General features: G+C 74.4%; 55 protein-coding genes (2 of these 55 cut by a window edge). 34 read left to right on the top strand and 21 right to left on the bottom strand.

Going from position 1 to position 56,211, the window contains the following annotated elements; all coding sequences use genetic code 11:
* Window positions 1-192: the beginning of an ATP-binding protein gene (locus E4623_RS22790; protein WP_167736747.1), read on the bottom strand. Its footprint begins 1,260 nt before the window's first position; only the first 192 of its 1,452 coding nucleotides appear in the window; it begins with the start codon at window positions 190-192; the stop codon falls past the left edge of the window.
* 125 nt (window positions 193-317) lie between these two features.
* On the opposite strand from E4623_RS22790, the gene E4623_RS18245 reads away from it, so the two are divergent.
* Entirely contained in the window at window positions 318-626 is a 309-nt protein-coding gene (locus tag E4623_RS18245; protein ID WP_167736745.1) for an STAS domain-containing protein, read from the top strand.
* A 5-nt stretch (window positions 627-631) separates the two neighbouring features.
* Here E4623_RS18245 and E4623_RS18240 read toward each other — a convergent pair whose 3' ends face one another.
* Both E4623_RS18240 and E4623_RS18235 read right to left on the bottom strand, forming a co-directional pair.
* Window positions 632-1,789: a SpoIIE family protein phosphatase gene (locus tag E4623_RS18240; protein WP_134767979.1), complete on the bottom strand. Its 1,158-nt coding sequence runs from the start codon at window positions 1,787-1,789 to the stop codon at window positions 632-634.
* On the bottom strand, window positions 1,786-2,583 hold the full coding sequence (locus E4623_RS18235; RefSeq protein ID WP_209020748.1) for an alpha/beta hydrolase: 798 nt from the start codon (window positions 2,581-2,583) through the stop codon (window positions 1,786-1,788). The genes E4623_RS18240 and E4623_RS18235 overlap by 4 nt, the downstream gene beginning before the upstream one ends.
* A gap of 147 nt (window positions 2,584-2,730) precedes the next feature.
* Here E4623_RS18235 and E4623_RS18230 point away from each other — a divergent pair, with 147 nt between their 5' ends.
* On the top strand, window positions 2,731-3,159 hold the full coding sequence (locus E4623_RS18230; RefSeq protein WP_134767978.1) for a GAF domain-containing protein: 429 nt from the start codon (window positions 2,731-2,733) through the stop codon (window positions 3,157-3,159).
* 8 nt (window positions 3,160-3,167) lie between these two features.
* On the opposite strand, the gene E4623_RS18225 is transcribed toward E4623_RS18230, so the two are convergent.
* From E4623_RS18225 to E4623_RS18215, 3 genes are all read right to left on the bottom strand, one after another.
* Entirely contained in the window at window positions 3,168-4,322 is a 1,155-nt protein-coding gene (locus tag E4623_RS18225; RefSeq protein ID WP_134767977.1) for a CDP-glycerol glycerophosphotransferase family protein, read from the bottom strand.
* A 74-nt stretch (window positions 4,323-4,396) separates the two neighbouring features.
* On the bottom strand, window positions 4,397-5,473 hold the full coding sequence (locus E4623_RS18220; protein ID WP_134767976.1) for a hypothetical protein: 1,077 nt from the start codon (window positions 5,471-5,473) through the stop codon (window positions 4,397-4,399).
* Window positions 5,473-5,910, bottom strand: coding sequence for a hypothetical protein (locus tag E4623_RS18215; RefSeq protein WP_134767975.1), 438 nt, complete (start codon window positions 5,908-5,910; stop codon window positions 5,473-5,475). The genes E4623_RS18220 and E4623_RS18215 overlap by 1 nt, the downstream gene beginning before the upstream one ends.
* 128 nt (window positions 5,911-6,038) lie before the next feature.
* On the opposite strand from E4623_RS18215, the gene E4623_RS18210 reads away from it, so the two are divergent.
* Both E4623_RS18210 and E4623_RS18205 read left to right on the top strand, forming a co-directional pair.
* Window positions 6,039-6,923, top strand: a complete 885-nt coding sequence (locus E4623_RS18210) for an aldo/keto reductase (protein ID WP_134767974.1) — start codon at window positions 6,039-6,041, stop codon at window positions 6,921-6,923.
* 49 nt (window positions 6,924-6,972) lie between these two features.
* Window positions 6,973-7,353: a MerR family transcriptional regulator gene (locus tag E4623_RS18205; protein ID WP_134767973.1), complete on the top strand. Its 381-nt coding sequence runs from the start codon at window positions 6,973-6,975 to the stop codon at window positions 7,351-7,353.
* 15 nt (window positions 7,354-7,368) lie between these two features.
* On the opposite strand, the gene E4623_RS18200 is transcribed toward E4623_RS18205, so the two are convergent.
* Both E4623_RS18200 and E4623_RS18195 read right to left on the bottom strand, forming a co-directional pair.
* A complete protein-coding gene (locus tag E4623_RS18200) occupies window positions 7,369-7,833 on the bottom strand; it encodes a VOC family protein (protein WP_134767972.1) in 465 nt (154 codons plus the stop codon).
* Between the two features lie 51 nt (window positions 7,834-7,884).
* Window positions 7,885-8,235, bottom strand: a complete 351-nt coding sequence (locus tag E4623_RS18195) for an MmcQ/YjbR family DNA-binding protein (protein WP_245155165.1) — start codon at window positions 8,233-8,235, stop codon at window positions 7,885-7,887.
* 67 nt (window positions 8,236-8,302) lie between these two features.
* Here E4623_RS18195 and E4623_RS18190 point away from each other — a divergent pair, with 67 nt between their 5' ends.
* Window positions 8,303-9,103: an HAD-IIA family hydrolase gene (locus E4623_RS18190; RefSeq protein WP_134767970.1), complete on the top strand. Its 801-nt coding sequence runs from the start codon at window positions 8,303-8,305 to the stop codon at window positions 9,101-9,103.
* Between the two features lie 102 nt (window positions 9,104-9,205).
* A complete protein-coding gene (locus E4623_RS18185; RefSeq protein WP_134767969.1) occupies window positions 9,206-10,363 on the top strand; it encodes a cysteine desulfurase-like protein in 1,158 nt (385 codons plus the stop codon).
* A 70-nt stretch (window positions 10,364-10,433) separates the two neighbouring features.
* Here the strand turns inward: E4623_RS18185 and E4623_RS18180 are convergent, their stop codons facing one another.
* Entirely contained in the window at window positions 10,434-11,639 is a 1,206-nt protein-coding gene (locus E4623_RS18180) for an amino acid deaminase/aldolase (protein ID WP_134767968.1), read from the bottom strand.
* On the opposite strand from E4623_RS18180, the gene E4623_RS18175 reads away from it, so the two are divergent.
* On the top strand, window positions 11,638-12,957 hold the full coding sequence (locus E4623_RS18175; RefSeq protein WP_134767967.1) for a D-arabinono-1,4-lactone oxidase: 1,320 nt from the start codon (window positions 11,638-11,640) through the stop codon (window positions 12,955-12,957). The genes E4623_RS18180 and E4623_RS18175 overlap by 2 nt on opposite strands.
* 17 nt (window positions 12,958-12,974) lie before the next feature.
* On the opposite strand, the gene E4623_RS22785 is transcribed toward E4623_RS18175, so the two are convergent.
* A complete protein-coding gene (locus E4623_RS22785) occupies window positions 12,975-13,148 on the bottom strand; it encodes a hypothetical protein (RefSeq protein ID WP_167736743.1) in 174 nt (57 codons plus the stop codon).
* Between the two features lie 204 nt (window positions 13,149-13,352).
* Here E4623_RS22785 and E4623_RS23380 point away from each other — a divergent pair, with 204 nt between their 5' ends.
* Together E4623_RS23380 and tpx are read left to right on the top strand one after the other, a co-directional pair.
* Window positions 13,353-14,750: a lytic murein transglycosylase gene (locus E4623_RS23380; protein ID WP_209020747.1), complete on the top strand. Its 1,398-nt coding sequence runs from the start codon at window positions 13,353-13,355 to the stop codon at window positions 14,748-14,750.
* A 47-nt stretch (window positions 14,751-14,797) separates the two neighbouring features.
* Window positions 14,798-15,289: a thiol peroxidase gene (gene tpx, locus E4623_RS18165; protein ID WP_134767966.1), complete on the top strand. Its 492-nt coding sequence runs from the start codon at window positions 14,798-14,800 to the stop codon at window positions 15,287-15,289.
* Between the two features lie 125 nt (window positions 15,290-15,414).
* Here the strand turns inward: tpx and E4623_RS18160 are convergent, their stop codons facing one another.
* A complete protein-coding gene (locus E4623_RS18160) occupies window positions 15,415-16,308 on the bottom strand; it encodes a LysR substrate-binding domain-containing protein (protein WP_209020746.1) in 894 nt (297 codons plus the stop codon).
* Window positions 16,309-16,384: 76 nt separating this feature from the next.
* Here E4623_RS18160 and E4623_RS18155 point away from each other — a divergent pair, with 76 nt between their 5' ends.
* Entirely contained in the window at window positions 16,385-17,341 is a 957-nt protein-coding gene (locus E4623_RS18155; RefSeq protein WP_134767964.1) for a C4-dicarboxylate ABC transporter, read from the top strand.
* Here E4623_RS18155 and E4623_RS18150 read toward each other — a convergent pair.
* Window positions 17,324-18,913 (bottom strand): adenylate/guanylate cyclase domain-containing protein, encoded by a 1,590-nt coding sequence (locus tag E4623_RS18150; protein ID WP_245155164.1) that lies wholly within the window; start codon window positions 18,911-18,913, stop codon window positions 17,324-17,326. The genes E4623_RS18155 and E4623_RS18150 overlap by 18 nt on opposite strands.
* Window positions 18,914-19,014: 101 nt before the next feature.
* On the opposite strand from E4623_RS18150, the gene E4623_RS18145 reads away from it, so the two are divergent.
* The 3 genes from E4623_RS18145 to E4623_RS18135 all read left to right on the top strand — a co-directional run bounded on the left by E4623_RS18145 (window position 19,015) and on the right by E4623_RS18135 (window position 20,776).
* Window positions 19,015-19,773 carry a lytic murein transglycosylase gene (locus E4623_RS18145; protein ID WP_245155163.1) on the top strand — a complete coding sequence of 253 codons (759 nt, stop codon included), beginning with the start codon at window positions 19,015-19,017 and terminating at the stop codon, window positions 19,771-19,773.
* Window positions 19,774-19,844: 71 nt separating this feature from the next.
* Window positions 19,845-20,285 carry a PGPGW domain-containing protein gene (locus E4623_RS18140; protein WP_134767963.1) on the top strand — a complete coding sequence of 147 codons (441 nt, stop codon included), beginning with the start codon at window positions 19,845-19,847 and terminating at the stop codon, window positions 20,283-20,285.
* Window positions 20,282-20,776 (top strand): PGPGW domain-containing protein, encoded by a 495-nt coding sequence (locus E4623_RS18135; protein WP_134767962.1) that lies wholly within the window; start codon window positions 20,282-20,284, stop codon window positions 20,774-20,776. The genes E4623_RS18140 and E4623_RS18135 overlap by 4 nt, the downstream gene beginning before the upstream one ends.
* 24 nt (window positions 20,777-20,800) lie before the next feature.
* Here E4623_RS18135 and E4623_RS18130 read toward each other — a convergent pair whose 3' ends face one another.
* Window positions 20,801-21,904, bottom strand: coding sequence for a crosslink repair DNA glycosylase YcaQ family protein (locus E4623_RS18130; protein WP_134767961.1), 1,104 nt, complete (start codon window positions 21,902-21,904; stop codon window positions 20,801-20,803).
* A gap of 178 nt (window positions 21,905-22,082) precedes the next feature.
* Between E4623_RS18130 and recC the strand changes: the two genes are divergently transcribed.
* From recC to E4623_RS18110, 4 genes are read left to right on the top strand one after another with little or no spacing between them, the layout of a single operon-like run.
* Window positions 22,083-25,529, top strand: coding sequence for an exodeoxyribonuclease V subunit gamma (recC, locus tag E4623_RS18125; protein WP_134767960.1), 3,447 nt, complete (start codon window positions 22,083-22,085; stop codon window positions 25,527-25,529).
* The gene (locus tag E4623_RS18120; protein ID WP_245155162.1) at window positions 25,526-28,912 is read left to right on the top strand and encodes a UvrD-helicase domain-containing protein; all 3,387 of its coding nucleotides are present in this window, start codon (window positions 25,526-25,528) and stop codon (window positions 28,910-28,912) included. The genes recC and E4623_RS18120 overlap by 4 nt, the downstream gene beginning before the upstream one ends.
* Window positions 28,909-30,744 carry an exodeoxyribonuclease V subunit alpha gene (recD, locus tag E4623_RS18115; protein ID WP_134767959.1) on the top strand — a complete coding sequence of 612 codons (1,836 nt, stop codon included), beginning with the start codon at window positions 28,909-28,911 and terminating at the stop codon, window positions 30,742-30,744. The genes E4623_RS18120 and recD overlap by 4 nt, the downstream gene beginning before the upstream one ends.
* Window positions 30,745-30,786: 42 nt before the next feature.
* Entirely contained in the window at window positions 30,787-31,398 is a 612-nt protein-coding gene (locus tag E4623_RS18110; RefSeq protein WP_134767958.1) for an amino acid-binding protein, read from the top strand.
* Between the two features lie 25 nt (window positions 31,399-31,423).
* Here E4623_RS18110 and E4623_RS18105 read toward each other — a convergent pair whose 3' ends face one another.
* Window positions 31,424-31,867 carry a nitroreductase family deazaflavin-dependent oxidoreductase gene (locus E4623_RS18105; protein ID WP_134767957.1) on the bottom strand — a complete coding sequence of 148 codons (444 nt, stop codon included), beginning with the start codon at window positions 31,865-31,867 and terminating at the stop codon, window positions 31,424-31,426.
* A gap of 57 nt (window positions 31,868-31,924) precedes the next feature.
* Here E4623_RS18105 and E4623_RS18100 point away from each other — a divergent pair, with 57 nt between their 5' ends.
* From E4623_RS18100 to E4623_RS18080, 5 genes are all read left to right on the top strand, one after another.
* Window positions 31,925-32,863 carry a 1,4-dihydroxy-2-naphthoyl-CoA synthase gene (locus E4623_RS18100; RefSeq protein WP_134767956.1) on the top strand — a complete coding sequence of 313 codons (939 nt, stop codon included), beginning with the start codon at window positions 31,925-31,927 and terminating at the stop codon, window positions 32,861-32,863.
* 111 nt (window positions 32,864-32,974) lie between these two features.
* Window positions 32,975-33,538 carry a hypothetical protein gene (locus E4623_RS18095; RefSeq protein ID WP_134767955.1) on the top strand — a complete coding sequence of 188 codons (564 nt, stop codon included), beginning with the start codon at window positions 32,975-32,977 and terminating at the stop codon, window positions 33,536-33,538.
* Window positions 33,535-33,933: a hypothetical protein gene (locus E4623_RS18090; RefSeq protein ID WP_134767954.1), complete on the top strand. Its 399-nt coding sequence runs from the start codon at window positions 33,535-33,537 to the stop codon at window positions 33,931-33,933. The genes E4623_RS18095 and E4623_RS18090 overlap by 4 nt, the downstream gene beginning before the upstream one ends.
* The gene (locus E4623_RS18085; RefSeq protein WP_245155161.1) at window positions 33,930-34,553 is read left to right on the top strand and encodes a class I SAM-dependent methyltransferase; all 624 of its coding nucleotides are present in this window, start codon (window positions 33,930-33,932) and stop codon (window positions 34,551-34,553) included. The genes E4623_RS18090 and E4623_RS18085 overlap by 4 nt, the downstream gene beginning before the upstream one ends.
* Window positions 34,554-34,598: 45 nt before the next feature.
* Entirely contained in the window at window positions 34,599-35,300 is a 702-nt protein-coding gene (locus tag E4623_RS18080) for an NAD-dependent deacylase (RefSeq protein WP_209020745.1), read from the top strand.
* Between the two features lie 57 nt (window positions 35,301-35,357).
* On the opposite strand, the gene E4623_RS18075 is transcribed toward E4623_RS18080, so the two are convergent.
* The 4 genes from E4623_RS18075 to glgX form a co-directional block, all read right to left on the bottom strand.
* Window positions 35,358-36,896, bottom strand: a complete 1,539-nt coding sequence (locus tag E4623_RS18075; RefSeq protein WP_134767952.1) for a sulfatase-like hydrolase/transferase — start codon at window positions 36,894-36,896, stop codon at window positions 35,358-35,360.
* Window positions 36,897-36,978: 82 nt separating this feature from the next.
* On the bottom strand, window positions 36,979-38,745 hold the full coding sequence (treZ, locus tag E4623_RS18070) for a malto-oligosyltrehalose trehalohydrolase (RefSeq protein WP_134767951.1): 1,767 nt from the start codon (window positions 38,743-38,745) through the stop codon (window positions 36,979-36,981).
* On the bottom strand, window positions 38,742-41,021 hold the full coding sequence (gene treY / locus E4623_RS18065) for a malto-oligosyltrehalose synthase (protein ID WP_134767950.1): 2,280 nt from the start codon (window positions 41,019-41,021) through the stop codon (window positions 38,742-38,744). Before treY ends, treZ begins: the two co-directional genes overlap by 4 nt.
* Window position 41,022: 1 nt before the next feature.
* Window positions 41,023-43,245, bottom strand: coding sequence for a glycogen debranching protein GlgX (gene glgX / locus E4623_RS18060; RefSeq protein ID WP_167736741.1), 2,223 nt, complete (start codon window positions 43,243-43,245; stop codon window positions 41,023-41,025).
* A gap of 93 nt (window positions 43,246-43,338) precedes the next feature.
* On the opposite strand from glgX, the gene E4623_RS18055 reads away from it, so the two are divergent.
* The 9 genes from E4623_RS18055 (at window position 43,339) to E4623_RS18015 (ending at window position 52,223) form a co-directional block, all read left to right on the top strand.
* Window positions 43,339-45,273 carry a serine/threonine-protein kinase gene (locus tag E4623_RS18055; protein WP_167736739.1) on the top strand — a complete coding sequence of 645 codons (1,935 nt, stop codon included), beginning with the start codon at window positions 43,339-43,341 and terminating at the stop codon, window positions 45,271-45,273.
* Window positions 45,274-45,315: 42 nt separating this feature from the next.
* Window positions 45,316-46,470 carry an acyl-CoA dehydrogenase family protein gene (locus E4623_RS18050; RefSeq protein ID WP_134767948.1) on the top strand — a complete coding sequence of 385 codons (1,155 nt, stop codon included), beginning with the start codon at window positions 45,316-45,318 and terminating at the stop codon, window positions 46,468-46,470.
* Between the two features lie 8 nt (window positions 46,471-46,478).
* Window positions 46,479-47,183 carry a hypothetical protein gene (locus E4623_RS18045; protein ID WP_167736737.1) on the top strand — a complete coding sequence of 235 codons (705 nt, stop codon included), beginning with the start codon at window positions 46,479-46,481 and terminating at the stop codon, window positions 47,181-47,183.
* 40 nt (window positions 47,184-47,223) lie between these two features.
* Window positions 47,224-47,961: a VIT family protein gene (locus E4623_RS18040; protein WP_134767946.1), complete on the top strand. Its 738-nt coding sequence runs from the start codon at window positions 47,224-47,226 to the stop codon at window positions 47,959-47,961.
* A 16-nt stretch (window positions 47,962-47,977) separates the two neighbouring features.
* Window positions 47,978-48,535, top strand: a complete 558-nt coding sequence (gene thpR, locus E4623_RS18035) for an RNA 2',3'-cyclic phosphodiesterase (RefSeq protein ID WP_134768080.1) — start codon at window positions 47,978-47,980, stop codon at window positions 48,533-48,535.
* 132 nt (window positions 48,536-48,667) lie between these two features.
* Window positions 48,668-49,813, top strand: a complete 1,146-nt coding sequence (locus E4623_RS18030) for an NAD(P) transhydrogenase subunit alpha (RefSeq protein ID WP_245155160.1) — start codon at window positions 48,668-48,670, stop codon at window positions 49,811-49,813.
* A 206-nt stretch (window positions 49,814-50,019) separates the two neighbouring features.
* A complete protein-coding gene (locus tag E4623_RS18025) occupies window positions 50,020-50,331 on the top strand; it encodes an NAD(P) transhydrogenase subunit alpha (RefSeq protein WP_134767944.1) in 312 nt (103 codons plus the stop codon).
* Entirely contained in the window at window positions 50,331-51,719 is a 1,389-nt protein-coding gene (locus tag E4623_RS18020; protein WP_134767943.1) for an NAD(P)(+) transhydrogenase (Re/Si-specific) subunit beta, read from the top strand. The genes E4623_RS18025 and E4623_RS18020 overlap by 1 nt, the downstream gene beginning before the upstream one ends.
* A gap of 72 nt (window positions 51,720-51,791) precedes the next feature.
* Window positions 51,792-52,223: an organic hydroperoxide resistance protein gene (locus E4623_RS18015; protein ID WP_134767942.1), complete on the top strand. Its 432-nt coding sequence runs from the start codon at window positions 51,792-51,794 to the stop codon at window positions 52,221-52,223.
* 30 nt (window positions 52,224-52,253) lie between these two features.
* Here the strand turns inward: E4623_RS18015 and E4623_RS18010 are convergent, their stop codons facing one another.
* From E4623_RS18010 to upp, 3 genes are read right to left on the bottom strand one after another with little or no spacing between them, the layout of a single operon-like run.
* Window positions 52,254-53,435, bottom strand: a complete 1,182-nt coding sequence (locus tag E4623_RS18010) for an ABC transporter permease (protein WP_134767941.1) — start codon at window positions 53,433-53,435, stop codon at window positions 52,254-52,256.
* Window positions 53,432-54,310, bottom strand: a complete 879-nt coding sequence (locus E4623_RS18005; protein WP_134767940.1) for an ATP-binding cassette domain-containing protein — start codon at window positions 54,308-54,310, stop codon at window positions 53,432-53,434. The genes E4623_RS18010 and E4623_RS18005 overlap by 4 nt, the downstream gene beginning before the upstream one ends.
* A gap of 51 nt (window positions 54,311-54,361) precedes the next feature.
* Window positions 54,362-55,003 (bottom strand): uracil phosphoribosyltransferase, encoded by a 642-nt coding sequence (gene upp, locus E4623_RS18000; protein WP_134767939.1) that lies wholly within the window; start codon window positions 55,001-55,003, stop codon window positions 54,362-54,364.
* A gap of 111 nt (window positions 55,004-55,114) precedes the next feature.
* On the opposite strand from upp, the gene E4623_RS17995 reads away from it, so the two are divergent.
* The 3 genes from E4623_RS17995 to E4623_RS17985 form a co-directional block, all read left to right on the top strand.
* Window positions 55,115-55,600 (top strand): tRNA adenosine deaminase-associated protein, encoded by a 486-nt coding sequence (locus E4623_RS17995; RefSeq protein ID WP_134767938.1) that lies wholly within the window; start codon window positions 55,115-55,117, stop codon window positions 55,598-55,600.
* Window positions 55,601-55,693: 93 nt separating this feature from the next.
* Window positions 55,694-56,125, top strand: coding sequence for a nucleoside deaminase (locus tag E4623_RS17990; protein WP_134768079.1), 432 nt, complete (start codon window positions 55,694-55,696; stop codon window positions 56,123-56,125).
* A gap of 48 nt (window positions 56,126-56,173) precedes the next feature.
* Window positions 56,174-56,211, top strand: partial view of a TIGR03086 family metal-binding protein gene (locus E4623_RS17985; protein ID WP_134767937.1) — the 5' end (the start) only. Its footprint extends 559 nt past the window's final position; 38 of the gene's 597 nt are visible here — the first part of the coding sequence; its start codon is at window positions 56,174-56,176; the stop codon falls past the right edge of the window.

Raw genomic sequence — 56,211 nt, 5'->3', positions numbered from 1 at the left:
CTGGCCGATCGACAGCGCCACCCGACCGGAGCGGAGCACGGTCACGTCGAACCAGGCGCCGGTCGCCTCACCGGTGTCGGCGCCCACCGAGAAGTGGGCTGCGACGTCGAGCGTCGGCAGCACCGGGACGCCGGTCGGCAGAACGACGTCCTGGAGCGCGGCGATGAAGTCGTCGAGGTCGTCCTCGTTCACAGAGCCCCTTCCGGTGAGGTGGCCAGGTGGGCTCTCTCGCGAAGATGCACCTCGGTCACGGTGCCAGAGGTGCGGTGAGGGAGGTTCACCCCCTGGGTTGGTCGTGGGCCGCGTATCCTCGTCCCGTGCTGACCGGTCCCTTTGCAGTCGAGTTCGACGAGTCCACGCGGACCCTGACGGTCAGCGGCGAGGTCGACGAGGCCACGGCCGTCGCCCTGCGCGACGCCATCGACGCCGCCACCGCGACCTACCAGCGCTCGGTCGTGGTCGACCTGAGCGCGGTCGGCTTCCTGCCGAGCGTCGCGGTCGGCGTGCTGGCCCAGGCCGTGCAGCGGGCCACCGGGGCCGGCCACCCGATCGAGCTCCGCGCCGAGGCGGGCTCGATCGCGCAGCGCGTGCTCGAGGTGTGCGCGTTGCCGCACCGCGTGGGCTGACCGGCTCACCGGACCGCCCCGTCCGGCGCCGACGGGTGCAGCGTCAGCACCGCGATGTCGTCGTGGGGCAAGCCCGCCTGGTAGTCGACGACGGCCGCGACGACGGCCGCACTGACCCCGTCCGGGTCGCTCGCCCGGGACCGGACGACGTCGCGGACGGCGTCCTCCCCGAACAGCTCGCGGCCCCGGCGCGCCTCGGTGACGCCGTCGGTGAGGAGGGTGACGAACTCGTCGGGTGCGAGCCGGTGGGTGAACGTCGTGAAGAGCGGGTCGTCGAGGAGCCCGACCAGCGACCCGGGCCTGCCGAGGTCGACCAGGGTCCCGTCGCGCCGGCCGAGGATCGGGAGCGGGTGCCCGCCCGCCGCGCCGGCGATCGACCAGCCGGCGTCGTCCTCGGTGAGACGGAGCAGGACGGCGGAGCAGAACCTCTCGGTCGGCCGGGCGTGCAGGGCGCGGTCGAGGGCGTGCAGCAGGTCGGCCGGGTCGGCGACCTGCATCGCGAGGTCGCGCACCGCGTGCCGGATGAACGCGGTGACGGCCGCGGCGCGGACGCCCTTGCCGGCGACGTCGCCGAGCACCACCACCCAGGTGGACGGGCCGACGTTGAAGACGTCGTAGAAGTCGCCGCCGACCTCGTCGCCGTCGCCGGCGGGTCGGTAGACGGCCGACACCTCGAGGCGCGGGATGGCCGGCGGGACCGGCGGGATGAGCGTCTGCTGCAGGGTGCGGGCGAGCTCGTCGGCCTGCTGCCGCGCCTCCTGGGCCTCACGGGTCGCCCGCAGCAGCTCGGTCTCGTAGCGGCGGCGCGCGGACGCCCCGAACAGCACCACCCGGATCGACGCGCGCTCGCCGGTGCGGTCGAGCACGGCGTTCAGCAGCACCGGGATCCGTCCGCCGTCGGCGACGACGTCGAGCGCGACCTCCTCGACGCGGCCGTTGAGGTCGAGCATCGGCATCAGGTGCGTCTCGCTGTAGATCCGACCGGCGACGGTGAGCAGGTCCGACCAGGAGCCGGCCAGGAGGGTCTCGCGAGGGCGGCCCAGGAGCGTCACGAACGCCTCGTTGACCTCGAGGACCCGACCGTCGAGCCGGTCGAGGACGGCGTAGGCCGCCGGTACCCGGTCGTGCCGGCTCCCGCCGGCCACGTCGCTGGCGACGGTCACGGGCTCACGAACCCTCGGATGGCGGCGATGGTCTCGGCCGGCGCGCTCAGGTGGGCGCAGTGCCCGCTGGTCTCGATGATCTCCAGCCGCGCACCCGGGATCCGGTCCCGGACGAACGCGCCGGCCGACAACGGGGCGATCGTGTCGTGGCGGTTCTGGAGCACCAGCGTCGGCGCGGAGACCCGGGCCAGGTCGTCCCGGTTGTCGCCGAGGAACGTCGCCGTCGCGAAGTCGTGCGCGATGTCGGGTCGCAGCCGGCAGAAGCTCGCGTCGAGCACGCCGCGGTCCTCGACCAGCTCCGGGCCGGGCATCACCAGTCCGGCCAGCGGCTGCTGCCAACCGAAGGTGTTGCTGTCCATCAGGTCCAGGAGCTCGTCGATGTCGGACGCGGCGAACCCGCCGACGTAGTCGTCGTCGTCGACGTAGCGCGCCGAGGGACCGAGGAGCACCAGGCGGGCGAACCGGCCGGGGTCGGCCACCTGGGCGAGGACGCCGATCATCGCCGACACGGAGTGGCCGACGAAGACGACGTCGCGCAGGTCGAGCTCCTCGCAGATCTCGAGCACGTCGGCGGCGTAGCGGTCGAGGGTGGCGTAGGCCCGAGGGTCGTACGCCGTCAGGTCCGAGCCGCCCGCGCCGACGTGGTCGAACAGCACCACGCGGAACTCGTCGGTGAACGCCGGCGCCACCCGGCTCCAGACGGCCTGGTCGCACCCGAACCCGTGCGCGAAGAGCATCGGGGCGGCGCCGTCCGGCCCGGTGACCGAGACCTGGTGGCGCGCGACGACTGACACCGCCGCAGCGTAGCGGCGACAGGCGGGGCAGCGCCCGGCCGCGGTGCCGGACCTCGACCGCGAGCCGGCACGCGAGGGGCTCCGGGCGGGGTGCGACACCAGCGGGACGGCGGTGACCCGTGCGGCGGGAGGTGGTAGGACGTGGTCATGGGTGCCGGCGGGGTCTATCGCGCGCCGATGCGCTCGCGCGTCGTCCCGGACGACGGGCGCCGGGCCGTGGGTCGGGCGCTGGCCCTCGACGTCGTCGGCGTCGGCGGCCGACTGGGTGCCCCGCCCGACGGCCTCGGCAGCGCGGTCGCGGCGGTGGCGCTCCGCCACGACGAGCGGACGGCGGCGCGGCTGGAGCGGTTCGCCGCCGTCCCCGACGGCGCGGAGGTCTGGACCGTGGACGTCGACGGGGTCTTCCACCGCGGCGTCCTCACGGGCGGCTGGCGCCACGACCCGGACCCGGCCGCGTGGGACGTCGACCTGACCCACGTGCGCCCGTGCGCGTGGCAGGCGCAGGCGCCCCCGGAGGCCGTCCTGGCGGCGTTCGCCCGCGGCGGTCGCAACTTCCAGCGGGTGCGCCGCGCCTGAGCCCGGGGTCAGGCGATGATCGCGTCGCCGTCGCTCTCGTCGCGACCGGGGACCGCGCCGAGGAGCCGGTCGCGGCGCGCCGCGAGCCCGGCGACGGCGTCGAGGAACCGGGTGGTGCTGTCGCCCACCTGGAGGTCGTCGAAGTAGTGGTGGCGCATCGCGACGCGGGCCAGGTGGTGCTCGTCGTGCTCGAGCCGCGCGGCGACGAGCGCCGCGAGCCCGCCCACCTCGTCGTCGTCGACGACGTCGGCGCAGCGGCTGACCGGCACGTCCTGGCGCAGCCGGTCGGCGTCGCGGTGGCGGTCGGTGAGGAAGAGCGGCCTGTCGGTGCACAGGTAGAGCCAGTCGAGGCCCACCGACGACACGTCGGTCACCATCGCGTCGCAGTCGGGCATGATCGCGAGGATGTCGCCCCGTTCCACCGCGACGTGGCCGGCCGCCGGGTCGGCGGCGTTCGCGGCGGCCACGATCCGCAGGATCTCGCGGTGCGCGGCCCACACCGACGTCGTCGGGGTCGTGACGACCTTCGGGTGCGGCTTGTAGACGAAGCGAGAGTCGGGGACCGCGAGCAGGCCGCGTGCGATGTCGGGACCGATCGTGTCGACCGAGGTGTAGTCGTTGTAGTCGGCGTCGCCCTCCCACGTCGGGGCGTAGAGCAGGGTGCGCCGCGTCGACGGCGCCAGCACCGGCTCGGGACGCAGGTCGAGCTGCGGCCGCCCGATCCGCACCAGACGGCGGGTGTCGAACTCGAGCAGCCCGGCGACGTGTCGCTGCACCGCGGCCTCGCCGGCGACGAAGACCCGGTCGTAGGCCTTCGCGTTGTTGCTGGCCATCGACTGCTTGTCGCTCTCGCCATGGTTGACGTGCGCGTGCAGCCGGCGGCCGTCGATGAGCGACTGGAAGTTGAGGATCGAGTTGTTGCAGTAGAGGACGACCTTGGCGTTGAGCTCCTCGTAGAGCGCGGTGAGCTCGGGGAACGTCGGCGCGCACAGCACCGGCAGGCTGGTGCGCGGCGCCAGCACGTCGGCGGAGTCGGGGTCGCGCAGCACGATCGTCACCGGGTGCGTGCGGTGCAGCACCTCGAGCACGGGCAGCCACTGCACGAGCTGGTAGGTGCGCGTCGGGTCGTCGGCGTAGTAGGCGATGACGGCGACCTGTTTCACCCCGGGATTCTACGGCCTCGGGTCCGCAGGCGCGGCGAGCCGTCCGTGGGGACGGTGCCCGGGCACCCTCGAGATCACCTCAGGACGTCGGGCGCGGACTCGTCGTCGAGCCAGTCGCGGCCGTCGTCGTGCAGGTCGCGGTCGCGCGAGCCCGGCTTGCGGTCCTTGCCGCGGCCGCGGCCGCCGGCGCCGGCGGCGCCGGCACCGGTCCCGGAGCCACCGCTGCGACCGAGCGTGCCGGCCGAGCCCATCGGGCCGCCCGCACCGATCGGACGGACCCCACCGGCGGCGCCGGCCGTGCCCGCGACGGGTGCAGCGGCCACCCCGGAGCCGGACGTCGGCGCCATCGCCCCGAACGCGACGGGGGCGACGGGTGCGGCCGCGCCGGCGGCACCGCCGACGACGCCGGGGGAGACCCCCGACCCGAGCGGCGCCGCCGGGGCGGACGGGGCGGCGGGGGACAGGGACGACGGCCCCTGGGCGGTGCCGGGGGTGGTGAAGTCGGCGGGGTCGTCCCAGTCGGGGCAGTCCGGGTGGACCGGGGTGACCGGGGTGACGACGTGCGGGCCGTCGACACAGACGCACGGGCTCGCGCCGCAGCGCGGGCAGCCACTGACCGCCTGGCACTGGCACGGGTCGGACCCGCAGCGCGGGCAGCGCCGGGTCGGCGGCGGCGGGGGAGGCGTGGTCGGGGCCTGGATCGGCACCGAGCCGCGCGGCTCGTCGGCCCGGATCGACTTCATCACCGCGATGCCGTGGCGCAGCGCGGCCTCCTGCGAGTCGGAGGTGCTGGCGGCGGCCTGGTCGCGCTCCGCGACGTGGGCGCCGTTGTCGGGAAGCCTGCCGTCGATGTCCTTCTTGCGGTTCTTGGCCGACTTGGTCTCCTCGGCGAGCTCCCCGAGCGCCCGCGAGCCGCGACGCAGGTCCTGGGCGCCCTCCTCGAGCACGTCGGCGAGGTCGAGGAACGCGGCCTGCAGCGCCGGGCCGGTCTGCCCGCCGACGTCGACGTTCTGGATCCCACGCCGCACGTCGGACGACGCGGTGCGGAGCACCTCCGCGCAGCGGGCCCAGTCGTCGGCGTGCCGCTCGATGCGGAACGGGTGGGGTCGCTCGACCAGCTCGTGGAACCGGCCCTCGTTCGCCCCGGCCATCAGACCGCTCCGTCGATCGTCGCGACCCGACCGTTGATCTGGTCGAGGTAACCCTGGATGGTGTCCTCGACCCGGTTCAGCTCGTCGCGGTAGGACTGGAGCGACCCCGCGTGCTCCTCGAGCGCCTGGACCGAGGACAGCAGGGTCCGCAGGATCCGCTCGTGGGCGCCCAGCGTGTGGCGCGCCATCCGCTCCGGGAGGTGGCCACCGCCGAACAGGTCGCCCTCGACCTGTCGGGGGATGGACCCGCCGACGTTGCGCACGGTCTCGTCGACCAGGGCGATCAGGTAGCGGACGTCCTCCTCCTCGAGCCGGATCTCGTGCTGGCTCTGCTCGTACGGCTCCGTCGACGACCCCGCGGTGGACGCGGTGGTCGACGGGTCGGACGGCGGGGACGTCGGGGTCACCGCGACGGTCGGCGGGGTGGGACTGGTCATGGGCTGCTCCTCCTCGGGGCGTGCGAGGGCGACCTACCCCCGCCGGCGGTCCCACAAACGACGCGGACGCCGTCATCGGCGCCGGGCACCGGGACCCCGCCTGGGTCCGGTCCGGTAGACCTGGACCCGTGAAGACACGACAGATCGGCAACGACACCGTCGGGCGCCTGGAGGTCGGGGCCGTCGGCCTCGGCCTGATGACCTTCGACCAGACCGGGACACAGCCGCGCGAGCAGCTCCTCGACACCGTGCGGGCCGCGCTCGACGCGGGAGTCACCCTCTTCGACACCGCCGACGCCTACGGGCCGGCCGACGAGCTCGGGGCCGACGCGATGGGCGCCAACGAGCGCCTGGTCGCGGGCATCCTCGACGAGCTCGGCGTCCGCGACCAGGTGGTGCTCGCCACCAAGGGCGGGCACACGCGCACCGAGGACGGCGGCTGGGACCTCGACTCGTCGGCGTCCCACCTGCACGCCGCGGTCGACGCGAGCCTCGACCGTCTCGGGGTCGAGCAGATCGCGCTGTGGCAGCACCACCGGCCCGACCCGAAGGTCGACTACGCCGACGTCATGAGCACCCTCAAGGACATCGCCGACACGGGCAAGGTCGCGCGGATCGGGCTCTCGAACGCGAACCCCGAGCAGATCCGGCTCGCCCACTCGGTGCTCGGCGGGGCCCTGGTGAGCGTGCAGAACCAGTTCTCGCCGGCCTTCCGGTCCAGCCGTCCCGAGATCGACGTGTGCGAGGAGCTCGGCCTGGCCTTCCTGCCGTGGAGCCCGCTCGGCGGGCTGCGCAGCGCGAAGGGCCTGGCCGAGGAGCACCCGGCGTTCGCGCGCGTCGCCGCGGCTCGCGGGGTCAGCGCCCAGCAGGTGGCGCTCGCCTGGGAGCTGGCCCAGTCGCCGGTCGTGATCCCCATCCCGGGGGCGAAGCGACCGTCCTCGGTCCAGGACTCCGCCGAGGCCGTGCACCTCGAGCTCACCGCCGACGAGCTCGCCGCGCTCGACGCCGGCTGAGCGTCCGCGACCGGCTCCCGGTCCCGGGAGCCGGTCGTAGGCTCGCCCCGTGCGGATCGGTGAGCTCGCGGAGGCGACGGGGGTCAGCGCGCGGTCCCTGCGCTACTACGAGGACGTCGGGCTGATCGGGTCGACCCGCGCCCCCAACGGCTGGCGGCACTACGAGGCCGACTCGGTGGCCCGGGTGATCGAGATCCAGCACCTCTTCGCGGCGGGGTTGTGCAGCACGACCATCGCCACGCTGCTGCCGTGCCTGACCGCGCCGGACGCCGAGCGCACCGGCTTCCTCGAGGCGGCCCTCGAGGTCGAGATCGACCGGCTCGAGCAGCGTCGGCGCGACGTCGAGCGCGAGCTCGAGGTGCTCCGCGCGCTGCGGGAGCAGGCGGTCGAGCGCCCCGGCCCCGGCCCCGCCGCCCGACCGACCGGCTGACCCGGCCGGCTCCGGTCAGTCGCGGACGGCGTCGGTGGCGAAGCCGGCGCGACCGGTGCGCTCCTCGGGGGTCTCGGTCTCCTCGAACACGGTGATCTGCTGGTCGGCCGGGGCGTCGAGGCGGGCGTTCAGCGACCGCCACGGCGTCAGGACCGGACCGGCGACGTGACGCGCGCCGGCCGCGACCAGGCGGGCCGTCGTGGCACCGGCGTCGTCGACCTCGAACGCGAGCCGGATCGCGGCGGTGCCGCCGTCGGCGACGTCCTCGACGGCGTCGATCGCCCGGCGGTGCGCCGGCGACGCCAGCTCCAGCGTCGCCCGCCCGGCCTCGAGGATCGCCACCCGGTCCTCGCCGCCGGTGGCGAACGCCGCCGACTCCGGCAGGCCGAGGGCGTCGCGGAAGAACGCCACGGCCTCGTCGAAGTCGGGGACCTCGAGGACCACCCGGAGCTGTCGTACCTGTCCCTCGTCGGTCGTCATGACGCCAGGATCGCCCCTGACACCGGTGTGAGGTTCCAGTCCGCCGCCCGCTCAGACCGGCAGCCGGTCCGACCGCTCGGCCACCAGCGCGGCCGCGGCCGTGAGCCGCCACGCCTCGAAGGTCAGCTCGGCCAGCTCGTCGCGCTCGACGCCGTCCAGGTGGACGACGACCCAGCCGAACGCGCCGGCGGTGAACTGCACCTCGAACACGTCGGGCCGCTCGGCGACCAGGGCCAGCTGCTCCGACAGCTCCTGCTTGAGACCGACGGTCCGGGTGGGCTCCCACAGGTAGCCGAACGTGTACCCCGACACCTGGAGCCGGTGGTAGCGCGCGTGGTCGGTGCGGACGACCTCCGGCAGCTGGTGCACCAGGTCGAGGAAGTCGGCGATCCGGGACGGCACCCGCCCATGATGACGCCCACACCGGCGCCGACGTGCCGTTCGGGGGGACGGGGACCAGACTGGGGGCATGACGACGCGGGACATCACGACCTGGCTGACCGACATGGACGGCGTCCTCGTGCACGAGGAGGTGCCGATCCCCGGTGCGACCGAGTTCATCGACGCGCTGAAGGCGTCGGGGCTGTCGTTCCTGGTGCTGACCAACAACTCGATCTACACCCCGCGCGACCTCCGGGCGCGACTCCTCGGCAGCGGCATCGACGTGCCCGAGGACGCGATCTGGACCTCGGCGCTGGCGACGGCGCAGTTCCTGGCCGAGCAGCGCCCGCACGGCACGGCCTACGTCGTGGGAGAGGCGGGACTGACCACGGCGATGCACGACGTCGGCTACGTGATGACCGACCGCGATCCCGACTACGTGGTGCTCGGCGAGACCCGCACCTACTCGTTCGAGGCGATCACCAAGGCGATCCGGCTGATCGCCGCCGGCGCCCGCTTCATCGCCACCAACCCCGACCCGAGCGGACCGAGCCAGCACGGCCTGCTGCCCGCGACCGGGTCGGTGGCCGCCCTGATCAGCACCGCGACCGGCCGGACGCCGTACTTCATCGGCAAGCCGAACCCGCTGATGATGCGCAGCGCCCTCAACCGGCTCGACGCGCACTCCGAGTCGACGGTGATGGTCGGCGACCGGATGGACACCGACATCATCAGCGGCCTCGAGGCCGGCCTGCGCACCGTGCTCGTCACCACCGGCTCGACCCGCCCCGAGCAGATCGAGACCTTCCCCTACCGCCCGACCCAGGTCGTCGACTCGATCGCCGACCTGGTCGCGCTCGTCGGCACCGACGTCGAGCCGCCCGCCTGACCTGGACGACGCCGAGTCGGCGTTCGGATCGAGCACGAACGCCGACTCGGCGCCACCCGAGTTGCACCGAACGCCGACTCGGCGTTCTGGCAGGCTGCGCGCATGACGACGTACGACGTGGTGCAGGTGCGGAGCGCGTTCCCCGCGCTGGCCGACGGGCTGGCGCGCTTCGACGGTCCGGGCGGGTCGCTGGTGCCGCGGGAGGTGGCCGAGGCGATCGCGACCGCGATGTCGTGGGGGATGTGCCAGCGCGGTCAGCTGACCGAGCCCGAGCGACGGGCCGAGGAGACCACGGCCGGGGCGCGCGCGTCGATGGCGGCGCACGTCGGCGCCGACCCGCGCGGCATCGTCTTCGGTCGCTCGATGACGGCCCTCACCTTCGACCTGGCGCGCACCCTCGCGCAGGGCTGGGGTCCCGGCGACGAGGTGGTGGTGACCCGGCTCGACCACGACGGCGACATCCGGCCCTGGGTGACCGCGGCCGAGCGGGTCGGCGCGACGGTGCGGTGGCTCGGGTTCGACCCCGTCACCGCCGAGCTGGACGACGTCGCCACCGTGCTCACCGAGCGCACCAGGCTGGTCGCGGTCACCGGCGCGTCCAACCTGTTCGGCACCCGGCCGCCGGTGCGGGCGGTCGCGGAGGCCGCGCACACCGTCGGCGCGCTGGTCCACGTGGACGCCGTCCACCTGGCCGCGCACGCCCCGGTCGACCTGACCGCCCTCGGCGCCGACTTCCTCACCTGCTCGCCGTACAAGTTCTTCGGGCCGCACCTCGGCGTGCTGGCCGCCGACCCGGCGCTGCTCGAGACGCTGCACCCCGACAAGCTGCTTCCCTCGAGCGACGCCGTGCCCGAGCGCTTCGAGCTCGGCACCCTGCCCTACGAGCTGCTCGCCGGCGTGAGCGCCGCGGTGGCCTTCATCGACTCCGTCGGCGGGATGGCCGCGATCGAGGCCCACGAGGACGGCGTGCTCGGCCGGCTCCTGGACGCGTTGGCGGCGCTGCCGCACGTGCGGGTGCACGGCAGCCCCGCCCACCGGACCCCGACCCTGCTGCTCCACGTCGACGGCCGCACCGGCGACGAGGTGCGCGTGCGCCTGGCGGGTGAGGGCATCGTGGCGCCGAGCGGCAGCTTCTACGCCCTCGAGGCCTCCCGGCACGCCGGCCTGGGCGACGACGGCGGCGTCCGGGTCGGGCTGGCGCCGTACACGACCGACGGCGAGGTCGACCGGCTGGTCACCGCCCTCGCCGCCCTCGCCTGATCGGGACCCCACGGGGTCGACCCGTCCGCGATCGGCGACGGGTCGACGGTGTGCCGGGGGACGGGGACGGCTAGAGGAAGGTGCGGCCCTCGCCCCGGTAGGTCGGGACGACGTCGACCACCGCGGCGTCCGCGTCGCCGGCCACCAGGTGCAGGACGTCGACCCGCTCGCACAGCTCGCCGGCCTTCGCGTGCCGGAACCACACCCGGTCGCCGAGGCGGAGGCGCCCGGCGGTGGAGCCGCGCAGCGGGGTCTGGACCTCGCCGGCGCCCTCGGAGCCGAGCATCACCAGCCCCCCGGGGTACGTCGGCACCGGGAGCCGGTCGCGCCCGACCGGCCCGGAGGCGATCCAGCCGCCGCCGGCGACCGTGACGAGACCGGGGCCCGGGCGGCGGGTCACCGCGAGCCCGAACAACGCCGCCGGCACGGGGTCGAAGGAGTCGTAGCCGTCGAACAGGGCCGGCGCGAACAGCCCCGACCCGGCCGCGACCTCGGTCACCGACGGGTCGGCGACGGTCGTCTCGATGGAGCCGGTGCCGCCGCCGTTCACGAACGACAGGTCGGCGACCTCCCGGACGGCGGCGACGACCGCGCCGCGCCGCTCGGTCAGCTCGGGCACCGAGGCCCGCTTGAGGCCGCGCACCGCGAGGCCGCGCAGCCGGTTGGCGGGCCGGTCGGCGAGCCCGGCGACCTGGCCCTCGTAGGCCATCAGCCCGACCAGCGCGAACGCCGGGTCCTCGGCCACCGCACGGGCCAGCGCGACGGCGTCGGCGACGGAGTGCACCGGCGAGCGGCGCGGGCCGAGGTGCACCCGGCTGCCGGTCAGCCGCTCGGCCAGGCGCAGCGACGCGTCCAGGTCGAGGCAGACCCGGATCGGCACCTCGACCTGCCGGACGGCCGCGCGCACCAGGTCGAGCGACTCGACCGAGTCGACCATCAGCGTGACCCGCTCGAGCAGCACCGGGTCGGCGGCCAGCTCGCGCAGGGCGGCGCGCTCCGCGGTCGGATAGCCGACGACGACGTCCTCGTGCTCCTCGGCGAGCCACAGCGCCTCGGCCAGGGTGAAGGCCAGGATGCCGGCGTACCCCTCGAGGCCCAGCACGCGGTCGAGCAGCGCCCGGCAGCGCACCGACTTCGAGGCCACCCGGATCGGCGTCCCGGCGGCCCGGCGGGCCAGGTCGGCGGCGTTCGCGTCGAAGGCGTCGAGGTCGACCACCGCCACCGGCGCGTCGAGGTGCTGCGTCGCGCGCTCGATGCGGGCATGCTGGCTCGTCATGAGGGCGAGTCAAACGGTGGGCACGAGCTGGCGCAACTGGGCCGGCAACCAGACGGCGTCCGGGATCGAGGTCGTCGCCCCCCGCAGCGTGGAGGAGCTGACCCGGTACCTGGCCGGGGCGACCGCCGCCGGACGGCGGGTGCGTCCGATCGGCACCGGTCACTCCTTCACCGCCATCGGCCGCCCCGACGACGTCCAGCTCCGCCTGGACCACCTCGACCGGGTGCTGCGGGCCGACGCCGCCACCGGGCTGGTCACGGTGCAGGCCGGGATCCGGCTCAGCGCCCTCAACCGGGCGCTCGACACCCTCGGGTTGGCGCTGACGAACCTCGGTGACATCGAGGAGCAGACCCTCGCCGGCGCGATCTCGACCGGCACCCACGGCACCGGTGCGCGCTTCGGCGGCATCGCCACCCAGGTGCGAGGGTTGGTGCTCGCGCTCCCGGACGGCTCGACGCTGACCTGCACGCCGACCGAGAACGCCGAGGTCCTCGCGGCCGCGCGGGTCGGGCTCGGCGCCCTCGGGGTGCTGACCGAGATCACGCTGCAGGCGGTGCCGGCGTTCGGGCTGCGCGCCCGCGAGGGTGGTGGCCGGGTCGAGGAGATGATGGAGCGCTTCGACGCGGACGCCGACGTCACCGACCACGTCGAGTTCTACTGGTTCCCGCACACCGACCGCGTGCTCACCAAGCACAACACCCGGGTGCCGCTCGACGACCTCGAGCCGCTCCCACGGCTGCGCGGCTGGTGGGACGACGAGCTGCTCAGCAACACCGTCTTCGGGGCGCTCGTCGGCGCCGGCAGCCGGGTGCCGGCGCTGGTGCGGCCGTTGGCGAAGGTGTCGGCGGCCGCGCTGTCGCCGCGCGAGTTCAGCGACGTCTCGCACCGGGTCTTCACCTCGCCGAGGCGGGTGCGCTTCGAGGAGATGGAGTACGCCGTGCCGCGCGAGCACGGGATGGACGTGCTCCGCGAGCTGGTCCGGGTCGTCGGGCGCAGCGACTGGCGGGTCGCGGTCCCGGTGGAGGTGCGGGTGGCCGCGGCCGACGACGTCACGCTCTCGACGGCCAGCGGTCGCGACACCGTGTACGTCGCCGTCCACACCGCTCCGGGCAGCCCCGACCGGGCGGCGTACTTCGCGGCGCTGGAGGCGATCGCCGCCGGGGTCGGCGGGCGGCCGCACTGGGGCAAGCTGCACACGCTCGGTGCCGACGAGCTCCGGGCGCGCTACCCGCGCTTCGAGGAGTTCCTCGCCCTGCGCGACCGCCTCGACCCGACCCGCACGCTCGGCAACCCGCACCTCGCCCAGGTGCTCGGCTGACGCTGCCCGCGGCCAGGTCAGTCGCGGGTGGACGCCGTCGCCCGGCCGGCGTCGCCGCCGTCGGGCGGCGACGGCAGGAGCAGGGTGCCGAAGACGAGGGCGGCGACCGCGGCCGCCGTCACCACGACGTCGCGCACGGGGGAGGGCCGGTCCGGCGGACGTCGACCGAGCGGCTGCTGGAGGGTGCTCACGTGGAGAAGGACGCGGTGGGCGGCCGTGAGGTTGCCTCTGCGGGGGCACACGGCCGGCCACGGGCGTCCCACAACTCGGTGAACTGTCGGGGCAACCGGGGACTTCCGGTGAAACCGTCAGGCATCCGGTGGTCTAATGATCTGTGTCGTGAGGCACACTCACGACACCCCCCACCCTGACCACCATCCAGAGGACCACGCGAGATGACACGCAGGACGACGCGAACTCGGCGCGTCGCGACGGCAGTCCCCCTCGCCCTCGTCTCGGCGGCGTGGACCACGCACCTCGCCGGCGCCGGCCCGACCGGCGTCAGCGCCGCCGTCTCCACGACCCCGTCGTCGACGACCGGCCAGCTCCCCGACGGCTCCTCGATGCCCGGTGCCCCGGTCGAGTACCCCGCCAGCCTCTCGCAGCCCGACTCCGCCACCGACTCCGCCACCGACGCCGGCGGCGACTTCGCCGGCGTCGTGCCCGCCGTCTCGACCGGTGAGATCCCCTCGTCGGCGCTCGCCGCCTACCAGCGGGCCGAGACCGTCATCAACGCCGCCGACCCCGGTTGCCGGCTCACCTGGCAGCTCGTCGCCGCCGTCGGCCGCGTCGAGTCCGACCACGGCCGCTTCGGTGGCAGCGCGCTCGGCGCCGACGGGGTCGCGACGCCCGCGATCGTCGGCCCGCCGCTGAACGGCCGCAACGGCACCGCGCTGATCGCCGACACCGACGCCGGGCAGTACGACGGTGACCCGACCTTCGACCGGGCCGTCGGGCCGATGCAGTTCATCCCGTCGACCTGGGCCGTGGTCGGGGTCGACGCCGACAACGACGGGATCCGGGACCCGCAGGACCTCGACGACGCGTCGCTGGCCGCCGCGGTCTACCTCTGCTCGGGCACCGAGGACCTCTCGCAGACCGCGGGCCAGCGCGGCGCGGTCCACCGCTACAACCACAGCGACTCCTACGTCGACCTCGTGCTGTCGATCATGGACGGCTACCTCGCCGGCAACTTCGGCACCGGCCCGTCGCCGTCGGTCTCGGCCGGCTACGTCGACACCTCGAGCACCGCGCCGGCCGTCGTCGGTCCGCCGCTGCCCGAGACCACGCTCACCCTCAGCCTCGACGGCGCAGGCGCCGGCGAGGGCGACGACCCCCAGGCCGTCGGCGAGCTCGCGCCGCTCCCGACCACCGTCGGCGAGCCGACCGACGTCGGCGGCGGCACCGGCCAGCCGGCCGACCCGGAGCCCGAGGCACCGACCGACCAGCCCGACGCGCAGCCCACCGACGAGCCGCCCTCGGACGGACCGACCGACGGGCCGACGGACGGACCCACCGACGGACCGACCGACGGGCCCACCGACGGACCGACCGACGAGCCGACCGACGGACCGACGGAGGAGGCGCCCGAGGCGCCGGACCCGACGCCGCTCCAGCCGATGACCTACGAGGACGCGGTCGACGTCTGCGGCCTGGACCCCGAGCTGGTCGACGACCCCGACCTGGCCGACGACGACTTCGACGTGTGCGTCCTCGAGCTCGTCGGACCGACCCCGGCCCCGGACGCTCCCGCAGGAGAGACCACCCTCGACGCCGGTCGCCAGGACCGCTGAGCGGTCCGGCCCGAGCGGCCGGTGGGTCGGCTGCTAGACATGGGGCCATGGCCTCTACTGCCCTCGGCGGCAACCCCGTCCACACCATCGGCGAGCTCCCCGCGGTCGGCTCGAGCGCTCCGGCGTTCACCCTCACCGCCTCCGACTTCAGCGAGGTGACCCTGACCTCGGGCACCCGCACCGTGCTGAACATCTTCCCGAGCGTCGACACCGGCGTCTGCGCGGCGAGCGTCCGGAGGTTCAACGAGCTCGCGGCCGGTCTCGCCGACACCACCGTCGTCTGCGTCTCGGCCGACCTGCCGTTCGCCCAGGCCCGGTTCTGCGGCGCCGAGGGCATCGAGCGGGTCACCGCCGCCTCGTCGTTCAAGTCCTCCTTCGGCACCGACTACGGCGTCCTGCTCACCGACGGCGGGTTCCAGGGCCTCCTGGCCCGCGCCGTCGTGGTGATCGCTGCCGACGGCTCCGTGCTCCACACCGAGCTGGTCCCCGAGATCGGCACCGAGCCCGACTACGACGCCGCCGTCGCCGCCCTGGGCTGAGTCGCCGCGGCGGGCTGGGCCTGCGTGGTCGGGTGGCGGCTCCGTCCGTGCGATTGCCGCAGCTCGCTCGATCCTACGACCGGGAACTGCCCAGCTCGCGGCAATTGCACGGATCGGGCAGGCACCTAGCCACGAGCCGCGATCGCCAGTAGGTCGCGGACCGGACCGGCCGGCGGACGACGTCCGCCGACCCAGATCGCGGTGAACGACCGACCCAGGGCGAGTCCCGTCGTCGGCACCTCCACCAGCACGCCCGCCTCGACGTCGCGGGCGGCCGCGCGCCGGCTGACGAACGCCGGCGGGCCGCCGGCGGCGACCGTGGCCAGCACGGCGGCGGTGGTGGTGAGTGCCGAGTCGGGCTCGACCAGGTCGGCGCCCCCGGCCCTCAGCGCCTGCTCCCAGACCAGGCGGGTGCCGGAGCCCTGCTCGCGGCTGGTGAGCGGGCGCGCGGCGACCTGCGCGGCGTCCAGCGGACGGCGGCGCCGGGCCCACGCGTCGAGCGGTGAGGCCACCAGGGCGAGCTCGTCGGACCCGACGACGGCGGTCGCGAGGCCGGCCAGGTCGCCGGCGCCCTCGACGAAGCCGACGTCGGCCTCGCCGGAGCGGACGGCGGCGACGACGGCCTCCGAGTTGGTCGCCCGCAGCGACGCCGAGATCGCGCGCTCGAGCCGCAGCCGCACCAGCCACCGCGGCAGCAGGTGCTCCGCGACGGTCATCGAGGCGTGCACGTGCAGCTCGCGGGACCGCTCGTCGCGCAGGGTCCGCAGCGCGCCCTCGACCTCCTCGGCCCGCTCCAGCAGGTCGGCGCTCCACTCCACGAGCAGCCGGCCCGCGGCGGTGACCGTCGACCCGGACGTCGCCCGCTGCACCAGCGTCAGCCCGGTGAGGGTCTCCATCGAGCGCAGCCGCTCGGACGCCGACTGCTGGGAGATGCCGGCCTCGCGGCCCGCGGCGCCGATGGAGCCGAGCCGGGCCACGTCGGCGAGCAGGCGCAGGGACGGCAGGTCGGGCAGGGCCACGTCCACAGGCTAGCCCTGTGGGTGCACAACGACGTGGTCCCTACCGCCGGTGGACGGCGCCGACGAACCTGGAGGTGTGCTCCTCCTCGCCTCCCGTCCCGTCCGGTCACCCCGCCGGTCCCGACCGGTCCCCCGTCGCGCCGTCGTGGGCCCGGCGTGGTTCACCACGGTGATGGGCACCGGTGCGGTCGCCCTGGCGCTCGACGCCCGCCCGCTCTGGGACGCCGCCGCGGCGCTGCTCGTCGCACTCGTCGTGCTGACGGCCGGGCGCGCCCGCTCGTTCCTGGACCACCCCGTGCAGCGGCACTTCCTCGGGGCGGCCGCGATGGCGCCGATGGTGGTCGGCGCGGGGGCGCCGAGCGCGCCGCTGGCCGCGCTGCTCTGGACGGCGGGCACCACCCTGGGCGTGTGGACGGCGGTCGTCGTGCCGCGGCGCAGCGCCGGCACGCCGCTGGCGGACGTCGGGCCGTGGTGGCTGCTCCCGGTCGTGCCGCCGGTGGTCTCCGCGGCGACCGGGGCGGCACTGGTGCCCCCCGGGCCCGGCCCCGGGCGGACCGCGCTGCTGCTGCTCTGCCACGCCCTGCTGGTCCTCGGGGTCGCCGGCGCCGTGCGGGTGCTGGTCGTGCTCGCGCGGCGCGTCGTCCGGCACGGGTTCGGCCCGGCCGCGACCGCGCCGGCCTGGCTGGTGGTGCTCGGTCCGCTCGGCCAGTCCGTGACCGCCCTGCACCACCTCGGGGAGCGCTCCGGGCTCCCGTGGCTCGCCGCCCTGACGCCGTACGTCGGGGTGCCGGTCCTCGGCGCCGCGCTGCTCTGGCTGGCGGTGGTGGCCGTCGTCGTGGTGCGCGCCCGGCCGTCGTTTGGACTGGCGTGGTGGTCGGCGACGTTCCCGGTGGCGACCGTCGTCACCGGCGCCGCCGCGCTCGGCTGGGGGGAGGTGGCCGGCGTCCTGACCGTCGTCCTCACCACGGGGTGGGTCGTCGCGGCGGCGGGCACCCTCGGCGGCCTCCGCGACGGGTCACTCCTGCGCGGCTGACAGCACCGACACCGCGGTCTCCTCCGACCGTCCGCGGAGGGTGACGGCGCCGTGGTCGCGCCAGTGCCCGGCCTCGTCGCCGTGCGCGGCTTCGACCGAGCCGCGGGCCACCAGCACCCGGCCGGGCTCGTCCTTGGCGAGGTCGGTGAGGCGGGCGGCGGAGTTCACGGCGTCGCCGACCACGGTGTACTCGAAGCGGCTGCGGTGCCCGACGTTGCCGGCCACGACCTCGCCGGTGGCCACCCCGATCCCGGCGCCGACCTCGGGCACCTCCTCGGCCAGCCGGCGCGCCATCGCACGGGCGGCGGCGAGCGCGGCGCCGGCGTCGTCGTCGAGCTCGACCGGGGCGCCGAAGACCGCGAGCACGGCGTCGCCCATGAACTTGTTGACCAGCCCGTGGTGCCGGTCGACCTCGTCGACGACGACGCCGAAGAACCTGTTGAGCACCTCGACGACCTCGGCGGGCGAGTGCCCGGCGGCGTACGTCGTCGAGCCGACCAGGTCGACGAACAGCACGGTCGCGGTCCGGGTCTCGCCGCCGAGCTCGACCTGGCCGTCCGTGCCGGCCGCCGCCGCGGCGGCCGCGACGTCGCGGCCGACGTGGCGCCCGAACAGGTCGCGCAGGTGCTCGCGCTCGCGCAGGCCCGCCACCATCTGGTTGAACCCCGACTGGAGGAGGCCGAGCTCGGTGCCGTCGTAGATCGGGACGGCGCGGTCGAGGTCGCCCCGCTCGACGTCGAGCAGCGCGTCGCGCACCGAGAGCACCGGCGCGACCACGGAGCGGGCGTTGAGCACGGTGATGAAGAGGCCGAAGACCAGCACGACGCTGCTGATGACGATCGTGGTGACGGCTAGCCGGGTCAGCGAGGTCTCCGATCCGGTGAGCGTGAGGAGCGCCAGGATGATCAGCCCCAGCACCGGGACGCCGGTGCCCAGGCACCAGAAGATGACCATCCGGGCGCCGACGCCCACCCCGCGAGGGCCCGAGCTGATCGGCGCCGTCGCCAGCGCGCGGGCCGCCAGCGGCCGCATCGCGAACTGGGTGAGCAGGTAGGCCACGGCGCACACGACGGCGGTCGCGATGCTGACGGTCGCGGCGGTCGTCAGGGCCCGCCCGGGCTGGAGCAGCACCGCGAGCGCGGTGAAGAGGAGCACCGCGCCGCACCACAGCGCGGCCTGCATCGCGGTCAGGCGCACGGGCACCTCGAGCGTGCGCTCCCGGTCGCCGGCACCCGGCGTCGCGCCGGCCATCGCCCAGCGGGTCGCGCGGAGGGTGGTCGTGGTGCCGACCGCGACGCCGACGACGACCGCGAGCGCGACGTACACCGGCACGCCGATCACCAGCGACAGGACCGTGCCGCGGTTCGGGGGCGGCGCCGGGATCACCACGCTCGAGATGACCACCACGACAGCGGCGCCGATCAGGTGCGTCGTGACGAGCATGGCGGTGAGCAGCAGCTGCACCCGCACGCGCAGCGCGCGAGCCGACTGGTCGACGGGACCGAGCAGGCGCGAGCCGAACGGGCTGACCCGTCCGCCACGACTCCCGCGGCCCCCCTGTCCGTGCGTCACGTCGGCGAGCCTAGGGCGCCGGGTCCGGATCGGTGGTGGGAGAATGCACCTGCTCCCCTCCCCAGCCTCCAGAGACGTGCCGACCCGATGACTCCCCGCTCGTGATCGACCGCTCCCTGCGGACGACGGTCCTCCTCCTCGTGGCGCTCGTCGCCCTGACCGGCGGCGCGTACGTCGCCCACCAGCGCCTCTACGCGAGCCCGGAGGTGCGCGACCTGACGCCGCCGCCGAAGGCGCTCGAGGCGGCGCCGGTCGACCCACCGGTGCCGGCGGTGACGGGCACGGCGCAGGCCGACGTCCCGCGGGTGGACCCGGCGTGGCTGGCGCGGGTCGCGGGCGCCACCGGGATCGAGCCGTTCGCGCTGGAGGCCTACGCCCGGGCCGAGCTCGCCGCGCCGGACGGCTGCGGGGTCGGCTGGACGACGCTCGCCGGCATCGGCTGGGTGGAGTCGCACCACGGCACCATCGGCGGCCGCACGCTGGGCGCCGACGGGCGCTCGTCGTCCCGGATCCTGGGGCCGGCGCTCGACGGGTCGGGTGCGTTCGCCGCGATCCCGGCGACGGCGACGTCGACCCAGTGGCACGACGACCCCCTCTGGGACCACGCTGTCGGGCCGATGCAGTTCATCCCGACGACCTGGGAGACCTGGGAGGCCGACGGCGACGGTGACGGTGTCCGCGACCCCAACGACCTCGACGACGCGGCGCTGGCCGCCGCCGAGTACCTCTGCGCGGGCGGTCGCGACCTCACCGACGGGTCAGGGTGGACCGACGCCCTGCTCAGCTACAACAACGCGCGGGTCTACGCCGTCGACGTGCACGCGGCCGCGACCCGGTACGCCGGCAGCGCGGGCTCCTGACGCTCGACCGGTCACCCGGCGTTCTCGCGGGCGTCGTCCGGGGTTCGTGCGGGTCGGGCACCCTCGCGCCCATGCGGACGCGGCTGGGACGCGCGGGCTGGTCCGTGCTGGGCTGGACGCTGCTCGTGGTCGGTGTCGTGCTGTTCCCGCTGCCGGGGCCGGGCCTGCTGCTGATGGCGGCGGGGCTCGCCGTGCTCGCCGAGCAGCACGCGTGGGCGGCGCGGCGGGTCGACGCGTTGCGGGACCGGGCGCTCGCCGGGGCCCGGCGTGGAGTCGCGACCCACGCCCGGGCCGCGCTGTCGCTCGCGGTCTGCGCCGCGCTGGCGGCGTCCGGGCTGCTGTGGGTCTGGGCGCCCGACCAGCCGTCGTGGTGGGTGCTGCCGGCGTGGACCTGGCTGCCGGGCGGGCTGTGGACCGGGATCGGCCAGGTGGTGTCGGGACTGCTCACCCTGGCCCTCGTCGGCTGGGCCTACGCGTGCCGCTTGACCCGCTCTGGGATGCTCGGGTCATGAAGGCGGCCAAGCGCATCGGAGTCGAGGCTATCGGCTGGCTGCTGCTGGTCGCCGGCGTGGCCGCCCTGATCCTCCCCGGACCGGGGCTCCTCATGGTCTTCGGCGGGCTCGCGATCCTCTCCCAGCAGTACGAGTGGGCCGAGCGCCGCCTCGACCCGATCAAGTACCGCGCGCTCAAAGGCGCGGCCGAGTCGGTCGAGACCCCGCTGCGGATCGCGTTCTCGTGCCTCGGGGTCCTCTTCATCACCGCGTGCGGCGTCCTGTGGATCGTCGGCCCCGAGCAGCCCGCCTGGTGGCCGCTGCCCGACTGGCTCTGGCTCACCGGCGGCGTCGGCACCGGCAGCACCCTGCTCGCCTCCGCGGTCATCGCGGTCGCGCTGCTGATCTACTCCTACCGCCGCTTCCACGGCAAGCCCGACGCCGTCGCCGAGCTCGAGCGCGACATCGACGAGGCCGACCGCGACTACCGGGAGATCCAGCACCGCGACTGACGGCGGCTGGTCCTCGGCCCGGCGTCACGGCAGCTCGAGCGCCAGCCCCAGCCAGTCCGCCAGCGCGGCGATCTCGTCCTGGACGGCGGCGCGGGTCCGGGGGTCGAACGGGTCGTCCTCGTGCACCGCGGTCACCCGCAGGACGCCGGCGTCGCGGTCGGCCGTGGCGTCGAGCTTGCCCACGAGCCGGTCGCCGTGGAGGACCGGCATCGCCCAGAAGCCCCAGATCCGCTGGGCGACGGGCTTGTACATCTCCAGCACGTAGTCGAACTCGAAGACCTCCGCGAGCCGTCTCCGGTCCGCCACCAGCCGGTCGAGCGGCGACAGCAGCGCGGTGCGGGCGGTGAAGGCGAGGTCGAGCAGCGACGGCTCGACCCGCCAGGCGCCCTTGACGCCGTCGACGACCGCGGGGACGCCGGCCGCGCCGACGCCGTTCGGCTCGATCGGCATCTTCGGCGAGCGGGCGCGGGCTATGCCGAGCGAACGGAGCCGCTTCTCGTCGCGCAGCCGCTCGGCCTCGGCGACGTCGGGGACCGGGTCGTCGGGGTAGATCCGCTCGGCGAGGTCCCAGAGCGGGTCGCGGCCGTCCTGACCGGCGCGGGCGACCTCGCCCCGCTCGACCATCTGGGCGAGCAGCATCTTCACGTTCTTGTCGTTGTTCCACCCGCTGGAGGGCCACGGCACCTCGCAGGTGTCCTCGAACGCCGACGCCGGCAGCGGTCCGTCGCCGCGCAGCACGGCGAGGACCTCGCGGCGGCACGCGTCGTTGGCCGCGACCCAGTCGCGCACGCTCTCCTGCCACGGCCGCAGCGGTTCGGGCCCCGGCCACTGCGCCATGTCCGCGCGGTAGAGCGCGAGGTCCTCGGCGGGCCGCGCGAGCATGTGGTGCACGACGAGCACCTGCTGGTCGACGAGGTCGCGCAGCTCGGCCGGGTCGTAGTCGGCCCCGATCCGGCCCCACAGCACCAGGTCGGCGCTGGGCGCGACGGCGTTCGTCGGGTCGAGCTGCACGAACGTGAGGTGGCGGACGACGTCCAGGACGTCGCTCGGACGGTCGGCCGTCAGCAGCTGGGCGCGCACCGCGACGCGTCGCGCGTCGGTCCGGGAGAGCTCCACCGGGGTGACCATGCGCAGCAGCCTAGGTCGGGCGGTGGCGTTCGGCGGGGTGCCCCATCCGCGCAATTGCCCACGTGTGGCCAGTTCCTGGCCCGCGAGTCGAGCAATCCGCGGCAATTGCGCGGATCGGGCACCCCCCGGCCGACTGCCGGCGGTGCCTGTCCCCGCCGGGCTCTAGGCTCGCCGCACGATGACCCTCCACGTGCACCGCGCCGCGCGCACCGACCAGCTCGCCGACGCCGTCGGTGAGCTGCTGGCGACGGAGCCGCTGGCCGACCCGTTCGCGCAGGAGGTCGTCGTGGTGCCCGAGAAGGGCGTCGAGCGGTGGCTCGCCCAGCGCATCTCGCACCGGGTCGGGGTGGGGCCACGGGGCGGCGACGGCGTGTGCGCGGGCGTGCGGTTCCTGCGGCCGGGGTCGCTGGTGGCGATGCTGCTCGGTCGCGACCACGACGACCCGTGGTCACCCGACCGGCTCGTCTGGCCGCTGCTCGCGACCATCGACGCCTCGCTCGACGAGCCGTGGTGCGCCACCCTCGCGCGACACCTCGGTCACGGCCTGGAGGGGCGCGACGCCGAGCTGCGCCGCGACCGTCGCTACTCCGTCGCCCGCCGCCTCGCCGGACTGATGGCGTCGTACGCCGTCCAGCGGCCGCAGCTGGTCACCGACTGGCGCGAGGGCCGCGACACCGACGGCGCCGGCGGCCCGCTCGCCGCCGACCTGCGCTGGCAGGCCGAGCTCTGGCGCCGGCTGGTGGCCCGGGTCGGGGTCGAGGCACCCGACCAGCGGCACGCCCGCACGGTGGCGCGGCTCGCGTCCGGCGCCCCGGTCGACCTCGGTGGGCTCGACCTGCCCGGCCGGCTCTCCCTCTTCGGGCACACCCGGCTGCCGGTCACCGAGGTCGCGCTGCTGCAGGCGCTCGCGACCACCCGCGACGTCCACCTGTGGCTGCCGCAGCCGTCCCCGGCCCTGTGGCGCGACCTGGGCCGGCTCGCGGGGCCCGCTGGCGTCGTCCCGCGCGACGACGACCGCTCGGCCGACGTGGTCGGGCACCCGCTGCTCGCCTCGCTCGGCCGCGACACCCGCGAGCTGCGCCGCACGCTCGACCTGCCGGCCGACGACGTCGTCGTCGCCGACGACGCGGCCACGCCGACGACCCTGCTCGGCCTCCTCCAGCACGACCTCCGGGCCAACCACGCCCCCACGCCCGCCGAGCGCGCGGTGCGCCCCTTCGACCCCGCCGACCGCAGCCTCCAGGTGCACGCCTGCCACGGGCCGGCCCGCCAGGTCGACGTCCTGCGGGAGGTGCTCGTCGGCCTGCTCGCCGACGACCCGACCCTGCAGCCGCGCGACATCCTGGTGATGTGCCCCGACATCGAGACCTTCGCGCCGCTGGTCTCCGCAGGGTTCGGGCTCGCCGACGTCGTCGCCGACGCGGCGGGCAGCGGGACGGGCGGCGGGACGGGCAGCGGGACGGGCAGCGGGACGGGCGGCGGGCATCCCGCCCACACGCTGCGGGTCCGGCTCGCCGACCGCGCGCTCACCAGCACCAACCCGCTCCTCGCCGTCGCCGCCACCCTGGTCGAGCTCGCGGGCGGGCGGGTCACCGCGTCCGCCGTCCTCGACCTCGTCGCGACACCCGCGGTGCGGCACCGGTTCGGCTTCTCCGACGACGACCTCGACCGGATCACCCGCTGGGTCGGCCAGGCCGGCATCCGGTGGGGCCTCGACGCCGCCCAGCGCTCCCGCTACGCCATGGGCCGCTTCGAGCACAACACCTGGCGCGCCGGGATCGACCGGATCCTGCTCGGCGTGGCGCTCAGCGGCGACGACCACCGTCACCTCGGCCGCGGGCTGCCCGTCGACGACGTCGGCAGCTCCGACATCGACCTCGCGGGCTCGCTGGCCGAGCTCGTCGACCGGCTGGCCCGCTGCCTCGACGCGCTGGCCGCCGCCACCGGCGTCTCGGAGTGGATGGCCGCACTCACCACCGGCGTCCGCGGCCTCGCCGACGTGGCGCTCGACGACGCCTGGCAGGTGCCGCAGCTCGAGCGGGAGCTCGCGCGCGCCGCCGGCGACGCAGGCGACGCAGGCGAGGTGGGCGGCGGGGTCGACGAGGACGGCCCGGGCGTGCCGCTGCGCCTGGCCGACGTCCGCGCGATGCTCGACTCCCGGCTCGGTGGCCGGCCCACCCGCGCCAACTTCCGCACCGGCTCCCTCACCGTCGCCACCCTGGTGCCGATGCGCTCGGTGCCGCACCGGGTCGTCTGCGTCGTCGGCCTCGACGACGGCGCCTTCCCGCGCCTGGTCACCCCCGACGGCGACGACGTGCTGGCGCGGCGGCCGCTCACCGGCGAGCGCGACGTCCGCAGCGAGGACCGCCAGCTGCTCCTCGACGCGCTGATGGCCGCCACCGAGAAGGTCGTGCTCACCTACACCGGCGCCAACGAGCACTCCGGTGCGAGCCGGCCGCCGGCGGTGCCGCTCGGCGAGATCCTCGACGCCGCCGACCGCACGACGTCCGCTGCGGTGCGCGAGCACGTCCTCGTCCGTCACCCGCTGCAGCCGCACGACCCCAGGAACCTCCTGCCGGGTGCCCTCGTCGCGGGCGACACGAGCCGGCCGTTCAGCTTCGACGTCGCCTCGCTGGCCGGCGCCCGGGCCGCGGTCGCCGAGCGCACCCCGCCGGCCCGGCTCTTCGCCGAGCAGCTCGCCCCGGCCGCGCCCGTCGACGTGTCGCTTGCCGACCTCAAGGCGTTCTTCGCCCACCCGGTGCGCTCGTTCCTGCGCCAGCGCCTCGACGTCTCCACGCCGCTCGCACCCGACGACGTCGCCGACGCGATCCCGATCGAGCTCGACGCCCTCGAGAAGTGGGGGATCGGCGACCACCTCCTGCGCGAGCTGCTCGCCGGGCAGGACGCCGACGCGGTCATGCTCGCCGAGCAGCTGCGCGGTTCGCTGCCGCCCGGGCGGCTCGGTGTCGCGTCCCTCGGCGACACCGTCGCCGAGTGCGGACGGTTGCTGACCAGCACCGCCGACCTGCGGGCCGGCGGCGCGCGCACGATCGACGTCGACGTCGACCTCGGCGGGGGGCGGCGCCTCTCCGGCACCGTCAACGGCGTCCACGGCTCCAAGCTGGTCAGCCTCGGGTTCTCGCGGCTCAAGCCGCGCCAGCGGCTGCACTCCTGGATCGAACTGCTCGCCCTGAGCGCCTCGCGCCCCGACGAGTCGTTCACCGCGCACGCCGTCGGCCGCGAGAAGGCCGGTCCCCGACGGGCCCTGGCCGGGCCGCTCGACCACCGCGCGACCGGCTGGCTGCGCACCCTGGTCGAGCTGCGCGACCTCGGGCTCCGGTCGCCGCTCCCGGTGCCGATCGCGACCGCGGCCGCCTGGGCCGAGGGACACGTCCGGGAGTCGATGGGCGAGGACGTCTCGGCCCTCGCCCTCGCACGCCGGGCCTGGGAGACCGACCCCTACCACCCGTTCGGCATCGAGGGCGAGGACGCCGACGCCCACCACCGCCGCGCCTACGGCGACGACACCCCGGTCGAGGTGCTGATGGAGGCCGGGCTCGCGACGTACGCCTGGCAGGTCTGGGAGCCGCTGCTGACCGGGGCAGAGAAGGTCGGTCCGCTGTGAGCACCCCTGCGTCCGACCAGCCCGGCACCGGCGTCGAGGACATGCGTCCCTTCGACATCACCGAGCCGCTGCCGGGTGCCGGCACCACCCTGCTCGAGGCGAGCGCCGGCACCGGCAAGACCTGGACCATCGGCGCGCTGGTCACCCGCTACGTCGCCGAGGGCGTGGCCCGGCTCGACGAGATGCTCGTGGTCACCTTCGGTCGCGCGGCGAGCCAGGAGCTCCGTGAGCGGGTGCGTGCCCAGCTGGTCGAGGCCGAGCGGCTGCTGGCCGGTGACCCCGACGTCCCGGCCGAGGGGTCGGCGTTCCTGCAGCAGCTCGTCGACGTCGACGCCGCCGAGCGCGGCCGCCGGCACCGGCGGGTCGTCGAGGCGCTCGCCGGGTTCGACGCCGCCACGATCGCCACGACGCACCAGTTCTGCTCGCTGGTGCTCGGCTCGCTCGGCGTGGCCGGCGACACCGACGCGCGCGCCCGCCTCGTCGAGGACCTCGACGACCTCGTCGAGGAGGTCGTCGACGACCTCTACCTGCGCGCCTTCGCCTTCGCCGACACCGCGCCGGTCTTCAGCCACGCCGAGGCGATGGCGATCGCCCGCGCGGCCGTGGGCGACCCGCAGGCCCGGCTCGAGCCGGCCGACGCCGACCGCAGCACCACGGTGGGCCGCCGGGTCGCGTTCGCCGAGAAGGTGCGCGAGGAGGTCGAGCTGCGCAAGCGGCAGCTCGGCGTGCTGTCCTACGACGACCTGCTCAGCCAGCTCGCCGAGGCCCTGGAGAGCGACGACTCCCCGGCCCGGGTGCGGATGCGCGAGCGCTGGTCGATCGTGCTCGTCGACGAGTTCCAGGACACCGACCCGGTGCAGTGGCAGGTCCTCGACCGGGCCTTCAGCGGTCTCGACGGCGGCGCCACGATGGTGCTGATCGGCGACCCGAAGCAGGCCATCTACGCCTTCCGCGGCGGCGACGTCACCACCTACCTCCAGGCGGCGGAGACGGCCACGACCCAGCAGACCCTCGCCGTCAACTGGCGCAGCGACTCCGCCCTGCTCGCCGGCTTCCAGGAGCTCCTCGTGGGCGCGCGCCTGGGCCACGAGCGGATCGTGGTGCGCCCCGTCACCGCCCACCACACCGAGTCGCGGCTCGCCGGCGCGCCGTCGCCGTCGCCGTTCCGCCTGCGCGTGGTGCGCCGCGACGCGTTCGGCAAGGGGCCGCGAGCCTCGCTGCCCGTCGCCGACGTCCGCGCGCACGTCGCGCGCGACCTCGCCCTCGACGTGCGCCGCCTGCTCGCGGCGAGGCCGACCTTCGCGGGCGAGCCGCTCGAGCCCCACCACGTCGCGGTGATCTGCTACCGCCACGCCGACCTGGCCGCCTCGCAGCGGGCGCTGCACGAGGTCGGCGTCCCCGCCGTGATCGCCGGCGGGGGGAGCGTGTTCGCCACCCCGGCCGCCGTGGAGTGGCTCACCCTGCTCGAGGCGCTCGAGCAGCCCCACCGCAGCGCCCGGGTGCGTGCCGCCGCGCTGACCTGCTTCTTCGGCAGGACGGTCGGGCAGCTCGCCACCGAGGGTGACCGGCTCACCGACGACGTCGCCGAGACGCTGCGGCGCTGGGTCGAGGTGGTCGACCGGCGCGGCGTGGCCGCCGTCCTCGAGGCGGCCTCGGCCGGCGGGCTGCCGCGGCGGGTGCTCCGGGAGATCGGCGGGGAGCGGCGCCTCACCGACCTGCGTCACATCGGCGAGGCGCTGCACGAGGTCGCCCAGTCCGAGCACCTCGGCCTGGTGTCGCTGCTCGCCTGGCTGCGCGCCCAGGTGGCCGAGGGCCGGGCCGGGCGCGGCACCCAGCGCACCCGCCGCCTCGACTCCGACGCGGCCGCCGTCCAGCTCGTCACGATCCACGCGAGCAAGGGCCTCCAGTACCCCGTCGTCTACCTCCCGGCCCTCGCCGACCGCTTCGTGCCGAAACCGACCCGACCGCTGTTCCACGACGCCGACGGCGCCCGCTGCCTCGACGTCGGCGGCGGCGGGCCCGCCTGGGGTGACCACGTCGGCCGCTGGACCGACGAGGAGGCGGGCGAGTGGCTGCGGCTGCTCTACGTCGCGCTCACCCGCGCCCAGTCACAGGTGGTGGCCTGGTGGGCGCCCACCAAGAACGCCGTCGCCTCGCCGCTGCACCGCCTCCTGCTGCGCGCGTCGGGCGAGACCGACGTCCCCGACCTGCCGCCGGTGCCGGCCGACGACGCCGTCGTGGCGCTCTTCGGGGCGTGGCGCGACCGCGGCGGACCGGCTCCCGAGGCCTCGGTGTGGGCCGACCCGGGCCCCGACCCCGACCGCGACCCGGTGGGGGCGCTCGCGGTCCGCCGGTTCGGGCGCGAGGTCGACACGACGTGGCGCCGCACGTCGTACTCCGCGCTGAGCAACGTCGAGGCCGCCGCGGCTCCCGGCGTCGGCAGCGAGCCCGAGCAGACGCCCAAGGACGACGAGGACGTCGAGGCGCTGGCCGAGGCCGCGCTCGACGCGGGCGCCGACCACGACACCGCGGGCGTCCCGTCGCCGATGGCCGACCTTCCCGTCGGCGCGACCTTCGGGTCGCTGGTGCACGCCGTCCTCGAGCACGCCGACCCCGACGCACCCGACCTGCGCGCCGAGCTGCTCGCCCACGTCGACGAGCAGCTCCTGCGCTGGCCGGTCGACCTCGACCGCGACCGGCTCGCCGACGCCCTCGTCACCGTCTGCGAGACCCCGCTCGGCCCGGCCGTCGGCGGCCGGAGCCTGCGGCAGGTCGCCCTGCGCGACCGGCTCCGCGAGCTCGACTTCGAGCTGCCGCTCTCCGGCGGCGACCGCGACGGCGGCGGATCCGGCCGGCCCGTCCTCCTCGGCGACCTCGCGCCGCTGCTGCGCGAGCACCTGCCCGAGGGAGACCCGGTCCGCGGCTACGCCGACGCGCTGGCCGTGCCGGCCCTCGGCGAGCAGGCGCTGCGGGGCTACCTCACCGGCTCGGTCGACGTCGTCCTCCGCACGAGCGGGCCGGGCGGGGACGACGAGCCGACCTACGTCATCGTCGACTACAAGACCAACTGGCTCGGCCCCCGCGACGAGCCGCTGACGGCCCACTCCTACCGGCCCGAGGCGCTCGACGCCGCGATGGGCCACTCCGACTACCCGCTGCAGGCGCTCCTCTACGCCGTGGTGCTGCACCGCTTCCTGCGCTGGCGGCAGCCGGGCTACGACCCCGAGCGCCACCTCGGCGGCGTCCTCTACCTCTACCTGCGCGGGCTCTGCGGCCCCGAGACACCCCTCGTCGACGGCGCCCCGTGCGGGGTGTTCGTGTGGCGCCCGCCGGTGGCGCTGCTGGAGGCCACCTCCGACCTGCTCGACGGAGGGCCCCGATGACCGCCGTGCCGACCGCGGGGACGACCCAGCCCGAGCCGTGGCCCGAGCACGACCGGCGGCTGGCCGCCGGGGCGACGAGCCGGGGTGGCCTGCTGGCCGCGTTCAACGCGGCCGGGGTGCTCGAGGCGAGCGACGTCCACGTCGCGTCCCGGGTCGGCGACCTCGGCGGCGAGAGCGACGAACGGGTCCTCCTGGCGGTGGCCCTCGCCGTCCGCGGGATCCGACACGGCTCGGTCTGCGTCGACCTGACCACCGTCGCCGCGCTCGCCGACGAGGCGGTCGGGCTGGCCTGGCCCGCGCCCGGCACGTGGGCCGACGCCGTCGCGGCGTCGCCACTGGTCGCCCAGGGGGTGCTCCGGCACGAGGCGCCGCTGGTCTACCTCGACCGCTACCACCGGCTGGAGACACAGGTCTGCGCCGACCTGCTGGCCCGCGTCGACGTCCCCGTGCCCGACGTCGACGAGCCCGCCCTCGCCGCCGCGCTGGCCCGCGTCGCCGGCGACCACTTCAGCGCCGAGCAGGGCGCGGCCGCCGCACGGGCCGTCCGCCAGTCGACGACCGTCCTCACCGGCGGACCCGGCACCGGCAAGACGACGACGGTGGCCCGGCTGCTGGTGCTGCTGGCCGCGCAGCACGCCGTCCGGCAGCCCGGCGCCCGCCTCTCGATCGCACTGGCCGCGCCGACCGGCAAGGCCGCGACCCGGCTGCAGGAAGCGGTGCTGGGGGAGCTCGCCGGCCTCGACGAGGGCGACCGTGCGCTCGTCGGCAACCCCGACGCGCTGACCCTGCACCGGCTGCTCGGCTGGCGTCCCGACAACGCCACCCGGTTCCGCCACGACCGCACCAACCGCCTCAAGTACGACGTCGTCGTCGTCGACGAGTGCTCGATGGTCGAGCTCACCATGATGGGCCGCCTGCTCGAGGCGGTGCGACCGCAGTCGCGGCTGATCCTGGTGGGCGACCCGCACCAGCTCACGCCGGTCGGCGCCGGGGCGGTGCTCGCCGACGTCGTCCGCGGCTTCGAGGGCGACGCGGGGTCACCGGTCGCCTCCCTGACCCGCAACCACCGCTCGACCGAGGACATCAAGGCCCTCGCCGAGGCGCTGCGCCTCGGCGACCCCGACGAGGTGCTCGAGGTGCTCCGTCGCGGCGGCGACGAGGTCGAGCTCGTCGAGACCGACGGGCTCGAGGCCACCGGCGCCGCGCTGCACGACGACGCGCTCGCCTCCGCGACGACGGTGCGTGACGCCGCCCTGGCCGGCGACCCGGAGGCCGCGGTCCGCGCGCTCGACCGGCACCGGCTGCTGTGCGCCCACCGGGAGGGCCCCTACGGCGTGCGCCACTGGAACCGCCAGGTCGAGCGGTGGATCACCGACGCCACCGGCCAGCCGATCTACGGCGAGTGGTACCCCGGCCGGCCGATCCTGGTGACCAGCAACGACTACGCCCTCGAGGTCTACAACGGCGAGACCGGGGCCGCCGTCCTCGGCGCCGACGGGCGGTTGCGGGCGTGGGTGGCGGGCTCCGAGCGGCTGCGCGACTTCGCGCCCGGCCGGCTCGACGCCGTCGAGACGATGCACGCGATGACCATCCACAAGAGCCAGGGCAGCCAGGCCGAGCGGGTCACCGTGCTGCTGCCCGACGCGGCGTCGCGGCTGCTGACCCGCGAGCTCTTCTACACCGCCGTGACCCGTGCCCAGCAGCACGTGCGGGTGGTCGGCTCCGAGGCCGCCGTCCGCGCCGCCGTCCAGCAGCAGGCGCAGCGCGCGTCCGGCCTCGCCGGCCGGATCCGGGCTGCGAGGGACGTCGACACGGTCCCGACCGCGGGCTGACCCGCAACGACGCCGAAACGAGTGGCCGTTAGGGTCGGGTGGGTGCCGTACCTGCTGCGTGTCGAGCTCCTCGACGTCCCCGGATCGCTGGGCCGTCTGGCCAGCGCGATCGGCGTCGCCGGTGGCGACATCGAGGCCATCGAGATCGTCGAGAAGCGGCACGACGGCACCGCCGTCGACGACGTCATGCTCGACACCGAGCCCGGCATCATGCCCGACTCGATCGTGTCGGCCTGCAACGCCATCGACGGGGTCGAGGTGGTGTGGATCAGCCGCTACGTCTCCGGCGGGCTGGTGCTCGACCTCGAGGCCATCGAGGAGCTCACCGCCGACCCGGCGCAGGCGCTCGACCGGCTGGTCCAGGTCCTCCCGGGCACCTTCCGCGTCGACTGGGCCGCCCGCGTGCACCGCTCCGACGGCGTCCAGCACGCGACGGGTGCCGCCCCGAGCGACCTCGGGTTCCTCGAGATCGAGCACGCCGTCCGCCTCGAGATGGACGACGACGCCGACAGCCAGAACCTGTACGCCGGGGCCCGCCTCGACGGCAACCAGATCGTCATCGTCGCCCGCCGCGGCGGCCCCGAGTTCCTGGACTCCGAGATCGCCCGCCTGGGCCACCTGACCGGGCTCGCCGCCTCCATCGCGCGCGGCTGAGCGGAGCTCGGGGCGGCCTGACCCGTCAGGTCCGCTCGAGCAGGAACACCGGGATCTCGCGGTCGGTCTTCTCCTGGTACTCCGCGTACGGGGCGTACTGCGCCACGGCGCGCTCCCACCACTCGGCGCGCTCCTCGCCCTCGGCGACGCGGGCGCGGTAGGTGTGCGGCTCCTGGCCGTCCTGCAGGTCGACCTCGGGGTGCGCCATGAAGTTGTGGTACCAGACCGGGTGCTCCGGGTCGCCGCCCTTCGAGGCGACGGCGGCGTACACGCCGTCCTTCTCGACCCGCATCACCGGGTTCTTGCGGAGCTTGCCGGAGCTGGCGCCGCGCGAGGTGATCACCACGATGGGCCACTCCGGGTGGTCGGGGAGGGTGTTGGCCTCCCGGCCACCGGTGGCCTCGTAGCGCTCCACCTGGTCGCGGACCCACTGGGAGGGGCTGGGCTCGTACTCGCCTTCGAGTGTCATGCCGTCCACAACATCACCCCACGGGCTCGGATTCCTCACCCGATAGCGTGCGTTGCCATGAGCGCCATCGAGGGTGTGTCCGAGACGTTCGACGCCGACGCGTGGGACGTCGTCCCGGGATTCGAGGACCTGACCGACCTCACCTACCACCGGGCGAGGGCGCACGGCACCGTCCGGATCGCCTTCGACCGGCCCGACGTGCTGAACGCCTTCCGGCCGCACACCGTCGACGAGCTGCTGCGCACCCTCGAGCACGCCCGGACGACGTCCGACGTCGGCTGCGTGATCCTCACCGGCAACGGCCCGAGCGCCAAGAACGGCAAGTGGGCCTTCTGCACCGGCGGCGACCAGCGGATCCGGGGTCGCACCGGCTACCAGTACGAGGCACCCACGTCGTCCGGGAGCGGTTCCGGCGCCGGTCCGGTCCCCGACAAGGCCCGGCTCGGCAGGCTCCACATCCTGGAGTGCCAGCGGCTGATCCGGTTCATGCCGAAGGTCGTCCTGTGCGTGGTCCCCGGCTGGACCGCCGGCGGCGGCCACAGCCTCCACGTCGTCTGCGACCTCACCCTGGCCAGCACCGAGCAGGCGCGGTTCAAGCAGACCGACGCCGACGTCGGCTCCTTCGACGGCGGCTTCGGCTCCGCCTACCTCGCTCGCCAGGTCGGGCAGAAGTTCGCCCGCGAGATCTTCTTCCTCGGCCAGGAGTACTCCGCCGAGGACGGCGTGCGGATGGGCGCCGTCAACCGTGCCGTCCCGCACGCCGAGCTCGAGGCCACCGCGCTGGAGTGGGGGCGGCTGATCAACGGCAAGTCGCCCACCGCGCAGCGGATGCTCAAGTTCTCCTTCAACGCCATCGACGACGGTCTCGTCGGCCAGCAGATCTTCGCCGGCGAGACCACCCGCCTCGCCTACATGACCGACGAGGCCGCCGAGGGCCGCGACCAGTTCCTCGAGAAGCGCGAGCCCGACTGGTCGCCGTACCCCTGGTACTACTGACCGCTGCTGCCGACCGCTACCACCGACCGGCGCCGCCTCGCCGGTGCCGCACCACCAGGCGACACGAGTGGTGGACGCCGAGGGCGCCGGTCGTGCTGCTGTACTGGTCCCATGGAGCTCACCGGACCCGAGCGCGGCCCCCACACCCTCCGGGGATGGCTGCCGTGGATCGCGGTCGGCGCGGTCATGGTCGTGCTGGCCGGCGTCGCCGTCCTCACGTTGTTCCTCAGCGACGCGAAGAGCGCCGAGGAGGCCGAGAACGTCGACGACGTCGCGGGCCTGGCGGTCGAGGCGGCCGAGGAGCTCGACATCGGGGCCGGGATCGACCTGCTCTGCGAGGCGCCGATCGACCTCTACCGGCAGACCCTGGAGACCATGATCAACGACGCGCGCGAGCGCTCGGGCACCGTCGACCCGGCGGTCGACTACGCCGTCAGCGACGTGTCCGACGGTGCGACCGGGTCGTTCGTCGTGGAGGCGTCCAGCAGCGAGGAGGGCCTGGAGGGCCAGGACCTCGAGGTGCGGGTCTTCGTGGAGGAGAAGGACGGTCGGTCCTGCATCTCCGGGATCGGCGACGTCGACGACGAGGAGGAGCAGATCCGGATCTCCGGCGGCGGGTACACCGGCGCCCGGCCGCCGTCGCCCTCGCCGTCCGCGACCCCGTCGACGGAGTGAGCGCCGGAGCCCCGCCGACCCGCCTGCCGGGACACCTCGTCGGAGGAGCCGTGGTCGCGGTGGCCGCCGCCGCCTCCTGGTACGTCGCCCGCGGCGCCGGCGTCGACGGTGTCGGGCTGGCGCGGTTCCTGCTCGACCACGGCGCCGTCCCGTACGCCGCGGGCCTCGGCTGGGTGCTGGCGGCGCCGGGCGTGCTCGGGGTCGCGCTGCTCGCGCGTCGTTGGTCGCCCTGGCCCTGGGTGGTCGCGGTCACCGTGCACCTGGCGGTGCTGCTCGCCCTCGCCCTCCGGCTCCGGCACCTCGTGCCGGACGTCGTGGGTGCGACGCTGGGCGCCCACACGGTGCTCGGTCTCGCGTCGGTCGCCGTCGTCGTCGCCGAGAGGAGCCGCACGTGAGCCGCTGGGAGCAGATCGCCCGCGCCGCGGGAGGCGACGACTACGGCCGCTGGTACGCCGAGCGGTTCCACCAGATGACCGAGCGCGGCGAGGACGTCCACGGCGAGGCGAGGTTCCTCGCCCGCCTCGTCGAGCCGCCGGCGTCCGTGCTCGACGCCGGCTGCGGCACCGGGCGGATCGCGTCGCGGCTGGCCGACCTCGGTCACGAGGTCGTCGGCCTGGACGTCGACCCGGTGATGCTCGAGGAGGCCCGGCTGTCCGCGCCGGCGTTGACCTGGCACCTCGCGGACCTGGCCGCCTTCGACCTGGGGCGCACCTTCGACGTCGTGCTCGTGGCCGGCAACACCCTCCCGCTGCTCGAGGACGGCGCGCTGGGTCGGGCGTGCACCCGGCTCGCCGCCCACGTGGCGCCCGGCGGGCTGCTGGTCTGCGGGTTCGGCCTCGACGCGGCGCACCTGCCCGAGGGGTGCCCGCCGACGCCGTACGCGGAGGTCGACGCGGCGATGAGCGCTGCCGGGTTGGGTGAGGTCGAGCGCTGGTCGTCGTGGGACCGCGACCCGGTCGAGGCCGACCCCGGCTACGTCGTCACGGTGCACGAGGCCCGACGGCACGACGCCTGAGACCGTCGCGACCGGTGACCGCCCTCACGTGGGAGGCTGGGGTCCATGAGGGTCGTGGTGCTGACGGGAGCCGGGATCTCCGCGGAGAGCGGGGTGCCGACCTTCCGGGACGCCGACGGGCTCTGGGAGGGCCACCGGGTCGAGGACGTCGCGACGCCCGAGGCCTACGAGGCCCAGCCGTCCGTCGTCCAGGCCTTCTACGACGCCCGTCGCGCCGCCCTCGCCACCGTCGAGCCCAACCCCGCGCACGTCGCCCTCGCGCGTCTCGAGGCGGCGCTGGGGGACCGGCTGTTCCTCGTCACCCAGAACATCGACGACCTCCACGAGCGGGGCGGGTCCCGGCACGTGCATCACATGCACGGCGAGCTGCGCTCCGCGCTGTGCCGCGGTTGCGACCAGCACGTCCCGTGGACCGGAGACCTGGGCGACTTCCCGCCGTGCCCGGGGTGCGGGGTCGCCGAGCTGCGGCCCGACGTCGTGTGGTTCGGCGAGGTGCCCTACGGCATGGACCAGATCCAGGTCGCCCTGCAGCGCGCCGACGTGTTCGTCTCGATCGGCACCTCGGGGGCGGTCTACCCCGCCGCGGGGTTCGTGCAGTTCGCCGGCCGGTACGGCGCCCGCACGATCGAGCTCAACCTGCAGCCGAGCGAGGGCACCGAGTACTTCGACGACGCCCGGCACGGTCCGGCGGGCGTGCTGGTGCCGGCCTGGGTCGACGAGGTCCTGGCGACCCTCGAGCCCGCCTGAACCTGTCCACGCCCGGTCCGCGCGGCCCCGACGGCCCCCGCGGTCGCGACGGTCGGCTCAGGGGCAGGGGTTCGCGCTGCCCTGCTCGACGGTGCCGGCGCACGTCCGGCCCTCCAGGAGTCGCGCGCGGAACCAGGCGAGCGTCTCGTCGTCGGGTCGACGGGCGCGGTTGCCGGGCCACAGCAGGTTCTCGTCGTAGTCGCGGCCGCGGTAGAACTCGCTGCGGATCAGCGACCCGTCGTGCCGGTAGTACTCGACGTAGCTGTTTCGTCCTGAGCGGTACATCGCCCACGTCGGCACGCGTCCCGGGTTGCGGCCGGCCTCCTTGAGGAGGTCCTCCGAGTGCTCGTTCTCGAGCTCGTAGAACGTGCCGGTCCGGCGCTCGTCGTCCAGCAGCGAGTGCCCGTCGACGAGGTGGTCGGGCGTCAGGCCGAGGAGGTCGTAGACCGTCGGCGCGACGTCGATCAGGCCGACCGGGCGGGTGTCGACGACGCCCTCCCCGAACGCCGACGGCAGCCAGGCCAGCATCGGCACGTCCATCGCCGCGCCGTACGGGTCGCCCTTGGTCTCCCACCCGTTCTCGCCGAGGTGGTAGCCGTTGTCGCTGACGAAGAGGATCGCGGTGTCCTCGAGCTCGCCGAGGTCGCGGAGCAGGTCGAAGGTCTTGCCCATCTCGTCGTCGACGTCGTACATCGAGCGGGTGCGCGCCTCGTAGCGCCGCTCGTAGAAGCTCCGCGGTCGCAGCTGCTGCTGGTAGATCGGCAGCTTGTCGCTGGTGTCGGTCTCGGGCCGCCAGCGGAAGGGCGGCACGGGGCGGTCGCGGTTGGCCTCGGTCGGGATCGGGTCGCGCTGGACGAGCTTCTCCATGGAGTTGTCGGTGTGGGGGGCCTTGAAGGCGGCGTAGGCGTAGAACGGCCGCTCACCGCCGGCGTGGTCGGCGATGAACGAGCGGAGGAACTGCCCGGTGCGGGTGGTGGTGTGGACGCCGTCGGTCTGCACCTCGGGCTGCTGGGTCTCGTCGTTCCACAGCGGGTAGCCGTAGTACTTCGAGCCCTCCCAGAAGTCGGAGGTCAGGAACCCGCTCGACCTCTCGCCGGACTCGAAGAGCCACGAGCTGATCCCGTTGAAGTACTTCCCGGTGCCGTAGGTGTCCCAGCCGGCCTCGGTGAGCTGGTGCTGCAGGGTGTCCTCGACCCGCAGCCGGTCGGCGTCGATCTGCCGGGTGACGCCGCTGTTGTGGCCCATCTGCGCGGTCTGCAGCACCGCGCGCGACGGGCAGCAGGCCGGGCTGGTGACGGTGGCGTTCTCGTAGCAGCGGCCCCGGTCGCGCAGCAGCGCGCTGGTCCGCGGCAGGAAGCGCGGCAGCTCCTCGCACGAGATGTCGCTGGCGTCGTCGACCACCACGACCACGACGTTGCGGTCGGACGCCGGCAGCGGTCGCCCGTCGTCGGTGCCCGTCGTGGTGCCCGTCGTGGCGTCGGTCGGATCGAGGGTCGCGGCCCGGAACCGGTCGGCCCCCTCGGGGTGCTCCTGGCTGCACGCCACGGTGCCCAGGAGGGTCATCAGCAGCGCGCAGAGGAGCAGCTTCGACTTCAAGAAGGGAGCATCCGATCCGTGCGCGGGAGCGGCCCAGGCTACGTTCCGGGCCGCCCCGACTCCATTCGAGGACGCCGAGCGCTCAGCCCAGGAGCGCGCCGGCGTGCGGCGGCAGCACCAGGACGCCGTCGGCGAGCTCGGCCCCCGACGCGGTCGCGGCGAGCACCTCGGACTGGGCCACCTCGAGGCGCGCCGGCGTCTCGCCCAGGTTGAGCGCGACCAGCAGGGCGCCGCGGTGCAGCCGGAGCACCCGGGCGTCCTCGTCGACCTCGACCCGGTTGCGGGAGAACGCCGGGTCGGTCAGCTCGGGCCGGGTCCGGCGCAGCGTGGCGAGGGTGCGGTAGAGCGCGAGCATCCGGGCGCCGCGCCCCGACTCCGCCTCGGTCCAGTCGAGCTTGGAGCGGGTGAACGTCTCGGGCTCCTGCGGGTCGGGGACGACGGCCGGGTCCCACCCCATCCGCTCGAACTCGGCGATCCGGCCCTGGGCCGTGGCCAGGCCCAGCTCCGGCTCCGGGTGCGAGGTGAAGAACTGGAACGGCGTCGACGCCGCCCACTCCTCGCCCTGGAAGAGCATCGGCGTGAACGGCCCGGCGAGGGTCAGCAGCGCCGCGCAGCCGAGCTGGTCGTCGTCGAGGACCTCCGTGATCCGGTCGCCGATCGCGCGGTTGCCGATCTGGTCGTGGTTCTGGCTGCACACCACGAGGCGCCAGGTCGGCATCGCGGCGGTGTCGACCGGGCCGCCGTGGTCGCGCTCGCGGAAGGAGCTGAACGTGCCGTCGTGGAAGAAGCCGCGCTCGATCACCTTGGCCAGCGCGCCGAGCGGCTCGAAGTCGGCGTAGTAGCCGGTCGTCTCGCGCGTGAGCGCCACGTGGACCGCGTGGTGGAAGTCGTCGCTCCACTGCGCGTCGAGGCCGTAGCCGCCGGCCTCGCGGGGGGTGATCAGCTTCGGGTCGTTGAGGTCGGACTCCGCGATCAGCGTCAGCGGCCGGCGCTGGTGCGCCGAGAGCGCTGCCACCTCGACGGCCATCTCCTCGAGCAGGTGGGTGGCCGAGTCGTCCTGCAACGCGTGCACGGCGTCCAGCCGCAGCCCGTCGACGTGGTAGTCGTCGAGCCACATCCGCACGTTGTCGAGGATCAGCCGGCGCACCTCCGCGGCGTCGTCGCCGTCGAGGTTGACCAGGTCGCCCCAGGTGTTGCGGCCCTGCTTGAGGTAGGGCCCGAACTCGGGCAGGTAGTTCCCCGAGGGACCGAGGTGGTTGTAGACGACGTCCTGGATCACGCCGAGGCCCGCGGCGTGGGCGCCGTCGACGAAGCGCTGGTAGGCCTCGGGCCCGCCGTAGGTCTCGTCGACCGCGAACCAGGCGACCCCGTCGTAGCCCCAGTTGTGGGTGCCGTTGAAGGAGTTGACCGGCATCAGCTCGACGAGGTCGACGCCGATGGACCGCAGGTGGTCGAGCCGGCCGAGCGCGGCGTCCAGGGTGCCCTCGGGCGTGAAGGTGCCGAGGTGCAGCTCGTAGATCACCGCGCCGGCCAGCTGACGACCCGTCCACGTGTCGTCGCTCCACGAGAAGCTCTCGGGGCGGTGGGTTCGCGAGCGCTGGTGGACGCCCGCCGGCTGGCGCCGCGACCGCGGGTCGGGTCGGGGCGCGTCCGTGTCGTCGATGAGGTAGCCGTAGTCGACGTCTCCCTTCGCCGGGTCGGGGGTGGGCTCGGACGGGGTCCACCACCCGCCGTCCGTCTGGTGCATCTGCACCGTCGCACTGCCCACCGACAGTCGCAGGCGCCGGGCCGCGGGGGCCCACACGTCGAAGGGTCCGCGGGCCGGGCGGGGAGCCGTGGTGGCGGTCATCGGTCGTCCTCCTGGACGAGCAGCGCCACGGGGTGGGTGGCGAGCAGGTCGGCCAGCCGGCCGTCGGTCGGGGTGTCGGTGAGCGCGTCGCGCCAGGCGCCGGGCGGGAGCCGCAGGGTCGTGTCGCCCCACCCGCCGCGGGCGGCGAGCCCGACGGGCAGCCGGGTGGCGACCGTGACGACCCCGCCGCGGTCGAACGCGACGACGTGCGCGGCGGCGTCGCCGTCGGCCTCCACGCCGGCGTACGTCGTGAACAGCTCGGGCCGGTCGCGGCGCAGTCGCAGCGCGGTGCTGGTGACCAGCAGCTTCGCGCGGGCCGGGTGGTCGAGGTCGGGGTCGGCGAGCAGCGCCGCGCGCAGGTCGAAGTCGACCGCGCGCCGGTTGTCGGGGTCGACCAGCGACTGCTCCCACAGCTCGGAGCCCTGGTAGACGTCGGGCACGCCGGGCACGGTCAGCGCGATCGCCTTGGCGGCCAGCGCGTTCGACCAACCGGGCTCGACCACGGCGGCGAGCAGCCCGTCGAGGAGGTCGCGCACCTCGGCGTCGTCGAAGGCCGCGTCGACCGCGGCGTGCACGCCGGCCTCGAAGGCCTCGTCGGGCTCGGTCCACGTGGTGTGGTCGCCGGCCTCGCGCATCGCCTTCTCGGCGTAGGCGTGCAGCCGCGGACGCAGGTCGGCGTCGTCGGCGTCCCACGCCCCGAGGACGGCCTGCCACAGCAGCGGGGCGAAGTGCTCGGAGGCGATCGGGGCGGCGGCGTGCAGCCGGGAGAACGCCTCGGTCCAGAGGGCGGGGAGCTCGGAGAGTACGGTGATCCGGGCGCGGACGTCCTCGCCGCGCTTGGTGTCGTGGGTCGACAGCGTGGTCATGGCGTGCGGCCAGGCCGACTGTCGGTGGGCCATGGCAGCGTGCAGCTCGTCGACGCCCAGCGAGAAGTGGCTCGGGTCGCCGCCGACCTCGTTGAGCGAGGTCAGCCGGTTGTAGCGGTAGAAGACGGTGTCCTCCACGCCCTTGGCCATCGTCGCGCCGCTGGTCTGCTCGAACCGGCGCGAGGCGGGCTCGGCCGGGTCGGCGAGCACCCGCGCCACGGCGTCCAGGGTGTCGGCAAGGTCGGGCCGGCGCTCCCGTGCGGTCGCGGTCGCGGCCTCGAGGGTCGCGAGCCCGTCGGGCACGTAGGACCGGTAGACCGGGAAGCACGCGACCAGCTCGGCCACGGCGTCCTCGATCACCTCGGCGTCGAGCAGGACGTCGCCCGGGGTGACGTCGCCGGCGACGAGGGACGCCGGGAGCTCGCGCACGACGCGGCGCACCTCGGAGCGGAGCATGTGCGTGGCCCACCAGCGCTTCGCGTCGTGGACGAGCCCGGGGTAGTGGAGGCCGGACCCCGGGAGCACCCACTCGGCCGCGGGGTCGGTGAGCACCCGGTCGATCTGGCCGAGGACGTCGTACCCGGTGGTGCCGGCCGTCGCCCACGACGACGGGAGCTCCTCCCCGGGCTCGAGGATCTTCTCGACGAGGACGTAGGCGCCCCCCGTGAGGGCGGCCAGCTCGTCGAGGTAGGGACCCGGGTCGCGCAGGCCGTCGGGGTGGTCGACGCGCAGGCCGTCGACGAGCCCCTCGTCGAACCAGCGCTTGATCTCCACGTGGCTCTCGTCGAAGACCCACGGGACCTCGAGGCGCAGGCCGGCGAGGGTGTTGACCGCGAAGAAGCGCCGGTAGTTCAGCCCGTCGTCGGCCGCCGTCCAGTGCGTCAGCTCGTAGTGCTGCTCGTCGAGCGTCGTCGTGCCGGGCGCGACCGGGAAGGCGTGGTCGTGGTAGCGGAAGACGTCGGCCTCCGCGTCGTGGACGACGGCGTCGGTGCCGTCGTCGCCCAGCACCGGGATCCGGACCCGTCCGCTCGCGACGTCCCAGTCGACGTCGAACGCCTCCGCGTAGCGCGAGCCGCGCCCGTGGGTCAGCAGGTCCCACCACCAGGCGTTGGCGTTCGGGGTCGCGACGCCGACGTGGTTGGGCACGATGTCGACGAGGACGCCGAGCCCGAGCCGGCGCGCCTCGGCCACCAGGACGTCGAGGCCCTCGCGGCCGCCGCGGGCCGGGTCGACCCGGTCGTGCGCGACGACGTCGTAGCCGTGGTCGGAGCCGGGCTCGGCCTCGAGCAGCGGCGACAGGTAGACCCAGTCGACGCCGAGGTCACGCAGGTAGGGCAGTCGCGTGGCCGCCTCGTGCAGGTCGAACGACGCCCGCACCTGGAGCCGGTAGGTGTTGGTGGGGGTGCGCACGTCAGACGTTCCGGCCCTGGGCCACCGACGCCGCCACGGACGCCGCGACGGAGTGGTCGGGCTCGGCCTCCGGCTCGCGGTGCTCGCGCAGCACGAGCAGGCTGCTGCTCTCCATGTGGAACATCGATCCGGCCGGGCAGGTCTCGGAGGCGTCGGCCGACCCACCGGTGTTGATGACGACGTCCCAGGCCTCGGAGTACTCCTCGGGCGGCAGGGTGATGTCGGCCGGCCCGTCGGCGTTGAAGTACAGCAGGAAGTGCTCGTCGGTGATGGTGGCGCCGCGGGCGTCCTTGCCGGCGATCCCGTTGCCGTTGAGGTACATCCCGATCGCCTGCGAACCACCGTCCCAGTCGTCGTGCTCCATCGGGTGGCCGTCGAGGTGCAGCCAGACGATGTCGTTGAGCCGGTCCTCGCCGGCCTGGCCGATGCGCACCGTGGACCCGGTGAAGAACCGCTTGCGGCGGAACGTCGGGTGCGAGTGCCGCAGCTGGATCACCGCGGCGGTGAACTCCATCAGCGGCCGGTCGACGTTGACCCAGTCCATCCAGGCGATCTCGGAGTCCTGGGCGTAGGTGTTGTTGTTGCCGTCCTGGGTGCGGCCGAGCTCGTCGCCGTGCAGCAGCATCGGGACGCCCTGGCTGAGGAGCAGCGTGGCCAGCAGGTTGCGCTGGGCGCGCGAGCGCAGCGCGAGGATCTCCGGGTCGTCGGTGGGACCCTCCGCGCCGTGGTTGTAGGAGCGGTTGTGGCTCTCGCCGTCGCGGCTGTCCTCGCCGTTGGCCTCGTTGTGCTTCTCGTTGTAGGAGACGAGGTCGCGCATGGTGAAGCCGTCGTGGGCGGTGACGAAGTTGATGCTCGCCACCGGACGTCGTCCGGAGTGCTCGTAGAGGTCGGAGGAGCCGGCGACGCGGGAGGCGAACTCGCCCAGGGCGGGCTCGCCGCGCCAGAAGTCGCGGACGACGTCGCGGTAGGCGCCGTTCCACTCGGTCCACTGCGGCGGGAAGCCGCCGACCTGGTAGCCGCCGGGGCCGATGTCCCAGGGCTCGGCGATCAGCTTGACCTGCGAGACCACCGGGTCCTGCTGCACGAGCTCGAAGAACGCCGCGAGCCGGTCGACCTCGTAGAACTCGCGGGCGAGCGTGGAGGCCAGGTCGAAGCGGAAGCCGTCGACGTGCATCTCGGTGACCCAGTAGCGCAGGGAGTCCATGATGAGCTGCAGGGCGTGCGGGTTGCCGACGTTGAGGGAGTTCCCGGTGCCGGTGTAGTCCATGTAGAACTTCTGGTCGTCCTCGACCGTCCGGTAGTAGGCCTGGTTGTCGATGCCGCGCATGCTCAGCGTCGGGCCGAGGTGGTTGCCCTCGGCGGTGTGGTTGTAGACGACGTCGAGGATGACCTCGATGCCGGCGGCGTGCATCGCCTTGACCATGCCCTTGAACTCCTGGACCTGCTGGCCCAGCTGCCCCGGTCCACCGGTGGCGGCGTAGTCGGCGTGCGGCGCGAAGAACGCCAGCGTGTTGTAGCCCCAGTAGTTGCGCAGGCCCCGGTCGAGCAGGGTGCTGTCCTGGATGAACTGGTGCACCGGCATCAGCTCGATCGCGGTGATGCCCAGGTGCTTGAGGTGCTCGGTGATCGCGGGGTGCGCCAGGCCGGCGTACGTGCCGCGCAGCTCCTCGGGGACGTCGGGGTGCTGCTGCGTCATCCCCTTGACGTGCGCCTCGTAGATGACCGACTCGTTGTAGGGGATGTTGAGCAGGCGGTCACCCTCCCAGTCGAAGAACGGGTTGATGACGACGCCGTGCGTCATGTGGCCGGCGGAGTCCTCGTCGTTGCGGGAGTCCTCGTCGCCGAAGGTGTAGCCGAACAGGCTCTGGTCCCAGTCGATCTCGCCGGCGGTCGCCTTGGCGTAGGGGTCGAGGAGGAGCTTGTTGGGGTTGCAGCGCAGGCCACGCTCGGGGTCGTGCGGGCCGTGCACGCGGTAGCCGTAGCGCTGGCCGGGCTGCACCTGCGGCAGGTAGCAGTGCCACACGAACGCGTCGACCTCGGTGAGCCGGACCCGCGTCTCGTGGCCGTCGGTGTCGAAGAGGCACAGCTCGACCTGCTCGGCCACCTCGCTGAACAGGGCGAAGTTGGTGCCTGTGCCGTCGAACGTGGCCCCCAGCGGGTAGGGATGTCCGGGCCAGATCGGACCGTCGATGACGTCGATCGGCGTCGTCGGGTGCTCGCTCACGGTGCCTCCAGTGGTGTTTGGAACGATCCAAGCACACCGACCCCGTTCTCCGGGATCCTCCCGAGGGGTGCCCGCGTCAGGTAGAACATGCCTGTGACCGCATCCTTCCCCACCCCCGGCGACTCGATCGGCCGGTTCCGGGTGATCGCCCAGCTCGGGGCCGGCGGCATGGGTGTCGTGTACGACGCCCTGGAGGTCAACCTCGAACGCCGGGTGGCGCTGAAGGTGATCTCCCCGCAGCTCGCCGGCGACCCCGACTTCCGCGCGCGCTTCGCCAGCGAGGCGCGTGCCCTGGCCTCCCTCGACTCGCCCCACGTCGTGCAGGTTTACGCCCACGGCGAGGAGGACGGCTACCTCTACATCGCCACCCAGCTGATCCCGGACGGCGACCTCGGCCAGATGCTCACGCGTTGGGGTCCGCCGCCGCTCGGCAAGGCGCTCGAGCTGATCGAGCAGGTCGCCAGTGGTCTCCACGACGCCCACACCGCGGGCTTCGTGCACCGCGACATCAAGCCCGGCAACGTCCTGGTCCGCCGTCGCGGCGCCGACACCGTCCAGGCCTACCTCGGTGACTTCGGCATCGCCCGCCGGATCGACGCGGAGGTCACCCGGATCGGCAGCGTGGTCGCCGGCACGCCGTCGTACATGGCGCCCGAGCTGCACTCCGGCGCGCAGGCCGGCCTCTCGACCGACATCTACTCCCTCGGGTGCCTGCTCTGGGTCGCGCTCACCGGCCAGCCGCCGTACTCCGGCGCGACCGAGTTCGAGATCGCCGGCGCCCACATGACCAGCCCGGTACCGCAGCTGCCCACGGTCTCGCCGATGACCGAGGCGCTCAACCGCGCGCTGCGGGTCTCGATGGCCAAGGAGCCGGGGCACCGCTACCGCTCCGCGCTGGCCCTGCGCGACGACCTGCGCGAGTGCCTGCGGATGACCGACGACCCGACGTTCGGGGTGCACGCGGCGACGCTCAGCGGGTCCGCCCCCACGCAGCTGGGCGGCGGCGCACCGCACGTCTCCCGGACGCCGACGCCGTCGGTGCCCCCGTCGTCCCCAGCGTCCCCGTCGTCCACGTCGTCCTGGTCATCGGTCCCGTCCTCGCCCGGGCCGTCCGGCGTCCCCCGCCACCTCGCGGCCTCGTCACCGACGGCCGCGCCGCCGTCCGGACCGCCCAGCGGGTACGGCGCCCCGCCCCGGTCCTCGGGCGGCTCGTCGGGCGGGTCCGCGCGCGGGTCGCGACGGGGCCTGTGGATCGGGCTGTCGGCCGCCGCCGTCGCGATCATCATCGGCGGCGGGGCCGCGATCGTCGCCGGCACCGGGGGCGACGACGACAACGGCGGCGGGGGCGGCGCCGGCGGCGGGGGCGGTGGTGGAGCGAGCGGTCGCTCCGCCGAGTCCCAGGAGTTCCTCGACTCCGACGCCGACGCGATCCTCCTGGCCGCGGAGAAGGACATGCGGGTGCTCGACTCGGTGAGGATGTCCGGCACCGTCGACCAGGACGGGCAGCCCGGGGGCGTCGAGATGACGATCACCTCGGCGGGCGACTGCGACGGCGAGCTGAGCATCGGCGACGGCACCGCCCAGCTCCGGCGGATCGACGGCGAGGCGTGGCTGCGCCCCGACCGGGCCTTCCTCGAGGCGAGCAACACCGACGGCTCGGTCGACGTCGACCTCTTCATGACCCTGATCGGCGACAAGTGGCTCAAGGCCGACGCGACGCAGTCCGACGACTTCGCCGACCTCTGCGACCTCGACGAGCTGCTCGAGGGCGACGGCGGCACCAGCGACGGCGAGGCCGCCAAGGGCGAGGTCACCGAGATCGAGGGCCAGGAGGTCGTCGCGATCACCACGGCCGACGGCTCCGACACCACGGTGGCGCAGGTGCGGCTCGAGGCGCCGCACTACGTGCTCCGTCTCGAGAACGAGGCCGACAACGGTCGCTTCGACCTCAGCGGCTTCGACGAGCCCTTCACCGCCGAGGCGCCGCCGGCCGACGAGGTCATCGACCCGGCCGACTTCACCGGCTAGTGCCGGTTACCGCTCGGTAGCCGGCGCAGTACGCTCGGCCCCATGAAGCGCGAGATCTACGGCGAGGACCACGAGGCGTTCCGCGCCTCGGTCAAGGAGTTCCTGGACCGGTCGGTGGTGCCCCACGTCGAGCAGCACGCCGCCGAGAAGGCGCTGCCGCGCGCCTTCTGGACCGAGGCCGGCGCGCAGGGCTTCCTCGGCCTCGAGATCCCCGACCAGTACGGCGGCTCGCGCGACCTGGCCGAGGGCGACTACCGGTTCAACGCGGTGCTCCTGGAGGAGCTCTCCAAGGTGAACGCGGCGCTGGGCTCGTGCGTCGGCATCCACGCCGACATCGTCGCGCCGTACCTCGTCGAGCTGACCACCGAGGAGCAGCGGGCGCGGTGGCTGCCGGGCGTCGCGTCCGGCGAGATCCTGACCGCCATCGGCATGACCGAGCCGAGCGGCGGCTCCGACCTCGCCGCACTCCGGTCGAGCGCGGTGCGCGACGGCGACGGCTGGGTGGTCAACGGCTCGAAGACCTTCATCACCAACGGCTACTCCGCCGACCTCGTCGTCACGGCCGTGCGCACCGCCCCGGAGAAGAAGGCCAAGGGCATCACGCTCTTCGCGATCCCCGCCGACGCCGAGGGCTTCAGCCGTGGCCGCAAGCTCGACAAGGTCGGCCAGGACGAGTCCGACACCGCGGAGCTCTTCCTCGACAACGTCCGGCTCACCGACGACGACATCGTGGGCGAGCTCGACCGGGGCTTCATCCACATGATGCAGAACCTGCCGCAGGAGCGGCTCGGCTGCGCGATCTCCAACCTCGCCCACGCCCGGCAGATCCTCGGCGAGACGCTGGTCTACGCGCAGGAGCGGACGGCGTTCGGGGCCGGCATCGGCACCTTCCAGCACAACAAGTTCCTGCTCGCCGAGCTGTTCACCCAGGTCGACGTCACCCAGGCCTACGTCGACGCGTGCGTCGTCGCCCACGCCCGCCAGGAGCTCACCCCGGTCGACGCCGCCAAGGCCAAGTGGTGGACCTCGCAGGTGCAGAACGACATCCTCGACCACTGCGTGCAGCTGCACGGTGGCTACGGCTTCATGAACGAGTACCGCGTCGCCCGGGCCTGGCGCGACGCCCGCGTCTCGAAGATCTGGGCGGGGTCGAACGAGATCATGAAGGAGCTCATCGGCCGCGACCTCGGCCTGTGAGCACGCCCGTGAACCAGCCCGCGACCCTGCGTCCACTCACCCACGCCGACCTCGACTGGGCCGTCGAGGCCGCCCGCGCCCGCCGGGCCGCCCTGGCCCCGCACGCCCCGCGCTTCTGGCGTCCGGCGGCCGACGCAACCGAGCGGCACCGGGCCTTCCTCGCGCACCTGGTCGACGACGCCGCCACGCTCACCCTGCGCACCGACCACGGCTACGTCGTCGCCGTGCCCGGCGAGCGACGCCGGGTCGTCGACGACCTGGTGGTCTCCGGGCCGGCCTGGGAGAGCGAGGGGACGGCCCTGCTCGGCGCCGTCCTGGACGCCGGCCAGCCGGTCCGGCTCGCCGCACCCGCCGCCGAGCCCGAGCGGAAGGCCTGTGCCGAGGCGCTCGGCCTCACCGTCACCGAGGTCTGGTGGCACCGCGACCTGCCGCTCGTCCAGGTGCGCGGCGAGGGCGGCAAGGTGCGCCTCGACGCTCCGGGCGCCAGCGGCACCCTCGTGCCGGCGCCACCGGTCCACGACCCGGGCGGGTCGGTCCTCCTGGTCACCTCGGTCGACACCGCCGCCGCACTGGCCGCCGTCGAGGCGGAGGCGGCCGAGCGGGGCGCGACGGTCTCGGTCGTCACCCAGCGCCCCGACGACCTGATGCGCGAGCTGCTGCTGGTCGAGGCCGGGCACCGCGTCACGACGTACTTCCTCGAAGGCTCCCGCTGAGTCCCTTGTGGTCCTCCCGGCCGACGGACACGATCGGCCCATGAGCTCCGAGGTCGCGCTGACGCCCGGACCGCACGACGACGAGCCGGCCGAGCACCGCGGGGGCCTGGCCCGGCGGCTCAACTGGCTCCGCGCCGGCGTCCTCGGCGCCAACGACGGCATCGTCTCGACCGCCGGGATCGTCGTCGGCGTCGCCGGCGCGACCTCCGACCGGAGCGCCATCGTCGTCGCCGGGGTGGCCGGGCTGGTCGCCGGCGCGGCGAGCATGGCGGCGGGGGAGTACGTCTCGGTCTCCACCCAGCGCGACTCCGAGCGCGCCCTGCTGCGCCAGGAGGAGCGCGAGCTGCGCGAGGAGCCCGAGGAGGAGCTCGCCGAGCTCGCCGGGCTGTACGTCGAGCGCGGCCTCGACCCGGACCTCGCGCTCGAGGTGGCCCGCCAGCTCACCGACCGCGACGCGCTCGGGGCGCACGCCGAGGTCGAGCTGGGCATCGACCCCCACGACCTCACCAGCCCGGGGAGCGCCGCGCTCGCCTCGATGGTCGCATTCACCCTGGGGGCGCTGCTGCCGCTGGCGACCATCTCCCTCGTCGACGCCGCGCTGCGGGTCTGGGTGACGGTGGTGGCGGTCGCCGTCGCGCTCGCGGTCACGGGGTTCGCCAGCGCCCGGCTGGGCCACGCGCCGCCGGGCCGGGCCGTGGCCCGCAACGTCGCGGGCGGGTTCTTCGCGATGGCCGCGACCTACGCCGTCGGCTCGGTGCTCGGCACCCGGATCGGGTGAGCCGCCGGTGACCCGCATGTTCGTGGCGGTGCTGCCCCCCGACGGCGCCGTGGAGCACCTCGTCGAGCTCCTCGAGCCACGTCGCGAGCACGGTGCCTTCCGCTGGACCTCGCCCGAGCAGCTGCACGTCACGCTCGCCTTCCTCGCCGACGTGCCCGACCACGCGCTCGACGCACTCGTGGAGGGCCTCGCCGCCGCCGCGGCCCGCCGGACGCCGTTCGAGGCGCGGATCGCCGGCGGCGGGGCCTTCCCCGACCCGGCCCGGGCGAAGGTGCTGTGGGCCGGTCTCGACCTCGGCGTGGCCGCCCGCGACGAGCTCGAGCGGGTCGCCGTCGGCGCCCGGGCCGCCGCCAACCACGCCGGTGCCGCCCCGGACGGCCAGCGGTTCCGGCCCCACGTCACCCTGGCCCGGCTCGGGCGCCCGCAGGAGGTCTCGCGGTGGGTCCGTCTCCTCGACGCCTACGCCGGACCCACCTGGACCGTCGACCGGATCGGTCTCGTCGCCTCGCACCTCGGCGAGGGTCCCCGTCGTCGTCCTCGTCACGAGCTGGCCGTCGAGCTCCCGCTGGGGTAGTCCCGGACGATCGGCCCCGGTTCGCTGCCGAAGGTGGGGCCGATCGTCCGGGACTACCCCGGCCGCGGGGTGATCGGCGTCACCCGGACGGGAGCGCGGTGGCCTAGGTTGGCCGTCGTGAGGATCGCAGTGGTGAGGGAGACCCGGGAGGGCGAGACGCGGGTCGCGCTGGTGCCCGAGCTGGTCGGCAGGCTGTCCGCGCTGGGGTACGACGTCGTGGTCGAGCCGGGTGCCGGCGAGCGTGCCCTCCTCGCCGACGCCGAGTACGTCGCCGCCGGGGCCGGCCTCGACCCGGACGCCGTCGACGGCGCCGACCTCGTCGTGTCGGTCCAACCGCTCGACCCCGGCACGGTCCGGCGGCTCCGGCGCGGCGCCACGACGGTGTCGTTCCTCCCGGTCGCCCAGGAGCTCGGGCTGGTCGCCGACCTGCGCGACCTCGGCATCACCAGCCTCGCGATGGAGCTGGTGCCCCGCATCTCGCGCGCCCAGTCGATGGACGCGCTGAGCTCGCAGAGCCTGGTCAGCGGCTACCGCTGCGCGGTGGTCGCCGTCGGCCTGCTGCGCCGGTTCTTCCCGCTCAACATGACCGCGGCCGGCACCGTGCAACCCGCCGAGGTCGTCGTCCTCGGCGCCGGGGTCGCCGGGCTGCAGGCGATCGCGACGGCGAAGCGCCTCGGTGCCGTCGTCCGCGCCTACGACGTGCGCGCCGCGGCCGCCGAGGAGATCCGCTCGATGGGCGCCAAGGCCATCGAGCTCGACCTCGAGACGCTCGACGGCGCCGGCGGCTACGCCCGCGAGATGAGCGAGGACCGTGCGGCGCGGCAGCGCGAGCTGCTGGCGCCCTACATCGCGAACGCCGACGCGCTGATCACCACCGCCGCCGTCCCGGGGCGCACGGCGCCGCTGCTGGTCGAGGCGGCGACGATCGAGCAGATGCGCCCGGGCTCGGTGGTCGTCGACCTCGCCGCCGACAGCGGCGGCAACGTCGAGGGCGCCGTCGCCGGCACGATCGTCCGGATCGGGCACGCCCAGGTGTGGGGCGGGCGCAACGTCCCCTCGCAGATGCCGGGGCCGGCGTCCCGGCTGTACGCCCAGAACATCGTCAACCTCGTCACGCTCCTGACCCGCAGCGGGGCCGACGCCGACGAGGGACCCTCGCTCGACCCCGACCTCGACGACGAGATCCTCGCCGGCGCCTGCGTCACCCACGACGGCGTCATCCGCCACGAACCCACCCGGCTCGCCCTCGAGGGCGACCCGGCGGAGGACCCCGCATGAGCACCCCACGACGTTCTCCAGCTCCCCCGCTCCGCTCCGCCGCCGAACAACGACGAGGGGACCCCGCATGAGCACCCCACGACGTTCTCCAGCTCCCCCGCTCCGCTCCGCCGCCGAACAACGCCGAGGGGACCCCGCATGAGCACCCCACGACGTTCAGCTCCCCCGCTCCGCTCCGCCGCCGAACAACGCCGAGGGGACCCCGCATGAGCAACGACGTCACCTGGCTGACGTACTTCGTCCTCAGCGTCTTCGTCGGCATCGAGGTGATCGCCAAGGTCTCCTCGACGCTGCACACCCCGCTCATGTCGGGCGCGAACGCCATCCACGGGATCATCCTGCTCGGCGCGATCCTCGTCGCCGGCGACGCCGACGGCTTCGCGCTGGTGGTCGCGCTGGTGGCGATCGTGCTCGCGGCGATCAACATGGTCGGCGGGTTCGTGGTGACCGACCGGATGCTGCAGATGTTCACCCGCAAGCCCGCCGCGAAGAGGCCCGTCGAGGGCGGGGGCGCCTGATGCCCACCTGGGCCGAGGTCGTCTTCCTCGTCTGCGCCGTCGGGTTCATCCTCGCCCTCAAGGGGCTGTCGGGTCCGAGGACCGCCCGCACGGGCAACCTCGTCGGCGCCGGTGCCGCCGTCGTCGCGTGCGTGGTCCCCTTCTTCTACGCCGACCTCGACAACGTCGCCCTCATCCTCGTCGCGATCGCCGTCGGCACGGTGATCGGGGCCGTCGGCGCCCAGCGCGTGCAGATGACCCAGATGCCGCAGATGGTCGCGCTGTTCAACGGCGTCGGGGGTGGCGCGGCCGCGCTCGTCGCGCTGCTCGAGCTCGAGCACTTCGCGGACGCCGCTGCGGTGGGCGTCGACGTCGACGCCGCCTACCTCGTCGCGACGGCGTTCACGATCCTCGTGGGGGCGGTGTCCTTCTCGGGCTCGGTGATCACCTTCGCCAAGCTCCAGGACCTGATGACGTCGCGCCCGGTGGTCTTCCCCGGGCTGCCGTTCGCCTTCGGCGGAGCGTTCCTCGCGGGGCTCGTCGTGTCCGGCGTGGTCGTCGACGAGCCGGTGATGTGGGCCGGCATCGTGCTCGCCGTGCTCGGCCTGGCGCTCGGCGTGCTGCTGGTGCTGCCGGTCGGTGGCGCCGACGTCCCGATCGTGATCTCGCTGCTCAACGCCTTCACCGGCCTGACCGTCGCCGCCGGCGGCTACGTGCTGCAGAACACCGTGCTCCTCGTCGCCGGCACCCTGGTCGGTGCCTCGGGCACGTTCCTGACCCTGCTGATGGCCAGGGCCATGGGCCGCTCGGTGTCCAACATCCTCTTCGGCGCGCTCAAGGGCGGCTCGACCCTCGGCGCCGGCGAGGCCTCCGACCGGCCGGTGCGCAGCGCCGGGCCCGACGACGTCGCGATCCTGCTCGGGTACGCCGAGAAGGTGATCGTCGTGCCCGGCTACGGCCTGGCCGTGGCCCAGGCGCAGCACACGCTGCGCGAGCTCGTCGAGGTGCTGCTCGCCCGCGGCACCGAGGTCGACTACGCGATCCACCCGGTCGCGGGCCGGATGCCCGGCCACATGAACGTGCTGCTCGCCGAGGCCCAGGTGCCCTACGAGCAGCTCAAGGAGATGGACGACATCAACGGCGAGTTCCGCCAGACCGACGTCGTCCTGGTCGTCGGTGCCAACGACGTCGTCAACCCGGCCGCCCGCACCACCCCGAGCGCGCCGATCTACGGCATGCCGATCCTCGACGTCGACCAGGCGCGCCAGGTCGTCTTCCTCAAGCGGTCGATGCGACCCGGGTTCGCCGGGATCGAGAACGAGTTGCTCTTCGAGCCGACCACGACGCTGCTCTTCGGCGACGCGAAGGACACCCTCGGCAAGCTGCTCGCCGCGACCAAGGCGCTCTGAGCCCGGCGGCCCGACGGACCCGACGGGTTGTCAGACAAGGAACAGCGACGGTCCGAGGTCGGTTCAGGGGACATGACCAACACACCGACCAAGATCGTCTACACCGCCCGCGCGTCGATCACCGGCGGCCGCGCCGGCCACGCCAGGTCCGAGGACGGCGTCCTGGACCTCGACCTGACCGCCCCGAAGGAGACCGGCGGGCCGGGCACCGGCACGAACCCCGAGCAGCTGTTCGCCGTCGGCTACGGCGCCTGCTTCCAGGGTGCGCTCGGCCTGGTCGCCAAGAAGGCCGGCGTCGACACGTCCGGCTCGACCGTCGACGTCGCGGTCGGCTTCGGCCCCGAGGGTGACTCCTTCGCCATCACCGCCGACATCACCGCGACCATCCCGGGTGTCGACGACGCGACGGCGCAGGAGCTCGTCGAGGCCGCTCACCAGGTGTGCCCCTACTCCAAGGCCACCCGCGGCAACGTCCCCGTCACCGTGACCGGCAAGGGCGCCTGAGCCCCCAGCACCGGGACGACCCAGCAGCACTCAGGACCGGGCGTCGGAGAGAGCCTCACGCAGGCCGATCCGGCGCCCGGTCTGCAGCAGGGTGCGCTCGTAGACCGCAGCGCCGACCCGCACGAAGAGCACGGCCGCGCCCACCGTCGTGAGGACCGCGACGCCGAGCTGCCACAGCGGGACGTGCCCCTCGGCCAGTCGCGACGGCATCATCATCGTGGAGACGATGGGCAGCATCGAGACGACGGTCTTGACGCCCTCGCCGGCCAGCACCGAGACGAGGTACGGCGCGAACAGGATCATCTGCAGCGGTGCCGTCGTGGCGCCGAGGTCCTGCTGGCGGCCGGCCAGCGAGCCGGCGATCGACCAGAACCCGGCCAGCGCGACGAAGCCGAGGACGAAGAACACCACGTACCAGCCGATCGCGGGTCCGACGACGCCGAGGGCGTGCGCGTTGCCGGTGGCGAGCAGCGCGACGACGCCGACCGCCGCCAGCAGCACGGTCTGGCCGATCGCCAGGACCGAGGTGCCGATCACCTTGCCCCACAGCAGCGTCCGGATCGGGACCGCGGCCGCGAGGATCTCCACGACCCGGCTCTCCTTCTCCTGGGTCACCGACGAGGCGATCTGCATCCCGAACGTCAGCGCGGTGACGTAGAAGAGCAGCACGAAGACGAACGACGCCCCCGTGCGCAGGCCGGCGTCCTCGGCGTCGGGGTCGAGCAGCCGCTGGCCGACCTGGGTGCCGGCCGCGAGGGCCTCCAGGTCGACGTCCTGGGCGGCGGCGTTCTCCGCGGTGACGCTCTGCGAGACGGCGGCCCGCAACGCCTCGCCGAGCACCGGCTCGACCTCGCCGTCACCCACCAGCTCGTAGCCGTCGTCGGTGGCGAGCAGGGCGGCGTCGACGTCGCCGTCGCGCACCGCCCGCTCGGCGCCGGCGGCGTCGCCGTAGCTCTTGCTCCTCAGCTCGGTGCCCTCCTCGAGCGTGCCGGCGATCCCCGACCCGGTGTCGACGAGGCTGCTGCTCGCGCTGTCGACGACCGCGACGTCGTAGGTCTCCTCGCCGTCGGGGAACAGCGTCACCGCGACGACGATCGCGACCAGGCCGAGCACGAGCGCCGCGACGGAGAGCCGGAACGCCTTGCTGCGCACCTGGGTGCTGACCTCACGGGCCGCGACGACCCGCCAGAGCCCGGTGGTCCGGGCGCTCATCGGGTGACCTCCCGGAAGATCTCGGACAACGGCTGGCGCACGCGCGCGACCTCCTGGACCGGCCCGCGGGCCACGGCGGCGGACACCAGCTCGGAGGGGGACAGCCCGTCGAGGCTGACCACCGCGGTGGACCCGTCGACGTCGTCGACGGTGATGCCGCGCAGGTCGCGCAGCCAGGAGGCCTCGACACCGTCGTGGACCACGCGGTAGCGGTCCGCGCCGCGGTCGCGGAGCGCCGCGACCGTGCCGGAGGCGACCACGCGGCCGCGCGAGAGCACGACCAGGTCGTCGCACAGCCGCTCGACGAGGTCGAGCTGGTGGCTGGAGAACAGCAGCGGGAGGTCGCCGGCCTCGGTGCGCAGCAGGTCGATCATCGAGTCGACGGCGGTGGGGTCGAGCCCGGAGAAGGGCTCGTCGAGCACCAGCGCGGCGGGCCGGTGCACCAGGGCCGCGGCGATCTGGACCCGCTGCTGGTTGCCGAGCGACAGGTCGTCGAGGACGTCGTCGCGTCGCTCCTCCAGCCCGAAGTGCCCGAGCAGCGCAGCCGCTCGCGCGGCCGCGTCGGCGGTGGCGAGCCCGTGCAGGCGCGCGAAGAACACCAGCTGCTCGTGCAGCTTCATCCGCGGGTAGAGGCCGCGCTCCTCCGGCATGTAGCCGAAGGACCGGCGCGCCTCGGCGGTGATGGGGGCGCCGTTCCAGAGCACCTCGCCCGCACTGGCCCCCAGGACGCCCATCAGCATCCGCATCGTGGTGGTCTTGCCGGCGCCGTTGGCCCCCACGAAACCGGTGACCCGGCCGGGCGAGACCGTGAACGAGACGTCGTCGACCACCGTCGTCGAGCCGTAGACCCTGCTCAGCGAGCGCGCTTCCAGCATGCCGTCAACGTAGGGGACGGCCGGTCGGCCGGTCCTGCCCGGCCCGACGGGTCAGCCCGCGACGCCGTACAGCCGGTCGCCGGCGTCGCCGAGGCCGGGCACGATGTAGCCCTTCTCGTTGAGCCGCTCGTCCATCGCCGCGGTGACCACGGTGACCGGCACCTCGAGGTCCTCGAGGGCGCGCTCGAGGTTGTCGCAGCCCTCGGGGGCAGCGAGCAGGCAGATGCAGGTGATGTCGTCGGCGCCGCGGTCGGTGAGGAAGCGGATCGCGGCCGCGAGGGTGCCGCCGGTCGCGAGCATCGGGTCGAGCACGTAGCACTGGCGCCCGGACAGGTCCTCGGGCAGCCGCTCCGCGTACGTCGAGGCCTCGAGCGTCTCCTCGTTGCGCACCATCCCGAGGAAGCCGACCTCGGCGGTCGGCAGCAGCCGCATCATGCCGTCGAGCATCCCGAGCCCGGCGCGCAGGATCGGCACGACCAGCGGCTTCGGCGTCGCGAGCGTCACGCCGGTCATCGGCGCGACGGGCGTCACGATGTCGTCGGGCACGACGCGCACGTCGCGGGTCGCCTCGTAGGCCAGGAGCGTCACCAGCTCGTCGGCGAGGCTGCGGAAGGTCGGGGAGTCGGTGCGCTCGTCGCGGAGCACGGTCAGCTTGTGGGCCACCAGCGGGTGGTCGACGACGTGGGTGCGCATGGCCGAACCCTAGACCGTCACCGGCGTGCTCCCGCGCGGTCGTGGCGCCGTGGTCGTGGTGGTGCGCCGAAAGGGGTTGACCCCACCCGGCGGCACCCCGACCCTGGTGACATGGCCGAGACGCTCGACGAGGTCGACTTCGCCCTGGCCGCCTACCGCGACGACGGCGCCTGGGTGGTGCAGGAGCTGGCGCACGACCTCCCGGCCGACGTCAGCACGCTCAGCGAGGCGTTGCGGCGCTTCGACGGCGACGGCGGCGCGATCGGGCTGATCGCCATCGACGACGACTTCTTCCTGGTGCTCCGGGTCGAGACCGGACGCACCCGCCTGCTCCTCTCCGACATCACCGCGGCCGGTGAGTGGGACCTCGCCGACACCGCCGTCGAGTTCCTCCGCCTCCCGCAGCCCGACGACGACGACCAGCAGGCGCCGGCCGGCGACCTCGACCTGCTCGCGGACCTCGGTCTCGACGCGGTCGCGTTCGAGGCGATGCTCGACGACCCCGACCTCTACCCCGACGAGCTGCTCTCGGACGTCGCCCGGCTGCTCGGCTTCGGCACGCTCTTCGACGACGTCGTGGGCCTCGCCCCGGCCTGAGCGACGCCGACCGGGGGCCGGGTCGCCCCGACCGGCGGCGCTCGCACCGGCATGGATGATGGACCGGTGAGCAGCCACCACTGGGACGACGCGATGGGGGTCGCCCTCGAGGAGGCTCGAGCGGCGCTGGCCACCGGCGACGTGCCGATCGGGGCGGTCGTGCTCGGGCCGGACGCAGCGGTGCTGGGACGCGGCCGCAACGTCCGCGAGGCCGACCACGACCCCACCGGCCACGCCGAGGTCGTGGCGCTGCGCGAGGCCGCCCGGACGATCGGCGCCTGGCGGCTGACCGGCTGCACCCTCGTCGTGACGCTCGAGCCGTGCACCATGTGCGCCGGAGCGGCCGTGCTGGCCCGGGTCGAGCGGGTCGTGTTCGCGGCCCACGACGACAAGGCGGGCGCCGTCGGGTCGCTGTGGGACGTCGTCCGCGACCGCCGGCTCAACCACCGGCCGGAGGTGGTCGCCGGGGTGCTCGCCGCCGAGTCGGCCCTGCTGCTCACGGACTTCTTCGGCGGACGCCGCTGAACCGACCCCGCCGATGACTCCGGCGGGCCCGCCGGGTCAGCACGTGGCATGAGCGACCTGCTGGACCTCACCGCCACCGCCCGCGA

This window comes from Nocardioides sp. 1609, assembly GCF_004522105.1.
In the GTDB taxonomy this organism is placed as follows: Bacteria; Actinomycetota; Actinomycetes; order Propionibacteriales; family Nocardioidaceae; genus Nocardioides.
Note: the sequence above shows the minus strand (reverse complement) of the source record. Positions and strands in the feature narration are given on the sequence as shown.

Coding starts and splice junctions, on each gene's coding strand:
- E4623_RS18095 (WP_134767955.1), top strand. CDS start 32,975: ATGGAGCTCACCGGACCCGAGCGCGGCCCCCACACCCTCCGGGGATGG.
- E4623_RS18015 (WP_134767942.1), top strand. CDS start 51,792: ATGACCAACACACCGACCAAGATCGTCTACACCGCCCGCGCGTCGATC.
- E4623_RS17995 (WP_134767938.1), top strand. CDS start 55,115: ATGGCCGAGACGCTCGACGAGGTCGACTTCGCCCTGGCCGCCTACCGC.
- E4623_RS18135 (WP_134767962.1), top strand. CDS start 20,282: ATGAAGGCGGCCAAGCGCATCGGAGTCGAGGCTATCGGCTGGCTGCTG.
- tpx (WP_134767966.1), top strand. CDS start 14,798: ATGGCCTCTACTGCCCTCGGCGGCAACCCCGTCCACACCATCGGCGAG.
- E4623_RS18025 (WP_134767944.1), top strand. CDS start 50,020: ATGAGCAACGACGTCACCTGGCTGACGTACTTCGTCCTCAGCGTCTTC.
- E4623_RS18080 (WP_209020745.1), top strand. CDS start 34,599: ATGAGGGTCGTGGTGCTGACGGGAGCCGGGATCTCCGCGGAGAGCGGG.
- E4623_RS23380 (WP_209020747.1), top strand. CDS start 13,353: ATGACACGCAGGACGACGCGAACTCGGCGCGTCGCGACGGCAGTCCCC.
- thpR (WP_134768080.1), top strand. CDS start 47,978: ATGTTCGTGGCGGTGCTGCCCCCCGACGGCGCCGTGGAGCACCTCGTC.
- E4623_RS18215 (WP_134767975.1), bottom strand. CDS start 5,910: ATGACCAGTCCCACCCCGCCGACCGTCGCGGTGACCCCGACGTCCCCG.
- E4623_RS18140 (WP_134767963.1), top strand. CDS start 19,845: ATGCGGACGCGGCTGGGACGCGCGGGCTGGTCCGTGCTGGGCTGGACG.
- E4623_RS18050 (WP_134767948.1), top strand. CDS start 45,316: ATGAAGCGCGAGATCTACGGCGAGGACCACGAGGCGTTCCGCGCCTCG.
- E4623_RS18130 (WP_134767961.1), bottom strand. CDS start 21,904: ATGGTCACCCCGGTGGAGCTCTCCCGGACCGACGCGCGACGCGTCGCG.
- E4623_RS18230 (WP_134767978.1), top strand. CDS start 2,731: ATGGGTGCCGGCGGGGTCTATCGCGCGCCGATGCGCTCGCGCGTCGTC.
- E4623_RS18105 (WP_134767957.1), bottom strand. CDS start 31,867: ATGACACTCGAAGGCGAGTACGAGCCCAGCCCCTCCCAGTGGGTCCGC.
- E4623_RS18100 (WP_134767956.1), top strand. CDS start 31,925: ATGAGCGCCATCGAGGGTGTGTCCGAGACGTTCGACGCCGACGCGTGG.
- E4623_RS18020 (WP_134767943.1), top strand. CDS start 50,331: ATGCCCACCTGGGCCGAGGTCGTCTTCCTCGTCTGCGCCGTCGGGTTC.
- E4623_RS17990 (WP_134768079.1), top strand. CDS start 55,694: ATGGGGGTCGCCCTCGAGGAGGCTCGAGCGGCGCTGGCCACCGGCGAC.
- E4623_RS18200 (WP_134767972.1), bottom strand. CDS start 7,833: ATGACGACCGACGAGGGACAGGTACGACAGCTCCGGGTGGTCCTCGAG.
- upp (WP_134767939.1), bottom strand. CDS start 55,003: ATGCGCACCCACGTCGTCGACCACCCGCTGGTGGCCCACAAGCTGACC.
- treZ (WP_134767951.1), bottom strand. CDS start 38,745: ATGACCGCCACCACGGCTCCCCGCCCGGCCCGCGGACCCTTCGACGTG.
- E4623_RS18010 (WP_134767941.1), bottom strand. CDS start 53,435: ATGAGCGCCCGGACCACCGGGCTCTGGCGGGTCGTCGCGGCCCGTGAG.
- E4623_RS18175 (WP_134767967.1), top strand. CDS start 11,638: ATGAGGGCGAGTCAAACGGTGGGCACGAGCTGGCGCAACTGGGCCGGC.
- E4623_RS18040 (WP_134767946.1), top strand. CDS start 47,224: ATGAGCTCCGAGGTCGCGCTGACGCCCGGACCGCACGACGACGAGCCG.
- E4623_RS18005 (WP_134767940.1), bottom strand. CDS start 54,310: ATGCTGGAAGCGCGCTCGCTGAGCAGGGTCTACGGCTCGACGACGGTG.
- E4623_RS18185 (WP_134767969.1), top strand. CDS start 9,206: ATGACGACGTACGACGTGGTGCAGGTGCGGAGCGCGTTCCCCGCGCTG.
- E4623_RS18220 (WP_134767976.1), bottom strand. CDS start 5,473: ATGGCCGGGGCGAACGAGGGCCGGTTCCACGAGCTGGTCGAGCGACCC.
- recC (WP_134767960.1), top strand. CDS start 22,083: ATGACCCTCCACGTGCACCGCGCCGCGCGCACCGACCAGCTCGCCGAC.
- recD (WP_134767959.1), top strand. CDS start 28,909: ATGACCGCCGTGCCGACCGCGGGGACGACCCAGCCCGAGCCGTGGCCC.
- E4623_RS18190 (WP_134767970.1), top strand. CDS start 8,303: ATGACGACGCGGGACATCACGACCTGGCTGACCGACATGGACGGCGTC.
- E4623_RS18180 (WP_134767968.1), bottom strand. CDS start 11,639: ATGACGAGCCAGCATGCCCGCATCGAGCGCGCGACGCAGCACCTCGAC.